56 protein-coding genes and 1 riboswitch are annotated in these 56138 nt (G+C 71.4%); of the genes, 22 read left to right on the top strand and 34 right to left on the bottom strand.

Going from position 1 to position 56138, the window contains the following annotated elements; genetic code table 11:
• Window positions 1-278 precede the first annotated feature (278 nt).
• On the top strand, window positions 279-1142 hold the full coding sequence (locus tag ACFC79_RS33795) for an aminoglycoside N(3)-acetyltransferase (RefSeq protein ID WP_376248372.1): 864 nt from the start codon (window positions 279-281) through the stop codon (window positions 1140-1142).
• A gap of 154 nt (window positions 1143-1296) precedes the next feature.
• Here ACFC79_RS33795 and ACFC79_RS33790 read toward each other — a convergent pair whose 3' ends face one another.
• Window positions 1297-2052, bottom strand: a complete 756-nt coding sequence (locus ACFC79_RS33790) for an acyltransferase (RefSeq protein WP_376248381.1) — start codon at window positions 2050-2052, stop codon at window positions 1297-1299.
• 154 nt (window positions 2053-2206) lie between these two features.
• On the opposite strand from ACFC79_RS33790, the gene ACFC79_RS33785 reads away from it, so the two are divergent.
• The gene (locus tag ACFC79_RS33785) at window positions 2207-2737 is read left to right on the top strand and encodes a gamma carbonic anhydrase family protein (protein ID WP_376248369.1); all 531 of its coding nucleotides are present in this window, start codon (window positions 2207-2209) and stop codon (window positions 2735-2737) included.
• 146 nt (window positions 2738-2883) lie between these two features.
• On the opposite strand, the gene ACFC79_RS33780 is transcribed toward ACFC79_RS33785, so the two are convergent.
• Both ACFC79_RS33780 and ACFC79_RS33775 read right to left on the bottom strand, forming a co-directional pair.
• Window positions 2884-3546, bottom strand: a complete 663-nt coding sequence (locus tag ACFC79_RS33780; protein WP_376248366.1) for a DedA family protein — start codon at window positions 3544-3546, stop codon at window positions 2884-2886.
• A gap of 161 nt (window positions 3547-3707) precedes the next feature.
• A complete protein-coding gene (locus ACFC79_RS33775) occupies window positions 3708-4145 on the bottom strand; it encodes a DUF4442 domain-containing protein (protein ID WP_376248378.1) in 438 nt (145 codons plus the stop codon).
• A 176-nt stretch (window positions 4146-4321) separates the two neighbouring features.
• Here ACFC79_RS33775 and ACFC79_RS33770 point away from each other — a divergent pair, with 176 nt between their 5' ends.
• Window positions 4322-5386, top strand: a complete 1065-nt coding sequence (locus tag ACFC79_RS33770) for a hypothetical protein (RefSeq protein WP_376248363.1) — start codon at window positions 4322-4324, stop codon at window positions 5384-5386.
• A 99-nt stretch (window positions 5387-5485) separates the two neighbouring features.
• Window positions 5486-6790, top strand: a complete 1305-nt coding sequence (locus ACFC79_RS33765; protein WP_376248360.1) for an MFS transporter — start codon at window positions 5486-5488, stop codon at window positions 6788-6790.
• Here the strand turns inward: ACFC79_RS33765 and ACFC79_RS33760 are convergent.
• From ACFC79_RS33760 to tuf, 3 genes are all read right to left on the bottom strand, one after another.
• Complete coding sequence (locus tag ACFC79_RS33760; protein ID WP_376248357.1) at window positions 6752-7597, bottom strand: spermidine synthase; 846 nt, start codon at window positions 7595-7597, stop codon at window positions 6752-6754. The genes ACFC79_RS33765 and ACFC79_RS33760 overlap by 39 nt on opposite strands.
• A 22-nt stretch (window positions 7598-7619) precedes the next feature.
• The gene (locus tag ACFC79_RS33755; RefSeq protein WP_376248354.1) at window positions 7620-8465 is read right to left on the bottom strand and encodes a patatin-like phospholipase family protein; all 846 of its coding nucleotides are present in this window, start codon (window positions 8463-8465) and stop codon (window positions 7620-7622) included.
• Between the two features lie 73 nt (window positions 8466-8538).
• Window positions 8539-9708 carry an elongation factor Tu gene (gene tuf, locus ACFC79_RS33750; RefSeq protein ID WP_376248351.1) on the bottom strand — a complete coding sequence of 390 codons (1170 nt, stop codon included), beginning with the start codon at window positions 9706-9708 and terminating at the stop codon, window positions 8539-8541.
• A gap of 404 nt (window positions 9709-10112) precedes the next feature.
• On the opposite strand from tuf, the gene ACFC79_RS33745 reads away from it, so the two are divergent.
• Both ACFC79_RS33745 and ACFC79_RS33740 read left to right on the top strand, forming a co-directional pair.
• Window positions 10113-10823, top strand: coding sequence for a TVP38/TMEM64 family protein (locus tag ACFC79_RS33745; protein WP_376248348.1), 711 nt, complete (start codon window positions 10113-10115; stop codon window positions 10821-10823).
• Window positions 10824-11033: 210 nt separating this feature from the next.
• Window positions 11034-11906 carry an undecaprenyl-diphosphate phosphatase gene (locus ACFC79_RS33740; RefSeq protein ID WP_376248346.1) on the top strand — a complete coding sequence of 291 codons (873 nt, stop codon included), beginning with the start codon at window positions 11034-11036 and terminating at the stop codon, window positions 11904-11906.
• Between the two features lie 279 nt (window positions 11907-12185).
• Here the strand turns inward: ACFC79_RS33740 and ACFC79_RS33735 are convergent, their stop codons facing one another.
• On the bottom strand, window positions 12186-12440 hold the full coding sequence (locus ACFC79_RS33735) for a LapA family protein (RefSeq protein ID WP_376248343.1): 255 nt from the start codon (window positions 12438-12440) through the stop codon (window positions 12186-12188).
• A 266-nt stretch (window positions 12441-12706) separates the two neighbouring features.
• Here ACFC79_RS33735 and ACFC79_RS33730 point away from each other — a divergent pair, with 266 nt between their 5' ends.
• Window positions 12707-13558 (top strand): universal stress protein, encoded by an 852-nt coding sequence (locus ACFC79_RS33730; RefSeq protein WP_376248340.1) that lies wholly within the window; start codon window positions 12707-12709, stop codon window positions 13556-13558.
• A gap of 128 nt (window positions 13559-13686) precedes the next feature.
• Window positions 13687-15300, top strand: coding sequence for an apolipoprotein N-acyltransferase (gene lnt / locus ACFC79_RS33725; protein WP_376248337.1), 1614 nt, complete (start codon window positions 13687-13689; stop codon window positions 15298-15300).
• Between the two features lie 133 nt (window positions 15301-15433).
• On the opposite strand, the gene ACFC79_RS33720 is transcribed toward lnt, so the two are convergent.
• Window positions 15434-16339: a Gfo/Idh/MocA family protein gene (locus tag ACFC79_RS33720; RefSeq protein ID WP_376248335.1), complete on the bottom strand. Its 906-nt coding sequence runs from the start codon at window positions 16337-16339 to the stop codon at window positions 15434-15436.
• A gap of 393 nt (window positions 16340-16732) precedes the next feature.
• Here ACFC79_RS33720 and ACFC79_RS33715 point away from each other — a divergent pair, with 393 nt between their 5' ends.
• Complete coding sequence (locus ACFC79_RS33715; RefSeq protein WP_376248333.1) at window positions 16733-17167, top strand: hypothetical protein; 435 nt, start codon at window positions 16733-16735, stop codon at window positions 17165-17167.
• 55 nt (window positions 17168-17222) lie between these two features.
• On the opposite strand, the gene ACFC79_RS33710 is transcribed toward ACFC79_RS33715, so the two are convergent.
• The 7 genes from ACFC79_RS33710 to ACFC79_RS33680 form a co-directional block, all read right to left on the bottom strand.
• Window positions 17223-17708, bottom strand: a complete 486-nt coding sequence (locus ACFC79_RS33710; protein WP_376248330.1) for a hypothetical protein — start codon at window positions 17706-17708, stop codon at window positions 17223-17225.
• A gap of 158 nt (window positions 17709-17866) precedes the next feature.
• A complete protein-coding gene (ung, locus tag ACFC79_RS33705) occupies window positions 17867-18550 on the bottom strand; it encodes a uracil-DNA glycosylase (RefSeq protein ID WP_376248327.1) in 684 nt (227 codons plus the stop codon).
• 86 nt (window positions 18551-18636) lie between these two features.
• A complete protein-coding gene (locus ACFC79_RS33700) occupies window positions 18637-20217 on the bottom strand; it encodes an ABC transporter substrate-binding protein (RefSeq protein ID WP_376248324.1) in 1581 nt (526 codons plus the stop codon).
• 118 nt (window positions 20218-20335) lie between these two features.
• Window positions 20336-21091, bottom strand: a complete 756-nt coding sequence (locus tag ACFC79_RS33695) for an SDR family oxidoreductase (RefSeq protein ID WP_376248322.1) — start codon at window positions 21089-21091, stop codon at window positions 20336-20338.
• A gap of 20 nt (window positions 21092-21111) precedes the next feature.
• Window positions 21112-21873, bottom strand: a complete 762-nt coding sequence (fabG, locus tag ACFC79_RS33690) for a 3-oxoacyl-ACP reductase FabG (protein WP_376248319.1) — start codon at window positions 21871-21873, stop codon at window positions 21112-21114.
• A gap of 287 nt (window positions 21874-22160) precedes the next feature.
• Window positions 22161-22544 (bottom strand): DUF3037 domain-containing protein, encoded by a 384-nt coding sequence (locus ACFC79_RS33685; protein ID WP_376248317.1) that lies wholly within the window; start codon window positions 22542-22544, stop codon window positions 22161-22163.
• Window positions 22541-23398, bottom strand: coding sequence for a HipA family kinase (locus ACFC79_RS33680; RefSeq protein WP_376248314.1), 858 nt, complete (start codon window positions 23396-23398; stop codon window positions 22541-22543). Before ACFC79_RS33680 ends, ACFC79_RS33685 begins: the two co-directional genes overlap by 4 nt.
• 565 nt (window positions 23399-23963) lie before the next feature.
• On the opposite strand from ACFC79_RS33680, the gene ACFC79_RS33675 reads away from it, so the two are divergent.
• Window positions 23964-24428: a Rieske (2Fe-2S) protein gene (locus ACFC79_RS33675; RefSeq protein WP_376248311.1), complete on the top strand. Its 465-nt coding sequence runs from the start codon at window positions 23964-23966 to the stop codon at window positions 24426-24428.
• On the opposite strand, the gene ACFC79_RS33670 is transcribed toward ACFC79_RS33675, so the two are convergent.
• A complete protein-coding gene (locus ACFC79_RS33670; protein WP_376248308.1) occupies window positions 24412-25113 on the bottom strand; it encodes a cysteine hydrolase in 702 nt (233 codons plus the stop codon). The genes ACFC79_RS33675 and ACFC79_RS33670 overlap by 17 nt on opposite strands.
• Window positions 25114-25282: 169 nt before the next feature.
• Here ACFC79_RS33670 and ACFC79_RS33665 point away from each other — a divergent pair, with 169 nt between their 5' ends.
• The gene (locus ACFC79_RS33665) at window positions 25283-25759 is read left to right on the top strand and encodes a pyridoxamine 5'-phosphate oxidase family protein (protein WP_376248305.1); all 477 of its coding nucleotides are present in this window, start codon (window positions 25283-25285) and stop codon (window positions 25757-25759) included.
• A gap of 18 nt (window positions 25760-25777) precedes the next feature.
• Here the strand turns inward: ACFC79_RS33665 and ACFC79_RS33660 are convergent, their stop codons facing one another.
• Window positions 25778-26695, bottom strand: coding sequence for a LysR family transcriptional regulator (locus ACFC79_RS33660; protein WP_376248302.1), 918 nt, complete (start codon window positions 26693-26695; stop codon window positions 25778-25780).
• A gap of 73 nt (window positions 26696-26768) precedes the next feature.
• On the opposite strand from ACFC79_RS33660, the gene ACFC79_RS33655 reads away from it, so the two are divergent.
• On the top strand, window positions 26769-27806 hold the full coding sequence (locus ACFC79_RS33655; RefSeq protein ID WP_376248299.1) for a DMT family transporter: 1038 nt from the start codon (window positions 26769-26771) through the stop codon (window positions 27804-27806).
• Window positions 27807-27831: 25 nt separating this feature from the next.
• Here the strand turns inward: ACFC79_RS33655 and ACFC79_RS33650 are convergent, their stop codons facing one another.
• On the bottom strand, window positions 27832-29163 hold the full coding sequence (locus ACFC79_RS33650) for an aminotransferase class I/II-fold pyridoxal phosphate-dependent enzyme (protein ID WP_376248296.1): 1332 nt from the start codon (window positions 29161-29163) through the stop codon (window positions 27832-27834).
• Window positions 29164-29198: 35 nt separating this feature from the next.
• Between ACFC79_RS33650 and ACFC79_RS33645 the strand changes: the two genes are divergently transcribed.
• Window positions 29199-29894 carry a pyridoxamine 5'-phosphate oxidase family protein gene (locus ACFC79_RS33645; protein ID WP_376248293.1) on the top strand — a complete coding sequence of 232 codons (696 nt, stop codon included), beginning with the start codon at window positions 29199-29201 and terminating at the stop codon, window positions 29892-29894.
• Between the two features lie 72 nt (window positions 29895-29966).
• Here the strand turns inward: ACFC79_RS33645 and ACFC79_RS33640 are convergent, their stop codons facing one another.
• From ACFC79_RS33640 to ACFC79_RS33630, 3 genes are all read right to left on the bottom strand, one after another.
• On the bottom strand, window positions 29967-30923 hold the full coding sequence (locus ACFC79_RS33640) for a DMT family transporter (protein ID WP_376248291.1): 957 nt from the start codon (window positions 30921-30923) through the stop codon (window positions 29967-29969).
• A gap of 159 nt (window positions 30924-31082) precedes the next feature.
• Entirely contained in the window at window positions 31083-32114 is a 1032-nt protein-coding gene (locus ACFC79_RS33635) for a DMT family transporter (RefSeq protein ID WP_376248289.1), read from the bottom strand.
• Window positions 32115-32379: 265 nt separating this feature from the next.
• On the bottom strand, window positions 32380-32931 hold the full coding sequence (locus tag ACFC79_RS33630) for a Clp protease N-terminal domain-containing protein (protein ID WP_376248376.1): 552 nt from the start codon (window positions 32929-32931) through the stop codon (window positions 32380-32382).
• Window positions 32932-33177: 246 nt separating this feature from the next.
• On the opposite strand from ACFC79_RS33630, the gene ACFC79_RS33625 reads away from it, so the two are divergent.
• The 6 genes from ACFC79_RS33625 to ACFC79_RS33600 all read left to right on the top strand — a co-directional run bounded on the left by ACFC79_RS33625 (window position 33178) and on the right by ACFC79_RS33600 (window position 37879).
• Window positions 33178-33381 carry a hypothetical protein gene (locus tag ACFC79_RS33625; protein ID WP_376248374.1) on the top strand — a complete coding sequence of 68 codons (204 nt, stop codon included), beginning with the start codon at window positions 33178-33180 and terminating at the stop codon, window positions 33379-33381.
• A gap of 78 nt (window positions 33382-33459) precedes the next feature.
• Window positions 33460-33891 carry an SRPBCC family protein gene (locus ACFC79_RS33620; RefSeq protein WP_376248286.1) on the top strand — a complete coding sequence of 144 codons (432 nt, stop codon included), beginning with the start codon at window positions 33460-33462 and terminating at the stop codon, window positions 33889-33891.
• Window positions 33892-34502: 611 nt separating this feature from the next.
• Entirely contained in the window at window positions 34503-35024 is a 522-nt protein-coding gene (locus tag ACFC79_RS33615) for a hypothetical protein (RefSeq protein WP_376248284.1), read from the top strand.
• Window positions 35025-35199: 175 nt separating this feature from the next.
• Window positions 35200-36045, top strand: coding sequence for a DUF4097 domain-containing protein (locus tag ACFC79_RS33610; RefSeq protein WP_376248282.1), 846 nt, complete (start codon window positions 35200-35202; stop codon window positions 36043-36045).
• A gap of 59 nt (window positions 36046-36104) precedes the next feature.
• The gene (locus ACFC79_RS33605) at window positions 36105-37094 is read left to right on the top strand and encodes an ATP-binding cassette domain-containing protein (protein WP_376248279.1); all 990 of its coding nucleotides are present in this window, start codon (window positions 36105-36107) and stop codon (window positions 37092-37094) included.
• Window positions 37091-37879: an ABC transporter permease gene (locus ACFC79_RS33600; protein WP_376248276.1), complete on the top strand. Its 789-nt coding sequence runs from the start codon at window positions 37091-37093 to the stop codon at window positions 37877-37879. Before ACFC79_RS33605 ends, ACFC79_RS33600 begins: the two co-directional genes overlap by 4 nt.
• A gap of 136 nt (window positions 37880-38015) precedes the next feature.
• Here ACFC79_RS33600 and ACFC79_RS33595 read toward each other — a convergent pair whose 3' ends face one another.
• Together ACFC79_RS33595 and ACFC79_RS33590 are read right to left on the bottom strand one after the other, a co-directional pair.
• On the bottom strand, window positions 38016-38774 hold the full coding sequence (locus tag ACFC79_RS33595; protein ID WP_376248274.1) for a CPBP family intramembrane glutamic endopeptidase: 759 nt from the start codon (window positions 38772-38774) through the stop codon (window positions 38016-38018).
• Between the two features lie 471 nt (window positions 38775-39245).
• Entirely contained in the window at window positions 39246-40751 is a 1506-nt protein-coding gene (locus ACFC79_RS33590; RefSeq protein WP_376248271.1) for a glutamate-cysteine ligase family protein, read from the bottom strand.
• A gap of 479 nt (window positions 40752-41230) precedes the next feature.
• Here ACFC79_RS33590 and ACFC79_RS33585 point away from each other — a divergent pair, with 479 nt between their 5' ends.
• A complete protein-coding gene (locus ACFC79_RS33585; RefSeq protein WP_376248269.1) occupies window positions 41231-41824 on the top strand; it encodes a hypothetical protein in 594 nt (197 codons plus the stop codon).
• 330 nt (window positions 41825-42154) lie between these two features.
• Complete coding sequence (locus tag ACFC79_RS33580) at window positions 42155-42361, top strand: DUF5999 family protein (RefSeq protein WP_376248266.1); 207 nt, start codon at window positions 42155-42157, stop codon at window positions 42359-42361.
• A gap of 86 nt (window positions 42362-42447) precedes the next feature.
• On the opposite strand, the gene gcvP is transcribed toward ACFC79_RS33580, so the two are convergent.
• Window positions 42448-45333 (bottom strand): aminomethyl-transferring glycine dehydrogenase, encoded by a 2886-nt coding sequence (gene gcvP, locus ACFC79_RS33575; protein WP_376248263.1) that lies wholly within the window; start codon window positions 45331-45333, stop codon window positions 42448-42450.
• A gap of 194 nt (window positions 45334-45527) precedes the next feature.
• Window positions 45528-45623, bottom strand: a riboswitch (glycine riboswitch).
• A 113-nt stretch (window positions 45624-45736) separates the two neighbouring features.
• On the opposite strand from gcvP, the gene ACFC79_RS33570 reads away from it, so the two are divergent.
• Window positions 45737-46105 carry a PRC-barrel domain-containing protein gene (locus ACFC79_RS33570; protein WP_376248260.1) on the top strand — a complete coding sequence of 123 codons (369 nt, stop codon included), beginning with the start codon at window positions 45737-45739 and terminating at the stop codon, window positions 46103-46105.
• Here the strand turns inward: ACFC79_RS33570 and ACFC79_RS33565 are convergent.
• The 10 genes from ACFC79_RS33565 to ACFC79_RS33520 form a co-directional block, all read right to left on the bottom strand.
• Window positions 46030-47484 (bottom strand): DNA polymerase IV, encoded by a 1455-nt coding sequence (locus ACFC79_RS33565; RefSeq protein ID WP_376248258.1) that lies wholly within the window; start codon window positions 47482-47484, stop codon window positions 46030-46032. The genes ACFC79_RS33570 and ACFC79_RS33565 overlap by 76 nt on opposite strands.
• Window positions 47485-47536: 52 nt before the next feature.
• Entirely contained in the window at window positions 47537-48154 is a 618-nt protein-coding gene (locus tag ACFC79_RS33560) for a MerR family transcriptional regulator (protein ID WP_376248255.1), read from the bottom strand.
• A 168-nt stretch (window positions 48155-48322) separates the two neighbouring features.
• The gene (locus tag ACFC79_RS33555; RefSeq protein ID WP_376248252.1) at window positions 48323-48796 is read right to left on the bottom strand and encodes a bifunctional nuclease family protein; all 474 of its coding nucleotides are present in this window, start codon (window positions 48794-48796) and stop codon (window positions 48323-48325) included.
• A 53-nt stretch (window positions 48797-48849) separates the two neighbouring features.
• Window positions 48850-49593 carry a MerR family transcriptional regulator gene (locus ACFC79_RS33550; protein ID WP_376248250.1) on the bottom strand — a complete coding sequence of 248 codons (744 nt, stop codon included), beginning with the start codon at window positions 49591-49593 and terminating at the stop codon, window positions 48850-48852.
• Between the two features lie 17 nt (window positions 49594-49610).
• Window positions 49611-50390 (bottom strand): FHA domain-containing protein, encoded by a 780-nt coding sequence (locus ACFC79_RS33545; protein WP_376248247.1) that lies wholly within the window; start codon window positions 50388-50390, stop codon window positions 49611-49613.
• Window positions 50391-50580: 190 nt separating this feature from the next.
• The gene (locus ACFC79_RS33540; RefSeq protein WP_376248245.1) at window positions 50581-51369 is read right to left on the bottom strand and encodes a DUF881 domain-containing protein; all 789 of its coding nucleotides are present in this window, start codon (window positions 51367-51369) and stop codon (window positions 50581-50583) included.
• A 5-nt stretch (window positions 51370-51374) separates the two neighbouring features.
• Window positions 51375-51707, bottom strand: coding sequence for a small basic family protein (locus ACFC79_RS33535; RefSeq protein WP_003970459.1), 333 nt, complete (start codon window positions 51705-51707; stop codon window positions 51375-51377).
• A complete protein-coding gene (locus tag ACFC79_RS33530; RefSeq protein ID WP_376248242.1) occupies window positions 51704-52627 on the bottom strand; it encodes a DUF881 domain-containing protein in 924 nt (307 codons plus the stop codon). Before ACFC79_RS33530 ends, ACFC79_RS33535 begins: the two co-directional genes overlap by 4 nt.
• A 98-nt stretch (window positions 52628-52725) precedes the next feature.
• Window positions 52726-55221: a sugar phosphate nucleotidyltransferase gene (locus tag ACFC79_RS33525; RefSeq protein ID WP_376248239.1), complete on the bottom strand. Its 2496-nt coding sequence runs from the start codon at window positions 55219-55221 to the stop codon at window positions 52726-52728.
• 113 nt (window positions 55222-55334) lie between these two features.
• Entirely contained in the window at window positions 55335-55943 is a 609-nt protein-coding gene (locus ACFC79_RS33520; protein WP_376248236.1) for a CDP-alcohol phosphatidyltransferase family protein, read from the bottom strand.
• Window positions 55944-56138 lie beyond the last annotated feature (195 nt).

The raw sequence follows: 56138 nt of genomic DNA, 5'->3' as shown, positions 1-56138 counted from the left end.
CGTCTTCTCTCTGCTGCATTGCCACCCCTACGGAGTAGTTCCTCCTCGATCACACTGTACCTAGGGAGGCGCACCTCCGGTGCCCCGCGATCGAGATCCCCGCGCTGAGCCGCTGAGAGCTGTCCCGTAATCCCTGCCGGGCGCGCGACGGATTGCGGGACAGCCCCCAGGGGGCTTCCGCGGCCGGGGCCCCGGTACGGGTCCCGCACCGGAGCCTCACCCTCCGTCCAGGTGTGCGTGGTGTCGTACGCGACACGCGGCTGGGAGAATGACCGGCCGTGACGACTACGACTGCGCCGACGGTCCGCCACAGCCGAGCGGGGCTCGCGGGTCAGCTGTCCTCGCTCGGCCTGGAGCGGGGCGGTGTCCTCCTGGTGCACGCCTCGATGCGCGCGGTGGGCCCGGTGAGCGGTGGGGTGCGGGCGGTGGTGGGGGCCCTGCGGGACGCGCTCGGCCCGCGCGGCACGCTCGTGGTCCCGTCGTTCACCCCGGAGAACTCCGACACCTCCCCGCACTATCGCAGCCGCGTGCGTGGTCTGAGCGACCGGGAGCGGGAGGCCGTGCGGGCGAGCATGCCGCCCTTCGACCCGGCGACGTCGGCCGCGACGTCGATGGGCCGGCTCTCGGAGACCGTGCGGCTCAGCGACGGCGCGCTGCGCAGCGACCACCCGCAGACATCCTTCGCGGCGCTCGGACGGCTGTCCCGCAGGGTGGTGGCCGGTCACCGGGCGGACTGCCATCTCGGCGAGGACTCGCCGCTGGCCCGTCTCCACGAGCTGCGGGCCCAGGTGCTGATGCTGGGCACCGGGTTCGACACCTGTACCGCGTTCCACCTGGGCGAGTACCGGGTGCCGTCCCCGCCGCGGCGCAACTACCGCTGCGTGGTGCGGACCGGGGGGCGGCGACAGTGGTGGGAGTACGAGGACGTCGCCCTGGACGACAGCGACTTCGCCGTGCTGGGTGAGGACTTCGCCCGTTCGGACGGCGGCACGGCCGTACGGACCGGTCCGGTCGGTTCGTCGACGAGTCGGCTCTTCGCACTGGCCGAGGCCGTCGACTTCGCCTCCCGCTGGTTGCCGTCGCACCGGGCCGGTACGGACGGCCCGGCCCGGCCGCACGGGCACGTCCCCGTGCACGGCTGACGGACGGCGTGCTCCCGTCGGTTGCCGTTGCCCCCGGCCCCGGCCCCGGCGACGGGCGGGGCGACGGGCGGGGCGACGGATCGAGCCGATCGCGGCAGGGAGATGCGGCCCGTGCGGTGCCGCTCGCGGCCGGTCGGGGCGGACCCGTTCGTGCTCAGCCGCCGGACGGCCCCGGTGTCTCGCCCGGATCCGCCAGCGCGAGCAACTGCGCGGGGGTGACCCCCGGGGGTATCGGCACCGGCGCGGGGGTGCGCAACGGGGGCTGCCACCCCTTCTCCGGGTCCCAGCTGCGCACGACCCGGGCCGGGGCGCCGGCCACCACGGCGTGGTCGGGCACCTCGCCCCTCACCACCGCGCCCGCGGCCACCACCACGTTGCGGCCGAGAACGGCCCCCGGGAGGATCACCGAACCGGTACCGATCCAGCAGCCGGGTCCGATGGCGACCGGTTCCATGCGGGGCCACTGCCGTCCGATCGGCTCGTGCGGATCGTCGTAGCTGTGGTTGGTGGACGTGATGTAGACGTAGGGCCCGCAGTAGGTGTCCGAGCCGATGGTCACCCTGGTGTCGGCGACGACATGGCTGCCCCGGCCGAGCACGACTCCGTCCCCCAGGGTCAGGATCGGCTCCGGTCCGAGGTCCAGGTCGGGCATGAGTCCGGCCGTCAGCGTGACCTGTTCGCCTATCACGCAGTGGGCGCCGAGTTCGATCCACGGTTCGCCGAAGACGGTGCCCTGTGGAAAGGCCAGCCGGGTGCCCGCACCGATCCGGCCGAACCGCAGTCCGCCGGGGTGTTCCGCGGTGACCGCGCCCGCCTCGCGCACCCAGCGCCAGCCACGGTGGACGGCTCGGGAGACGACGCGCCGCCGCCAGGCGGCGAGGGAGGAGAACGTGTTCCTGTTCTTCGGCACCCGCACACGGTAGTCGGCGGCGTGGGCCTCGATCACCGCGACCACCTGTGATGTTCACCCCACTCGCCGGTGCGCCGCCGCCCGTCGCATACCGTTCCTCCGACGCGATCGGGCATCCACGGGCGCGCACCATCCGAACACGGAGGAACGGGCGATGGCAGAGCAGGCGTTGGTCACGGGAATCAACGGCACGGAGCCGGAGATCGACGCGGATGCCTTCACCGCGCCGACGTCCGTCGTGATCGGAGAGGTCACGATGGCGGCGGGCTCCAGCGTCTGGTACCACGCCGTGCTGCGCGCCGACTGCGGTCCCATCGTGATCGGCGCCGACAGCAACATCCAGGACAACTGCAGTGTCCACGTGGACCCCGGATTCCCCGTCACGGTCGGCGATCGCGTCACGGTCGGGCACAACGCGGTGCTCCACGGCTGCACGGTCGAGGACGACGTCCTGGTCGGCATGGGGGCCACGGTGCTCAACGGCGCGCGCATCGGGGCCGGTTCGCTGATCGCGGCCCAGGCGCTGGTCCCCCAGGGCATGCAGATTCCGCCGGGATCGCTGGTCGCGGGGGTACCCGCCAAGGTCAGGCGCCGGCTGACCGAGGAGGAACTCGAAGGCATCGGGTTCAACGCGGCGGCCTACGTGGGGCTGGCCCGGACACACCGCCGGGCGCACGAGGGCTGAGGGCCCTGCGGAGGAATTCACGAGGCGCGGGAGCGCGACGGCCCCGGGACGCCCACCGGGAGTCCCGGGCGCGACGCATCGCGGTCGACCGGCGCGCCCGGGGCCCCGCGGAGCGCACCGCCCCGCGGCCCGGCCCGCACGACCGGTCAGTCCGCGGCCGGCGCCGCCCCCGCGTCCGGTGACGCCACGGCCGCCGCGACCCGGGCCGCCGCCTTCTCGGCCCGGCTCCTCAGCACCAGCATCGAGGTGACGCCGACCAGCACCGCCGCCACCAGGCCGAGATAGGAGAACCGCTTGAGCCACTCCTCGGCGACGACTCCCACGTAGTAGACGACGGCCGTGGTGCCACCGGCCCAGACGATCCCGCCGAGCACGTTGGCGATCAGGAACCGCCAGTACGGCATGTGCAGCACACCGGCCAGCGGACCCGCGAAGATCCGGAGCAGTGCGACGAAACGGCCGAAGAACACCGCCCACATGCCCCACTTCTGGAACGAACGCTCGGCCATGGCGATCTGGCTCTCGCCGAAGTGCTTGGGGAACTTCCCGCCGAGCCGGACGAGCAGGGGGCGCCCGCCCTTGCGGCCGATGGCGTAGCCGATCGAGTCGCCGACGACCGCGCCCACCGACGCGCAGGCCGCCAGGATCCAGGGATTGACTCCGTCGTGCCCGGCAGCCAGGAGCGCCGCACTGACCAGGACGATCTCGCCCGGAAGCGGAATGCCGAGGCTCTCCAGTCCGATGACGACGCCCACCAGGACGTACACGCTGATCGCGGGGACGGTCTCCAGCCATTCCTGGATGTGCAACGCCGCTTCCTCCTGTGCCGATTTCCGGTTGCCCGCCGGTCAACTCCTCGGCGCACGGCGGGAATGCTACCCGTCGGGCCGCCCCCGCCATCCGGACGGACGCGGGGCCGCCGCCCGCCTCCTTCCGGAGGGAGCGGCGGCCCCGCGCGGGCGACCGGATGTCAGTTCTGCGGACGCAGCGTCCAGACCACCGTCATCTCACCGGTCACCGCACCGTCCGCGCGCCGGATCTCGATGGCCACGGGGAACTCGGGCCGCTCCCCGCGGTCCAGTTCCGCGACGACGTCGGCGGCCGGACGGCCCAGGGTCGCCGTCGCCGTGACCTCGCCCTTGGCGAGCTTCTTGTAACCGATCTCCGCCCTCACCGCCAACGGCACGGCACGGGACAACTGGTCGCCGAAGGCGGCGAGGACGATCGCGCCGCTCGCCGACTCCGCGAGCGTGAACATCGCGCCGGCGTGCGGACCGCCGATGTGGTTGTGGTACTCGGCCTGGTCCGGCAGCCGGACGACCGCACGATCGGCGGTCGTCTCCAGGAACTCCAGACGCAGGGTGCGGGCCATGGGAACCGTCGCGGCGAGCATCTCGCCGACGGTCATCTGATCAGCGCTCATGCCTTGATGTTACTCATCGGTAAATCTCTTGGGCCATCCCGGCGTCGCCGTACGGGGTCGCCGGACCCCCCGCCGCGCACGTCGTTGCCGGGTCCCCTGCACCGTCCGCTCACGGGGGCGGGCGTAGCAGACCGGCCACCACCCCTCTATCGTTACTGGCCATGTGGCCAGGACAGCAGCCGCCCGGGGGCGAGCAGAACCCGCAGGACCAGAGTCAGAACCCGTATCAGCAGCCGGGGTACCAGCAGCCGAATCCCTACCACCAACCGGGATATCAGCAGCAGGGACAGCCCGGGCAGCCTCAGGGGTACCCGCCGCAGGGCCAGCAGCCCGGCTACCCGCAGCCGAACCCGTACCAGCAGCCGACCGTTCCGCAGTACGCGGTTCCCGGTCCGCCGGGGGCTCCGGAGCCCGGCGGCAATAGGAAGAAGACCACCGTCGTCGCGATCGTCGCGGCGACCGCGGTCGTCGTGGCGGCCGCCGTCACCGGTGTCGTGGTACTGAACAAGGACGACGACAAGGAGAAGGACGTGGCCGGCGACAAGAACGCGTCGGCGTCGGCCGACCCCTCCGAGTCCACCGCCTCGCCCGAGGCGAACCCGCGTGACGCCGAGGACACCAAGCCCCTCATCGCGGGCTGGAAGGTGGTGACCAACCCCAAGTGGGGCACGCAGTTCGACGTGCCCGGGGACTGGGAGGTCGGCACCCCCGGCACGTTCTCGTTCTTCGAGGACGAGAAGAAGGGGGACGGTTCGCCGCTGATCGGCTTCTCCGCGCCGTCCTACCTCCAGAAGAAGTGGTGCGTGGACGACTTCGACAAGGACGGCACCCAGGAGACCTACAGCCTGGCCAGCGCGGGCACCCGGGGCGCCCAGGGCGCCACCGACGCCGCCAAGAACGCCCACAGCGAGGCCGGCACCTGGGCGTGGGCCGCGTACGCGCAGCACATGCCGCAGAGCACCATCACGTTCACGCCGGCCAAGCAGTACACCACCAAGTCGGGACTCACCGGCCAGGTCGTCACCGCGGCCGCTCCGAACGTCACGAAGCGGAAGAAGTGCGAGACCGACGGCAAGACGATCGCGTTCACCTTCAAGAACAAGAAGGGCGAGTTCGCCTCCTGGGTCCTGTACGGGGCCGCCGGTGTCAAGGACGAACTCCCGGACGCCACGATCGAGAAGATCCTGAGCACCGTACGGCTGGTGGACGTCGCCCCGTCCTCCTGACCCCTCCCTCGGCCGGGAGGCGGCCGGTCGCCGACGCGCTGCCCGCAGCCTCCGGATAATTCGGTGGCGCGACCGGGCCGCGGCGGCGATAGTCCCGTGGTGACTGCCGCCTCCGCTCCCGGACTTCCCGCGCGCCCCTCGGGCCGCAACTACCGACTGCTGACCGCCGCCGCGGTCATCACGGGCCTCGGTACCCACGGCGCCCTGATCGCGGCGGCGTTCGCCGTTCTGCAGACGGGCGGCGACGGCGGCGACGTCGGTCTGGTGGCCGCCGCCCGGGCCGTGCCGCTCGTGCTCTTCCTGCTGATCGGCGGCGCGGTCGCCGACCGGTGGCCGCGCCACCGGGTGATGGTCGCCGCGAACGCCCTGAACTGCGTGTCACAGGCCGCCTTCGCCTGGCTGGTGCTGGCCGGTGAACCGCAGCTGTGGCAGATGATGCTGCTCACCGCCCTCTGCGGGACCGGTCAGGCGTTCTTCAATCCGGCGGCCGAGGGCATGCTGATGTCGAGCGTCGACCGGGAACGGGCGAGCCGGGCCTTCGCGCTCTTCCGGATGGCCGTGCAGGGGGCGACGATCGGTGGCGCCGCGCTCGGCGGTGCCATGATCGCGGCGATGGACCCCGGCTGGGTGCTCGCCGTCGACGCCGCCGCCTTCGCGGTGGCCGGGGCGCTGCGCGCCTTCCTGGACGTCGGTCACATACCCGCGCGGGAACCGGGCGGTGGTCTGTTCTCCGATCTGCGCGACGGCTGGCGCGAGTTCATCGGCCGCCCGTGGCTGTGGAGCATCGTCGCCCAGTTCTCCGTGGTGGTCGCCGCCGTGGGGGCCACCGAATCGGTGTACGGGCCGCTCGTCGCCCGGGACGACCTCGGCGGCGCGCGGCCCTGGGGCTTCGCGCTCGCCGCCTTCGGCGCCGGCACGCTCAGCGGGGCGCTGTTGATGACCCGCTGGAAGCCCCGGCGGATGCTGCTGGCCGGAACCCTCTGCGTCTTCCCGCTGGCCCTGCCGGCGGCCGGGCTCGCGGTGCCGCTGTCGGTGACCGGACTCTGCGTGGTGATGTTCGTCAGCGGTGTCGCCATCGAGGTCTTCGGGGTCGCCTGGATGACGACCATGCATCAGGAGATCCCGGAGGAGAAGCTGTCGCGGGTCTCGGCCTACGACTGGTTCGGTTCGGTGGCCATGATGCCGGTCGCCACCGCGCTCGCCGGCCCGGTGGAGTCCCTGATCGGTCGGGACCGGGCGCTGTGGGGCTGCGCCGTGCTGATCGTGGTGGTCACCGGCGCCGTGCTGTTCGTTCCCGATGTGCGCCGGCTGACGCGTGCCGACGCCCCCGCGGTCGTGACGGGCCGCGGGGCGGACCGGCCGCTCTCAACCGATCCGGAAGGCTCCCTCGGGCGGCTCGGGTGAGGCGACCGCCTCGCCGTCCCCGACCGGTCGGGCGGCCCCGGTGAACCTGTCGAGCGACGGACCGTGCTCGACCCGGGCGGGGAAGGCGTCGGCCGCGCAGCGACGGGCCAGGGCCGCGATGTCGACGGGGTGCCGGGAGGCCACGAGCACGGCGTTGCCGAAGCGGCGGCCGCGCAGCACCGACGGCTCGGCGATCAGCGCGAGTTCCTCGAAGACGGCCCCGAAGGTGGCCAGTTGCGAGCGGAGGAAGGCGAAGGGCGCACCGTCCGCGAGGTTGGCGGCGTAGGTTCCGCCGTCGCGCAGTGCCCGGCGTGCGGCCCGCGCGTACTCGACGCTGGTGAGGTGGGCGGGCACCCGGGAGCCGCCGAAGACGTCCGCGATCAGGACGTCTACGGAGCCGGGCGGGGTCCGTTCCAACCGGTCGCGGGCGTCCGTGCCGTGCACGGCGATGTGGGCGTCGTCGGCGACCGGGAGGCGTTCGGCGACCAGCGCGAGCAGCCCGAGGTCGGCCTCGGCGACGTCCTGCCGGGAGCCCGGCCTGGTCGCGGCGACGTAGCGGGGCAGGGTGAGTGCGCCGCCGCCGAGATGGAGCACGTCGAGCGGCGCGCCCGGTGCCGCGACGCAGTCCACGACGTGGGCGAGCCGTCGCACGTACTCGAATTCGAGGTGCTCCGGTGCGTCGAGGTCGACGTACGACTGGGGCGCGCCGTCGACGGTGAGCAGCCAGGCCCTGTCCCGGTCCACATCGGGCAGGAGTCTCGCGGTGCCCTGGTCCACGTCCCGGATGACGGGTATCGGCTCGTTCACTCCCCCATTGTGGGGTGCCGGATCAGGTGCTCACGACCGCGGCGACGGCGGCGGCGTGCGCCGCCGCCTGGGCCAGCCCGGCACGGGCCGCGGCGGCCATGCGGCTCGGGTCGAGCGGGTTGCGGCCGAACGCCCGCTTCGCCGCCGCGTCCGGGGTGATGACCTCGACACGGGCGCCCCGCGCGGCGAGCCGGTCCGCCTGCGCGCGCGGTGAGGCGATGACCTTGTTGCCGCTCGCCGTCGGGGCGATGACGACGACGCGTCCGTAGCCCTCGGCGAGCTGTGCGTTGGCCGGGGAGTGCACGCCACCGTCGATCCAGGCCCGACCGGCGGCGGTGGCGACGGGCCAGACGGCCGGCACCGCACAGCTCGCGGTGACGGCGTCCACGAGCGACGCCCCGCCGTCCTTGTCGAAGGCGTGGAGTTCGCCGGTGGCCGCGTCGACGGCGGTGATGAGCAGCGGGCGCTCGGGCCAGTCGGACGACGGGAGCCGGTCGGCGATCGCGGCCCGCCGTTGCTCCGCCGTGATGCCGGGCCGGGCCCGCCGGGCAATCGCGGCGAGCTTCCGGCCGTACGCCTCGGGGGTCCGTGCCGACAGCACCGCCCCCGCGTAGCGCAGCAGGGTCGGCACACCGAGGCGTCCGCCGGTCATGCCCTGCGGATCGGTGACCTGGAGTGCGTACAGTTCCGGGAGGCCGAGTGCCCCGGAGGCCAGCTGCGCGCCGACCACCGCGCCGGCCGAACTCCCGATGATCAGGTCGGCGGTGGTGAGGTCCGTGCCCGCCTCCGCGAGCCCGTGCAGAATGCCGGTCTCCCAGGCGCTGCCGGTGACTCCGCCGGCACCGAGTACCAGTGCTGTATCCGTCATGCCGTCAGTCTTGCCCACGGCCCACGGCCCACCTCCCCCGGGGTGGGGAAGGCGGGCCCGACGCAGCCGGTGGTCAGAGCAGTTCGGTGACGGTGCCCGCGCCGATGGTGCGGCCGCCCTCGCGGATCGCGAAGCCGAGTCCGGTCTCCAGCGGTACGTCACGGCCCAGTTCGACGGTCACGTCGACCGTGTCCCCGGGGCGTGCCACCGCCACCGCGCCGAGGTCGATGTCGCCCACGACGTCCGCGGTGCGGAGGTAGAACTGCGGCCGGTAGCCGGTGGTGACCGGGGTGGTCCGGCCGCCCTCGCGCGCCGACAGGACGTACACCTGCGCCGCGAAGCGCCGGCTCGGCGTCACGCTGCCGGGCGCGGCGACCACGTGGCCGCGGCGGACCCGGTCGCGTTCGACCCCGCGCAGCAGCAGGGCCACGTTGTCACCGGCCTGCGCGGCCTCCATCGGCTTGCCGAAGGTCTCCAGCCCGGTGACGACGGTCTCGATGTCCGGGCCCGGCACCGAGACCGGGTCGCCGACCCGAACGGTGCCGCGTTCGACGGCCCCGGTGACGACGGTGCCCCGGCCGGTGATGGTCAGGACGTTCTCCACCGACAGCAGGAACGGCGCGTCGGTGTAGCGGACCGGCATCGGCACGTACGTGTCGACGGCGTCCAGCAGGGCGTCGACGGCCGCCGTCCAACGGGGCTCGCCCTCCAGGGCCTTGAGCCCCGACACCCGTACGACGGGCACGGAGTCGCCTCCGTAGCCGTGCGCGGTGAGGAGTTCGCGGATCTCCAGCTCGACGAGGTCGGTCAGCTCGGGGTCGCCCGCGTCGGCCTTGTTGAGGGCGACGACGATGTGGTCGACGCCGACCTGCCGGGCGAGCAGCACGTGTTCGGTGGTCTGCGGCATGATGCCGTCCAGCGCGGAGACGACGAGGATGGCACCGTCGAGCTGGGCGGCTCCGGTGACCATGTTCTTGACGTAGTCGGCGTGTCCGGGCATGTCGACGTGCGCGTAGTGGCGGGTGTCGGTCTCGTACTCGACGTGCGCGATGTTGATGGTGATGCCGCGCCGGCTCTCCTCCGGCGCCCGGTCGATCCGGTCGAACGGGACGAAGGTGCCGGTTCCGCGCTCGCTGAGGACCTTGGTGATGGCGGCGGTCAGGGTGGTCTTGCCGTGGTCGACGTGGCCCATGGTGCCGATGTTGAGGTGCGGCTTGGTCCGTACGTATGCCGTCTTGGGCATGACTGGTTCCTTGGATTCGAAGCTGAGAGAAGACCCCAGGGCCCTGCCGACCCTCCCCCTGCGGGGTCCGCCGGACTGTCGGAGGAGGGTCAGCTTCGGGCGCCGCCGAAGGAGGCCGCGGGTGCGACGCACACGGCTGCGGCGGACGCCGATGCGGTGACGGGGTTCGCGGCAGCCTTCGGCGCGTCCGCGACTGCGGACCGCGCTGCGAGGAAGGTGTACCGGAACATGGCTCCGATGATGGCCGGGGCGCACGGCGGCGTCGAATGATTTTCCCGCGAGGACGGCGGCCGGGGCAGGGGCGCGGGCGCGGGCGCCGCCCGTTCACCGGGACGATGCCAGGCGTTCCCGCGGCACCGTCCGCGCCGAGGCGATCACGTACGGGCGTCGGTTAGTCTCCCCGCATGCTCGACCCCGTCCCCGCCGCCCGGCCCGCCGACGGCCTCGCCGCGCGCTGCACGAGGGCGCTGCTCTCGCCCTGGTCCCGGTTGTCGCTGCTCGTCGTGGTGCTGCTGGCCGCCGCGGTGGCGATGCTGCTGTTCGAGCCGCAGCGGCTGCTGACCGGTGGCCGGCCGGGCCGGCTGAGCGGCGGCACGATCGCGGTGCTGCTGTTCGGCGCGGCGTACGGCGTGTGCACCGTGGCCTTCGTGCCGCGGCCGCTGCTCAACGTCGCGGCCGGGGCGCTCTTCGGTTCGCAGGCGGGGCTGGCCGCCGCCCTCGCGGGGACGGTGCTCGGCGCGGGCGTCTCGTTCGCCCTGGGCAGGGTGCTCGGGCAGGACGCGCTCCGCACGCTGCTGCGGGGCCGCTGGCTGAAGGCCGCGGACGGTCAGCTGAGCCGACACGGCTTCCGCTCGATGCTGGCGCTGCGGCTGTTCCCGGGTGTGCCGTTCGCGGCGGCCAACTACTGCGCGGCGGTGTCGCGCATGGGGTACCCGGCGTTCCTGGCGGCGACGGGGCTGGGCTCGGTCCCGAACACCGCCGCCTACGTGATCGCGGGCAGCACTGCCGCGTCGCCGTCGTCGCCCGTCTTCCTCGCCGCGATGGCGTTCATCGTGCTGACGGGCCTCGGCGCGGCAGTCGTCGCCTGGCGCAGGCGGCACCGCCTCGCCGAGTGATTCCGGTACGCGGCATCGGTCCGCGGGACCGCTCCCTGCACGGGGTGCACACCCCCCTGTTCATCCAGGGGCGATACCCTGCCCGCGACCGACCGAGGGTCTCCGGGCCTGATACGACCCTGCCCTCTTTTGACCGCATATCCGCATGCTTCCGACGGCCCCGACGGCTGTCGGCCGATGCACGAACACCTCCGGGATGGCCACAGCCCCATGAACTGGTTCGAATCGTTCGTCCTGGGCCTTGTTCAGGGACTCACCGAGTTCCTGCCGATCTCCTCCAGCGCGCATCTGCGGCTCACCGCGGCGTTCGCCGGGTGGCACGACCCCGGCGCGGCGTTCACCGCCATCACCCAGATCGGCACGGAGGCGGCCGTCCTCATCTACTTCCGCAAGGACATCGTGCGGATCGTCTCGGCCTGGTTCCGCTCGCTGGTCGACCGGTCGATGCGCGGCGACCACGACGCCCAGATGGGCTGGCTGGTCATCGTGGGGTCCATCCCCATCGGCGTGCTCGGCGTGACGCTCAAGGACCAGATCGAGGGGCCGTTCCGCGACCTGCGGCTGATCGCCACCACGCTGATCGTGATGGGCCTCGTCCTCGGCTTCGCCGACCGCCTCGCCGCCCGCGACGAGGGGGGCGGGAAGCACCGGGCCGGCAAGGAGCGCAAGACACTCAGGGAGCTGGGCGTCAAGGACGGCCTGATCTTCGGTTTCTGCCAGGCGATGGCGCTCATCCCGGGTGTCTCCCGTTCCGGCGCCACGATCAGCGGCGGTCTGCTGATGGGCTATACGCGCGAGGCCGCCGCGCGCTACTCGTTCCTGCTGGCGATCCCGGCGGTGCTGGCATCGGGCGTCTTCGAGCTGAAGGACGCGGGCGAGGGCCATGTGGCGTGGGGGCCGACGATCTTCGCGACGGTCATCGCGTTCGGCGTGGGCTATGCCGTCATCGCCTGGTTCATGAAGTTCATCACGACCAAGAGCTTCATGCCGTTCGTGATCTACCGCGTGCTCCTCGGACTGGTTCTGTTCGCGCTGGTGGCGGCCGGGGTGCTGAGCCCGCATGCCGGTGAGTCGGCGGGCTAGGCCGTGTCTGACAATTCCGCGTGGATCAGCGGGCGTCGTCCTGTGCGGTGCATCGCAAGGCGCCGGGAAGTCCTTGTAGCGGAGCTACCAGGGCTTTTCGGCAACGCGGCGAGGGCCCGTGCGGGGCGGCGCCCGCCCGCGTGGAATTGTCAGACACGGCCTAGCGCCGTCGGACCGACGCCCGTCGCGCACGACTTGGCCGGACGACGGCGCCCCGACGGCGGGGCCGATGCCCTCAGCCGGTGACGGCGCCGGACCGGGCCGCCCGTCGTGAGGGGCTCAGCGCCTGGCCCGACGGCGGACGATCAGCCCTCCGATGGCCATTCCCGCCAGCAGCGTCGCGGCCAGCACCGCCCAGAGCGGCAGGGTGAGGACCGGAATCCACAGACGGATGTCCACCGACGCGGTGTTCGCCGCGATGAACCAGATCGCGGCGGCCGCCAGTACCACGATTCCGATGGTGCGCATCCGGATGTCCCGGCCCTTGACGGAGAGTGTCGACGGAGCATGCGGTCGGGTCGTTTTCTGTGCCATGGTCCCAGTATCGGGCGATTCGGGTGATGTCGGCTTGTCCGGTGGGCCGGGGCCGCCGACGGTCCGGCTCGGCACCGGCCTTTGCCCCGGAGTGCCGATGGCCTCGCACGAGCCGCCGGACCTGCCGTGCGGACACGGCCCGGGCCGTGGCGCGGGCCGACCCGGGCAGGGGCCGGATCCTCCGGCAGATGGGGCCGAAAGTCCCTGCCGCACGCCGTGCGCGCGTACCAGCCTGGAACGCGTACCGCAGGAAGTTGGAGGAAACCATGACCACCGAGCCTCCCGTGATCGCAGCTGTCGACGGCTCGTCGCACAGTCTCGAAGCCTTGGACTGGGCCGCCCACGAAGCGGTGCGCCGCGGGCTCGCGCTCGTCGTCGTGCACGCCCGCACACCGATGCCGCACGCGGTCCGGGAGACGCAGCGACGCGAGGCGGAGGAGTTGCTCACCCTGTGCGTGCGAAGGGTGTCCCGGGTCGCCCCGGACCTGCACCCGACCACGCTCACCCCGATGGACTATCCCTCGGCGGCGGTCACCTCGCTCAGCCGTGACGCGTCCCTGGTCGTCGTCGGTTCACGGGGTCTGGGCGGCTTCCGCTCGCTGCTGCTCGGCTCCGACAGCATGGCGATCGCCTCGATGGCCAAGTGCCCCGTCGTCGTCGTCCACGGCGAACCGCCCGAGGAGAGCCGGCAGGAGACGTCCTCGGACATCGTCGTCGGCGTGGCCGCCGACGAGAGCAGCGAGGACGTGCTCGCCTTCGCCTTCGCCACTGCCGCGTCCCGGCCCGGCGCACGGCTGCGGATCGTGCACGGCTGGACGATGGTCTCCTCGATGCTGTCCGGCGGCCCCGTCTTCGACCGGGACGCCGCGGCGGGTGCGGCCGAACGGACCCTCGCCGAGCTCACCGCGGGTTGGCGGGAGAAGTACCCGCAGGTCGAGGTCGTCAGGGAATCGGTCGGCGGATCCGCCTCGCGCGCTCTGGTGACGGCCTCGGCCACCGCGGCCCTGACCGTGGTCGGGCGGCGGCGCGGCGGCGAGTCCCTCGGGCTCGGCCTCTCCCCCGTCGCCCAGACGACACTCGGCCACGCGCTCGGCCCGGTGGCCGTGGTGCCCTGCTGACCGTCGGCCGCCCGGACCTCGCGGACCGGCCGCGCCCGCCGCGCTTCTGTCGCGCCGGTCCGGGGAAGAACTGCGGAACGGGGGTCCTGGGGCGACACTGCTGATCAGGCGGGACGAGGAGGCGCGGTATGCGGGTTCCGGCCGGTCGGCGCGAGGGGCGCGCCCGGATTCCGCGTTCCGGCCCGTGGCGCGGGTTCCTCGCGATGCTCGTCGGTGCGCTGCCCGCGCCGGCGTTCCCGGCGCCGTCGCTGTGGTGGTTCGCCTACGTGTGCCTGGTGCCGTGGCTGCTGCTGATCCGGTCCGCCGCCACGGAACGGCGGGCGGCGCTCGACGGCTGGCTCGGCGGGGCGGGCTTCCTGCTCGCCGTGCACCACTGGCTGCTGCCGAGCCTGCATGTGTTCCTCCTGGTCCTGGCGGCGCTGCTGGGTCTGCTGTGGGCCCCGTGGGGACTCCTGGTCCACCGGCTGCTGCGCGGACCGGTGTCCGCGACGGCGGCCGCGACGGCCGCCGTCGTGGTGCCGTGCGGCTGGCTGCTGATCGAGGCGGTCCGCTCCTGGCAGGGGCTCGGCGGTCCGTGGGGGCTGCTCGGTGCGAGCCAGTGGCAGGTGGCTCCGGCGCTCAGGGTGGCGTCCGTCGGTGGTGTGTGGCTGGTGAGCCTGCTGGTGGTCGCGGTGAACACCTGTGTCGCCCTGCTGTTCGTGGCTGCTTCCGCCCGTGCGGTCGGAGTCGTCGGCGTCGCGGTGTGCGCCCTGTCGGTGGGTGCGACGGCGCGATGGGCTCCGCAGCCCCAGCTGTCCGGCAGGGCCAGGATCGCCGTGGTGCAACCCGGAGTGATCACGGGCCCGGACAGTGTCGAACGGCGGCTCGCGGTCGGTGAGCGGCCGACCGGATCACTGGTGGGACGCGATCTCGATCTGGTGGTGTGGGGCGAGAGCAGTGTCGGCGTGGATCCGGCACGGCACCCGGACGTCACCCGCCGGATCGCGAAGCTGTCGCGCCGGGTGGGCGCGGACGTGCTGATCAACGCGGATGCCCGGCAGACCGACGGATCGCACCGGTCGGGGATCTTCAAGTCCTCCCTGCTGGTGGGGCCGAACGGGCTGACCGGGGATCGTTACGACAAGATGCGGCTGGTGCCGTTCGGCGAGTACGTCCCGGCCCGCTCGGTGCTCGGCTGGGTCACGTCAGTGGGCCGGGCGGCCGGGGAGGACCGGTTGCGGGGCACCCGGCCCGTCACGATGGAGCTGCCGACGGCCGTCGGCGGGCGGGGCCTGCGCATCGGACCACTGATCTGTTTCGAGTCCGCGTTCCCCGACATGAGCCGATGGCTGACCAGGAACGGTGCGCAGGTGCTGGTCGACCAGTCGTCCACCTCGACGTTCCAGCACAGCTGGGCACCCGAGCAGCACGCCTCGCTGGGGGCATTGCGGGCCGCCGAGAACGGCCGCCCGGTGGTGCATGCCACGCTCACCGGGGTCAGCGCGGTGTACGGTCCGCGGGGCGAGCGCGTCGGTGCCCCGCTCGGTACGGACACGAGCGGGGCCGCGGTGTTCGACGTACCGCTGGCATCCGGCACCACCCTGTTCGTCCGGTGGGGTTCCTGGCCGCTCGTCGGTGCTGCGGCGGTGCTCGCCCTGTACTGCGCCTGCGCGGGTGCGCGGACGCTGCGGAGGCGCGGCGACACGGGGCGGGGAGCTGGTTCGGCGACGGCCTCGGCCCGCGCGCCGGGCGCCGGCCGCTGAGCCCCGGCCGCTCCCGCCCGGCCCACCGGTGGGAAACGGCGCCGGAAACCGTAGGCGCCCGCGCGGGGACCGGGCCGAAGCCGCCCGACCGGGACCGGTTCGCCGCGGGCGACCGGTCACCGCGCCGTCGGGGTCAGAGCGGGGCCTGGTCCAGTTCGAGCAGGATGCGCTCGCACAGCTCGTGCGTCTCCAGGGCGTCCCGGGCGCTGAGCACCGTGCCGGCCCGCACGGCGTCGAGGAAGGCCAGCACACCTTGCTCGACGCCACGTTGGCGGGCCACCGGAACCCAGTCCCCGCGCCGCCTCACGCTCGGCTGCCCCTTGTGGTCGATCACCTCCGCGAGATCGACGACCTCGCGCTTGGTGTCCTGGCCCGAGACCTCCAGCCGCTCCTCGACCGAACCGCTGAGCCGGTTCATCGCGCCGATGGCGGTGAATCCCTGTCCGGACAGCTGCAGCACGACATGGTGCAGCAGGCCGTCGACGATCCTGCCGTGCACGACGGTGTGCTCGACCGTCCCCGGGACGAGGAAGCGAAGGGTGTCCACGACATGGATGAAGTCGTCGAGCACCATGGTGCGCGGGTCCTCGGGCAGCCCGACCCGGTTCTTCTGCATGAGGATCAGTTCGCGCGGGTGCTCGGCGCACTGCGCGTAGCCGGGCGCGGTGCGCCGGTTGAAGCCGACGGCCAGGCTCGTCCCGCGTTCCTCGGCGAGGCGCACCAGCCGTTCGGAATCGGCGATCTCGTAGGCGATCGGTTTGTCGACGTAGGTGGCGACGCCCGCCTCCAGCAGCCTGCCGACGATCTGCGGGTGCGCGGCCGTGGGCGCGTGCACGAACGCCGCGTCCAGCCCCTGGGCGAGCAGGGACTCCAGGTCCGCGTGGCGTTGCCGGGAGGGGATCCGGTAGGTCTCGGCGACGGCGGTCAGTGTGGCGGGGGTACGGGTCTGCAGATGCAGTTCGACCCCCGGCACCGTGGTCAGAACCGGCAGATACGCCTTCCGCGCGATGTCGCCGAGCCCGATGCAACCGACCTTCACTGGGTCTCCCTCCCGGAGTTCCGGCGCCGTCCGGCGCACGGTGCGCCGGACGGGTGCGCCCCGTCGGGCCACTCGGTCCGGCGGCTGCGGTGGCCTGTGCGCCCGCTGCGTCCCGGCAGCATACGTCCGCCGCGTCGGGCACCGGCGCGTGGTGCCGTCGAGCACCGCGGCAGGCCCGAACCGCGGCGCGGACGGGAGCCGGTGCCACCCGGCAGGGGGTTCCCGTCGAGGACGCGGCGTGCGGGCCGGCCGAACCGCCGTCGGGGCGGCCGGGCCGGGCGGCGTGCGGCAGCGGCCCGCGGAGCGGCGTTGCGCCGACCGGAGTCACTCGTGCGGGCCAATCCCCGCCGTCCGGCTCACACGGAGCCGGACCGGCACAGCAGAGTTGAGCAGGTGCAACGAACCAGAACCACCGTGAAGCTCCTCGTCTGCGTGGCGGTCACGGCGCTGTCCGGCTGTGTGTCCGTGACGCCGCAGCAGGGCGTTCCGCCGCGGCCCGGGAACAGCAGGCCCGCCCAGGACCTGACGCCGCAGACCGCCCGGCCCCCGGTCCACGACAGCCTGGGCGCCGAAGTGTCCGCCGAGGCATCGGAACCGGCGCCCGCACCGTCGGCGGAGGCTCGCCGCGCCGCGCCCCGCCCGCCCCGGCAGCGGAAGCAGCCCGCCCCGGCACGCCCCCGGCAGGCACCGCCCGTCGTGTCCGTGCCCGTACCGCGTCGGCCGGCCCCCGTCACCGGGAAGGGCGTCTGCGCGCTGGGCCGGGGCTACGGGCACTGGCCCGCCGGCAGCCCGCAGTCACGCATCTGCGACGACACCTACGGCCACTGACCCCGGGGAGAACGACGAGCGGGTGGCCCGTCCGGATTCCCGGCGGGCCACCCGCTCACATCTCCCGCAGGCGCAGCTCCATCCGCGCGATCTCCGCGCGGATTCCTCCCCCGTACCCGTCGTCCGCGCCGTCCTGCGCGAGCGCCCCGGAGGCGGCGCGTGCCCGGTCCAGATGGGTTCGGGCCGCGTCGGGACGCTGGAGCTTCACATAGTCCGCCGCGAGGTTGAGGTGGAGCGACGGGTAGAAGACCCGTACCGCGAGCGCGTCGGCGTGTTGTGCCGCGCGTTCGCCGGACACACTGTCGGCAGCCGTCAACGCCCGCAGGTCCCAGGCGAGTTCGTCGCCCGGATCATCCTGGGCGTCGGCCATGTAATGGGCGAGGGTGCACCGGTGCAGGGCGTCGCCGTCCTCGCCGATCTCCGACCAGAGGCCGACGAGGCGGTTGCGGGCCTCCTCCCGGTCGCCGCCGTGCAGCAGCATGACCGCCTGGCCGATCCTGGTCATGACGGCGTTCTTCGACGCCTCCCGCTGCTCGGTCATCGCGGCCTCCCTGTCCGGTGCACCCGTTTCCGCACGACGCTAGCGCCGACGGCGGCCGATCCCGCTGAGGCTCGTGCGGACGCCGTCCCCGGTCCATCGCACGGCGTCCTCCGGCGGACCGGAGGACGCGTTCCCCGGCCCCGTCCGGGGCGCGGTCGTCAGCCCAGGTCGGGGATGCGCCAGTCGATGGCCTCGTGCCCCTGCGCCGCCACCGCGTCGTTGATCTGCGTGAACGGACGGGAACCGAAGAACTTCTTGGCGGAGAGGGGCGACGGGTGCGCCCCCTTCACGACCACGTGGCGCGTCTCGTCGATCAGCGGCAGCTTCTTCTGCGCGTAGTTCCCCCAGAGCACGAAGACCGCCGGGTCGGGCCGGGAGGCGACCGCGCGGATCACCGCGTCGGTGAACTTCTCCCATCCCTTGCCCTTGTGCGAGTTCGCCTCGCCCGCGCGCACCGTCAGCACCGCGTTGAGCAGGAGCACTCCCTGCTGGGCCCAGGGCATCAGATAGCCGTTGTCGGGGACGGGCAGGCCGAGCTCCTCCTTCATCTCCTTGTAGATGTTGCGCAGGGAGGGCGGCGTCTTCACGCCCGGCCGCACGGAGAAGCACAGGCCGTGCCCCTGTCCCTCGCCGTGGTACGGGTCCTGGCCGAGGACGAGAACCTTCACGTCGTCGTACGGCGTGGCATCCAGCGCGGCGAACACCTGGTCGCGCGGCGGGTAGACCGGCCCCTTGGCCCGCTCCTCCTCGACGAACTCGGTGAGCTCCTTGAAGTAGGGCTTCTGCAGCTCTTCGCCGAGGACGCCGCGCCAGGACTCGGGCAGCAGGTCGGTGTCGGTCACGTCAACAACCTCCGGTAGCTAATACGTTCTTCACCCGAGAACCTACCGGGGGCCACTGACAACGGCCCCTGCCATCCCCCGCCGGGCTACCAGCTCGCCTTGCGGTAGAACTCCCACATCTGCATGACGGTCTGCGGGTCGAGAGCGCGCTCGCCGCCTCCGATGTCCTCGCCCGAGGCCACGTACAGCTTGCCCTGCCAGAGCGGCAGCATCCGCACGTCGTCGACGAGGATCTTCTGAGCCCGTTCGAACTGCTTGCTGACCGCTCCCCGGTCGCTCTCCTTGCGGGTCTGCGGCAGCAGCCGGTCGGTGATCTCGTTCTTCAGGTACGGCATTCCGGTGATGCTGTTCTTGCCCACGAACGGGGCGATGAAGTTGTCCGGGTCCGGGAAGTCCGGGAACCAGCCACGGCCGAAGACCGGGTACTGGCCCTTGTTGAAGCCGTCCTGGAACTCCGTCCAGGGCTTGCTCCTCAGCGTGATCCGGAAAAGTCCGGACGCCTCCAGCTGACGCTTGATCTCGTCGAACTCGGGGGCGGTGGAGGAGCCGTAGCGGTCGGTGGTGAACCAGAAGGTCATGGCGACCGGCTTGGTGATGCCCGCCCGCTGGAGGATCTGCGCGGCCTTCTTCGCGTCCGGCTCGCCGTAGGCGTCGAAGAAGCTCGTGGTGTGTCCGCCGATGCCCTTGGGGACCATCGAGTACAGCGGTTCGGCGGTGCCCCGGTAGACCTTGGTCACCAGCGCGTCCCGGTCGATGAGCTGGGCCATGGCCCGCCGCACGGCCACGTTGCCGGCGGCCGGATCCTCGGGGTTGAAGACCAGGAACCGGATGTCGGCACCGACCGTCTCGACGATCTGCACGTGGCCGTTCTCGTTCTGGTCCTCCTCCAGGTCGACGACCTCCTCCGCGGTCAGACCGCGGTAGATCGCGTCGACCTCGTTCTTCTTCAGCGCCGCGACGACGGGTGCGGATTCCTTGTAGTACCGAATGGTCACCGCGTCGTTCTTGCGGTCGGCGAATCCCTTGTAGTCCGGGTTCCGCACCAGTTCCGCCCGGTTCCCCGGCTTGTACGAATCCAGCAGGTAGGGCCCCGATCCGGTGACCTTGCCGTCGTCGCGGATCTTGTGTTCGGAATAGTCGCCCGGCGCCACCAGCGACATCGCGGGCGTGGCGAGTATGAACGGGAATGTCGCATCCGGCTTGGCGAGATGAAAGACGACGATGTCGTCCCCTATGGTCTCGATCCGGTCGAGCGAACCGAGCATGCCGACCGGGCCGCCCTTGACCTTGAGAGCCGATATCCGGTCGATCGAGTACTTCACCGCCTCGGCATCGAGTGCCTCACCGTTGGAGAACTTCAGCCCCTTGCGCAGCTTGCACCGGTAGGCCGTGCTGGTGGTGTCGGTGAACCGGCACGACTCGGCGGCATCCGGCTCGGGGCGGGTGCTGCCGGTGGGGAAGCTCACCAGGGTCTGGAACACATTCCTCATCAGTTCCCACGAGTTGTCCCACGCCGCCGCGGGATCGAGGGTGGAGGGCGAGCTGGTCGTGCCGACGACAAGCTTCTGCTCCCCTTCCGAGCCGCTGTCGGAAAGAAGTCCGCAGCCTGCCAGCAGAGAAAGGGAAACAAGGACCGCAGCGGCCTGCAGTCTGGCCCGGTAGAACACGTGGACACTCCTCGATCAACCATGGGTCGGCAGACCATACCGCAGCGCCCTGTCGGGTCAATCCGCAGGCCCGACAGGGCACTTGAGTCATTCTCGGCGAAATCCGCTCAGGCCGATCTCAGCCCACCCCCGCGTTCAGGAACATTCCGCCGTCGACCATCAGCGTCTGTCCGGTGATCCACTCCGATTGGCTCGATGTGAGGAATGCGGCGGCACCGCCGATGTCCTCCGGGACCCCGAGCCGGCCGAGCGGATAGGCCGCGGCGGCCTCCGCCTCACGGCCCTCGTACAACGCCCGGGCGAATTTCGTCTTCACGACCGCCGGGGCGATCGCGTTCACCCGGACGACGGGCGCGAACTCGTGCGCCAGCTGGAGGGTCAGATTGACCATGGCGGCCTTGCTCATGCCGTACGCGGCGATGAGCGGGGAGGCGGTGACGCCGGAGATCGAGGCGATGTTGACGATCGCGCCGCCGTTGTCCTTCTGCCACGCCTTCCAGGTCAGCTGCGCGAAACCGAGCGCCGAGACCACGTTGGTCTCGAAGACCTTGCGGACGACGTCGAGATCGAGGTCCGCGATGGGGCCGAACACCGGGTTCGTCCCGGCGTTGTTGATCAGGAAGTCGACCCGGCCGAACGCCTCCATGGTGCGTTCGACGACCACCGCCCGGTGGGCCGCGTCGTGCGCCTTGCCCGCCACGGCGATCGCCCGGTCGGGGCCGAGCCGTTCGACGGCCTCCCGGAGCGCGTCCTCGCCGCGTCCCGTGATGCACACCCGGTCGCCGCGGGCCACGAGCGCCTCGGCGATGCCGTAGCCGATTCCCCGGCTCGCCCCCGTGATGAGGGCGACCTTCCCACTGTCCTGCGCAGTCATGATGTCCGTAGCCCTCCGGGTCAGTTGAGCGGTCCGCCGGCGACGTACATGACCTGGCCGGAGATGAAGCCGGCCTCGTCGCCCGCGAAGAAGGCGATGGCGCCCGCGACGTCCTCGGGACGGCCGACGCGCTGGACCGGGATCTGGCCGGCGGCGGCGGCCTGGAACTCCTCGAAGCCCATGCCGATCCGGGCCGCGGTCTGCGCGGTCATCTCGGTGACGATGAAGCCGGGCGCGACGGCGTTGGCGGTGATGCCGAACTTGCCGAGTTCCTTGGCGAGCGTCTTGGTGAAGCCCTGCAGACCGGCCTTGACGGCGGCGTAGTTGGCCTGGCCGCGGTTGCCGAGGGCCGAGGAGGAGGAGAGCGAGACGATCCGGCCGAACTTGGCGTCCACCATGTGCTTCTGCACGGCCTTCGCCATCAGGAACGCGCCCTTGAGGTGCACGTTCATCACGGTGTCCCAGTCGGACTCGCTCATCTTGAAGAGCAGGTTGTCGCGGAGCACGCCCGCGTTGTTGACGAGGATCGTCGGAGCACCGAGCTCGGCGGCGACCCGTGCGACCGCGGCCTCCACCTGGGCGCCGTCGGACACATCGCAGCCGACGGCGAGCGCACGGCCCCCGGCGGCGGTGATCTTCTCGACGGTGTCCTTGCAGGCCGCCTCGTCCAGGTCGAGTACGGCGACCGCCCGGCCCTCGGCCGCCAGGCGTACCGCGGTGGCGGCGCCAATGCCCCGCGCCGCTCCGGTCACGATGGCGACACGCTGCTCGGTGGTGGACATGCTGGGTTCTCCTCGCCCTTGGTTGGCCGCTCGGCCGACGCCGGGGCGGTCCGGCGCGCCAACCTCGCGCGGGTCGGACCCCCGGGTCTGAGCGACCGCTTAGTACCTTCGTCGGTCGAGACGCTAGAAGCCCCGGCACCCGGTGTCAACGGCGCGCGGCCGCAAGGGCGCATGTCACACCCCGGCACCACCGTGCAACAGGGCGGGGAGCCCGAGCCGCCCCGGGGACGACGGGACGAAAAGGCCGGCCGCCCCGCCATCGGCAGGACGACCGGCGGAACGACCGGTCAGCGCACCAGCAGGTCGAGCAGACGCTCGACCTCGGCCTCCGGGTCGCTGGTGAGGCCGCTGTGCACGGGGCTCGGCTGGATCACGGTGGAACGCGGCGCGATCAGCCAGCGGAAGCGGCGCCCGGCGTCGTCGCGGGCCGCCTGTCCCGCGTCCTCGCCTCCCCGGCAGACCCCCTCGACGGCGTGCAGGGCGGCCCGCACCCCGACCACGTCCGCCGCCGGGTCCAGGACCTTCAGCTTGGCCTCGTCGAGGTGCGTACGGGCGGCGACGAAGCTGCGCGCGCGGCAGTAGACGACGACGCCCGCGTTGAAGAACTCCCCGCGCTGCACCCGCGGCACCACACGCAGCAGCGCGTACTCGAAGACATCGCGCTCGTTCATCGGCTGCCGCCCTCGTCCTTCTGCTTCCTGGTGGGGTGCGGCCACTCGGTGAGGTGCTCGGTGAGCCAGCCGGGCGCGCGGGACGGCTCGGTCCTTGTGGGGCCGTCCGTCGTGATCCGCTCGTGGATGGTCGCGGCACGCGACAGCAGCGCCTCCACATAGGCACGGCGCAACTCGTCGGTGGAGTCGAACCCCGGCTCGTCGACCAGCCACTCGTCGGGCACGTCCGCGGTGACCTCGGTGAGCAGTTCCTCGGTGACCAGCGGCGTGAGTTCGGCGGCCGCGGCCGCGATGTCGGGGGCGAACGGGGCGAGCGCGTGGTCCGACGCGTTGTACGGCTTGGCGGCCGACGCCTGCGCGCCGGGCCAGTTGTGGTGCCAGATCATCGTGGCGCCGTGGTCGATGAGCCACAGGTCGCCGTGCCAGACCAGCATGTTCGGATTGCGCCACGACCGGTCGACGTTGTTGATCAGCGCGTCGAACCAGACCACCCGTCCGGCCTCCCGGGGATCCACCTGGTAGGCCAGCGGGTCGAATCCGATGGAACCGGGCAGGAAGTCCATCCCGAGATTGAGACCGCCGCTGGCCTTCAGGAGCTCCTGGACCTCCTGGTCGGGCTCGGCGAGCCCGATGACGGGGTCGAGCTGGATCTGCACGAGCTCGGGCACACGGAGACCGAGCCGACGGCCGAGCCGTCCGCAGACGACCTCCGCGACCAGCGTCTTGCGTCCCTGCCCGGCTCCGGTGAATTTCATGACATACGTGCCGAGGTCGTCGGCCTCGACGATCCCGGGCAGCGATCCGCCTTCACGCAAAGGCGTCACGTAGCGGGTCGCTGTGACTTCGGTGAGCATTTCCCCAGGCTATCCGGCGCGAGCACCTGCCGATCCACGGAACGTCGCACCGCCCCTGCGGTGCCGGACGTCCCCGCGGCCGGCCCCGGGGCCACGGGGCGCGGGACAGCCCCTGCGATGACACCGACGGGGCGCGGGTGCCGGTGATCACGGCGGATGGGCCCGGACCGCCGCCGCGGGTCTCCCGGCCGCGCAGACGGGTCCGGCACTCGTCCCCTGTCGCGGCCCGTCCAGGCCCCCCGGACGGCACACCGGTGCGCTGCGCGGGGGCGGCGGCAGCAGTCCGCGCCGCCCGGCCCCGACACCCGTTGAGCGCAGCGGCTCCTCCGCCACCCGGATGCTTTTCGCCGACGTGCGCCGTGCGCGGGCGCTCCCGGGGGCGGCCGGGCGTGCCCGCGCGCTCATGACGGCGTCGCACCGTGCCGATGACGATGAGGGTCCCGGACCGCGACCGCGGAACGCACGCGGTTCCGGCCGCGCATACGCCCCGCGCCGTGCGCACGGACCGTCAAGACCGAAGTCGCGCACATCGGGCAGCCGCGGCTGCCCGGAAGGGAGAGCCCACGTGAGCACATCGCAGGACGACGAGATCCGTCCCGGGCGTCGGACCGTCGTCGCGGCGGTCGGGGCCGCCTCGGTGGCCGCCGCACTCACCGCCTGCGGCAGCCGGCAGGAGGCGAGCCGTTCGCACACGGCCGGACCGGCGGACGACGGCACGGACGGCGGCACGGACGGCGGCCGGGACGTCCTGGCGAGGACGGCCGACATCCCGAAGGGCGGCGGGAAGGTCTTCGCCGACCGGGACGTGGTGGTGACGCAGCCCGCGTCCGGTGACTTCAAGGCGTTCTCGTCGACGTGCACCCACCAGGGATGCACGGTGTCGAGCGTGTCGGACGGCACCATCAACTGTCCGTGCCACGGCAGCAGGTTCGACGCGGCGAGCGGCGAGGTCGCGTCGGGGCCCGCCACCCGCCCCCTGCCCACCCGGGCGATCAGGGTCGAGAACGGATCGATCACGCTGGAGGCGTAGGCCCCGGTCCCGGCCGGTCGTCCGGCGCGGCGTCGGCCCCACGACGGCCGCGCCAGCATGCGAGCACCGCCTCGGTGGTCGTGACGGTGGCGACGAGGGCGAGTGTGTGACGGATCACCGCGGGGGTGTACTCGGCGGGCACCCCCGCGACGGCGTCGGACGGCACGACCACCGTGTAGCCGAGGTTCACCGCGTCGAACACGGCGTTGGGAACGGCGACGTTGGCCGAGACCCCGGTGACGACGAGTGTCCGGCAGCCCAGGTTGCGCAGCAGCGCGTCCACGTCCGTCCCGGCGATGGGCGAGAGGCCGTGCAGCCGACGCACGACGAGGTCATCGTCCGACACCTCGACGGGCTCGGCGATGCGGACCGCCGCGGTGCCCGGGTGCTGCTGCACGGGAAGCCGGCGAGCGGCCCGGAAGAGCCGCGCGTTGTCGTTGGAACCACGCCCGTCGGGGCGGCGCTCGGCCACCGCGTGCAATACCTGGACCCGGGCCCCGTGGGCGGCGGCGACGAGTCGGGCCACGCGGTGCAGCGTTCCGGAGGACCGCGCCTCCTCGGCCAGTTCGGGCAGTGCGCTCCCGGGCCCCACGACGCCCTGCTGGCACTCGACCGTCATGAGCACGCAGCTCGCCGGATCGAGTTGGCGGGCAAGTCGTTCGGGGAGCAGTTCGTTCGACGGCACGGCAGACCCCTTCGGTGCAGGTTCGACTCCGCGGACGACCGGCGACCGCGCACGGGCGGGTACGGACGGGCACGCGGTCGGCCGGGCGCGCGAGGCTAGCCGCCATTGCGTGACGGGGGAAGAGACCGCATGCTTTCTGACGCCCAGTCAGTCAACGTGAGGAGCACCCGTGACCACCACACAGCGCCGGGGCCGTCGGATCATGATGACCGAGGCGGAACGCGACTCCTATCTCGCCGAGCAGCGGACCTGCCGGGTCGCCACCGTGTCCGCGGACGGCCGCCCGCACGTCGGTGCGCTGTGGTTCGCGTGGGACGGCAGCTCACTCTGGCTCTACTCGATCACCCACAGTCTGCGCTGGTCGCAGCTGCGCACCGATCCGAGGATCGCGGTGGTCGTGGACGACGGGGTGGAGTACGGAGAACTGCGCGGCGTCGAACTCTCCGGCAGCGCCGCCCTTGTCGGCGAGGCCCCCCGAACCGGCGCCGAATGCCCCGGACTCGCCGTGCCGGAAAGCTTGTTCGCCAGGAAGTACTTCGGGCTGGACACCATGCCGCACGACGGTCGGCACGCGTGGCTGCGGCTCACGCCGGAGGCCATCACCTCATGGGACTTCAGAAAGCTCGCGACGCCGCCCGCCGCCTGAGCCCACCCGCGGGACGCCCTACGACGGCATCTCGCCCGTCGCCCGGTCGGCGGCCGCCCCGAGCGCGGCCAGCGCCGCCCGGATCGACGGGCGGCGATCCGCGTCCGCCCGCCACACGGCATGCACATGCCGCCGCATCCGCTGCCGCACGGGCACCAGCCGCACCCCGTCGGGCACCGGCCCGCGCCCCAGCCGCGGTGTCACGCAGACACCCATCCCCGCAGCGATCAGGGCCAGTTGGGTGTGATGCTCGCCCACCAGGTGCGCGATGCGCGGTTCGAATCCCTTCGAGCGCAGCGTGAACATCAGCCAGTCGTGACAGAACTCGCCCTCGGGCCAGGAGACCCATTCGTCGTCGGCGAACTCCTCCAGATCCACCTCCGCGCGTTCCGCGAGCGGGTGGCCCGCGGGCATGGCGATGTCCGGCACGTCGTCCAGGAGGTGGGCCCGCGCCAGGCCGCCGGGCACCGGCAGCCGCTTGTTGCTCCAGTCCAGCACGACCGCCAGATCCATGTCGCCCCTGATGACACCGCGGATTCCGGCCTCGGGCTCCCATTCCCTGGTGCGGACGCGCAGGTCGGGGTGGTCGGCGCGCAGCGTGCGCAGCGCCTCGGGGAGGAGCCCCCGTGCCGCCGTGGGAAAGGCGGAGAGCAGGATCTCGCCCACCACTTCTCCGCGCTGCGCCTCGATGTCGGACTGGGCCAGCGCGACCTGGGAAAGAATCCGCGCCGCGTGGTCGGCGAGCAGGCGCCCGGCGTCGGTGAGCCGCACCCCGCGCCCGTTCTTGGCAAGGAGTCGCTGGCCCACCTCGCGTTCCAGCTTCGCCATCTGCTGGGAGACCGCCGACGTGGTGACGTGCAGGCCCTCGGCAGCGCCGCTCACCGAGCCGTGCCGGGCGAGGGCGTCCAGGGTGCGCAGGCGCTCCAGGTTCAACATGTAAGTGATGCTAAGGGAGTCGACACAGAAAGTTTCACTTGTTCTACGTGATCGGCTTCGCCATCGTGGGTCCATGAGCTCATCCGCCGCCCCGGGCACCGTTCCGCCCGCCGGACCCACCGCCCCCGCCCGAGTCAGCACGGAGCCGGGCCCGGAACCGACTGCGCAGGCGCGCCCCGCACCGCCGTCCGGCGCGTTCCGGCCGAGGACGGACTGGCGAATACGCTTCGGGGCGCTCGCGCTCGTCTGGGGCTTCAGTTTCCTTCTCATCAAGGTGGGCACCGACGGATACGCCCCGTTCCAGGTCACCCTCGGCCGCCTCGTGGCGGGTACGGCCGTTCTGGCCGTCGCGATGGCGGTCCGGCGGGAGCCGCTGCCCCGCGGCCCGCGCACCTGGGGCCACCTGGCCGTGGCCGCGTTCTTCCTCAACGCCCTGCCGTTCTCGCTCTTCGCCCACGCGGAGCTGACCATCCCGTCGACCCTGGCCGGTATCTGCAACGCGACATCACCGCTCTGGGGCATGGCCCTGTCCCTGGTGGCCCTCTCGGAGGACCGGCCGACCCGCCGCAGGGTCGCCGGACTCGGCCTCGGCTTCCTCGGCGTGCTGACCGTGCTGGGTGCCTGGCAGGGTTTCTCCGGACTGGACTTCGGCGGCACGGCGATGGCCCTGCTGGCCTCGCTCAGCTACCCGGTCGGATGGATCTACGTCCGCAGGACACTGTCGGGCAGCGGATCGTCGACCCTGGCCCTGACCGGCAGTCAGCTTCTCCTCGGAACGGCGCAGATCGCCTTGGTGACCCCGCTGTTCACCACCTTCCCCGCGACGTTCCCGCTGCTCCCGACCCTCGCGGTGGTGGCCCTGGGCGCGCTCGGCACCGGCCTCGCGGTACTGGTGCAGTACGGCCTGGTGGAGGAGGTCGGTCCGACGACCGCGCAGATGGTCACCTACTTCATCCCGGTCGTCGCCACCGCGGCCGGAGTCGTCGTGCTCGGCGAACGACTGAGCTGGAACACACCGGTCGGCGCCCTCGTGATCCTGGCGGGCGCCGCCCTCACCACGAGCCGGACACGCGGCGGCGGATCCGGCCGGGGACCCGCGGACCGGACGTGATCCGGAATCGTCCGGCGGGCCCGGCTCAGCCGTAGCCCAGCGGCGTCGCCGGTCCCGCGGCGGCGGCCACCGCGTCGGCCAGGGGCGCCAGGTCGGCCGCGGTGAGCGGCGAGACGGTGAGCCGGATCCCCTGCGGCGCCACCATCCGGAACCGTGCACCGGGTGCCACCGCCCAGCCCGCGTGCAGCAGCCGCGCCACGGCCCCGGTCTCGTCGCTCACCGGCACCCAGACGTTCATGCCGCTGCGCCCGTGGGCCTCCACGCCCCGGTCCGCCAGCGCCCGCACCAGGGCGTCCCGCCGCTCCGCGTACGCCCGCGCCACCTCGGCCTGGTCGACGGCCCCCGAGTGCCACAGGTGCACCACGGCCCGCTGCAGCAGTGTGCTGACCCAGCCGGGCCCGAGCCCCTGTCGGCCCGACACCCGATCGACGGTCACCGGGTCGCCGGTGAGCACGGCGACCCGCAGATCCGGGCCGTACGCCTTGGCCACGGACCGGACGAACGCCCACCGGTCGGTGGCGCCCGCCAGCGGGTGCAGCGGCAGGTCGACGATGCCGTGGCCGTGGTCGTCCTCGACGAGCAGGACGTCGCGGTGTCCGGCGAGGACGGCACGCAGTTCGGCGGCGCGGGCGGCGCCGATCACCGCGCCGGTCGGGTTCTGCGCGCGGTCGGTGACCACGAGGGCCCGGGCTCCCGCGGCCAGCGCCCGCTCGACGGCGTCGGGCAGCGGCCCGTCGTCGTCGAGCGCGACGGGCACCGGCCGGAGTCCCAACGCCGGTACGAGATCCAGCATGGCGCCCCACCCGGGGTCCTCGACGGCCACCGTGTCACCGGGACGGAGCTGCGCGCCGAGGACGCGCTCGATCGCGTCCAATGAGCCGGAGGTGGCGACGACCGCTCCCTCGGGCACGCCGTCGGCGTCCAGGGCGGCCCGGGCGGCCGCCGCGAACCCCGGCTCCACCGCGGGCTGCCCGTACATCCCCGGCCTGCGCGCGTACGCGTCCGTCGCCGCCGCGAACGCCTCCCCCAGCGCGGGGAGCAGCGCCGGATCGGGGTTCCCGGTGCCGAGGTCGCGCACGCCGGGCGGGGCCTCCACCCGGAGCGAGCCCCGTGCCGTGCTCGCCGGGCGGGACCGCACCCGACTGCCCCGGCGGCCTGCCGTCTCGATGACCCCGCGCTCGCGAAGCGTGCGGTAGGCCGCCGCCACCGTATGGGGATTGACCCCCAGCAGCTGCGCCAACTCCCGCATGGGCGGCAACACCTGACCGGGCGCCAGCTCGCCCGACCCGACGCCCCGTTCCACACTGGCGGCGATTTCCGCTGCGCGCCGACCGACGATCCGATACTCTCCTAGCACAAATGGAATTATGCACTAGCGCAATGGAGTACGCAATGTCGGACACCGCAGAACCGCAGTCCACGGGCCTGGACCCCGCGAACGGATACCGGCCGACCGCGCGCACCGTCCCGACCCGGGCCCGTGAACTCGCGGCCTACGACCGGGAGCTGGTCCACTCGATACTCGACGGGGCGTACGTCTGCCATCTCGGCTTCGTCCGCGACGGCGCGCCGGTCGTCCTGCCGACGCTCTACGGCCGGATCGGCGAACGGCTCTACGTACACGGCTCGACCGGTTCCCGGCCGCTGCGGGAAGCCGGTCGGACCGACCCCGGCCTGCCCGTCTGCCTCACCGTGACGCACGTCGACGGGCTGGTGCTCGCACGTTCCGCCTTCCATCATTCGATCAACTACCGCTCCGTGGTGGTCCACGGCGTCGCGCGCACGGTGACCGACCCGCAGGAACGGCGTGTCGCGCTGGACGCGATCGTCGACCAGGCGGTGCCGGGCCGGTCCGCGGACTCACGGCCCGCCGACGCGAAGGAGCTGGCCGCGACGGCGGTGATCCGCCTGGACCTCCAGGAGGTCTCCGCCAAGATCCGCACCGGCGGACCCAACGACGAACCCGGCGATCTCGCGCTGCCGCACTGGGCGGGCGTGGTGCCGCTCGCCCGCGGATGCGCCGCGCCGGTCCCCTCCGACGACCTGGACCCCGCCATCCCGGTTCCGGACTACATCACCGCGCTCTGAACCGGCGCCAAAACACCGCGTCGGCAGTCCTCCGGGCGGGCCCGCCGCGCTCGGGCGGGCCCGCGCAGGCGGTCAGCCGGTGACAAGTGCGCGACGGCGGGCGCGGGCCGCGCCGCGCGCCTCGGCGTACGCCAGCCCGGCCACGGCCGTGAGGAGCAGCAGGGTGCCGGCGGCGGTGGCCGCGGTGAGCCGTTCGCGCAGTACGGTGACGGCGATGACGGCGGCGCTGACCGGTTCGAGCAGCATGATCACGGACACGGTCGCGGCCCGCACCACCGCGGCGCCCGCGAAGTAGAGCGCGTAGGCGAGCGCGGTCGGCACCGCGGCCACGTACACCAGCAGCGTCACCACCTGAACCGCCTGGCCGGTGTGCGGGACGAATCCCTCGACGGCGGCCATCGGCAGCAGTCCGAGGGCACCGACCCCGAAGGCCCAGGCGCTGGTGGCGAGCGGGTCGGCGGCGCCGCCGTCGCGGCCGAGCCACCGGGTCAGCAGGGTGATGGCCGCGTAGCCGGCCGCGGAGAGCAGCGCCAGCGCGACCCCGGCCGGACGCACCGTCGCCCCGTCGCCGCCCAGCACCAGGACGACGAGCCCGGCGAGGGCACCCGCCACCGCGACGAAGCCGCCGCGCCCCAGCCGCTCCCCCATGGTCAGTCGCGCGCCCGCCGCGATGAACACGGGACCCGCGCCGAGTGTGACGACGGTGCCGACCGCGAGCCCCGTCACCTCGACGGCCGCGAAGTACGCGCTCTGGAAGACGGTGAGCCCCAGCCCGGTGCCGAGGATCCGCAGCAGTCGGCGACCGCGCGGCTGCGGCGCCCCGGCCGCGCGCCGGGGCCTGAGCGGCAGCACGGCGAGCAGCAGCACGAGGCCGCCGGCACAGCGCCAGAACGACAGGGCCAGCGGGCCCATGTCACTGGCCGCGAAGATCAGCGAGGCGGCGGCCCCGGCGGTGCCCCAGGCCACGCCTGCGACGATCAGATAGATGAGGCTCCGCCCGACGGGCAGGCCGAGAGCAGGGTTCGACACGTGACTCCTCAGGATGAGGGACGGGAAGGTGGTCGCTCGACTCCGCACGCGGGCAGCGACCGGCCGCTCGGGAACTGCCCGAGCCCGGTCCTCGTCGGAAGTGGCCGCCCGCGCTAGGCGGCAGGGGGCGAGAGCACGGTCGAATGCATGATCGTCACATTACGTCGCGGTGTGACCGGTGGACAACTCCCCCTCGGCGGGGGCGGTTCGGCCCGCATCCGAGCCCCCGGCACGCCCCTCGCCCCCTCCGTTCGCGACCGGCCCGGAGGGCTTCGCCGGGGTCGCGGACTGCGCGACGAAGGCACCGATCAGCACCATCGAGCCCCCGACGAGTTGCGGTGCCGACAAGTGCTCGCCGAGCAGCACCCAGGCCAGGACGGTGGCGACGACCGCCTCCAGGCAGGCGACGACGCCCGCCACCGCGGGAGAGAGCAACCGCACCGAGATCACCCCGGTGACGTAGGCGAGCACCGTCGCGATCAGTACGACCCAGCCGAGGAGCAGCCAGGCCGGGACCTCCGTGCCGTCCATGCCCGCGCTGTCGCCGAGGGCCCGCCAGTCCATGGTCCACGGCCGTGCGACCGCGGTGAGGACGAGCGCACCGATCAGCAGACCGTACGCGATGACGCCGACCGGGTCCGGCGGTTCCACGCCCCCCGCCCGGTCCCCGCTCCCCCGGTCGGACAGGACGAAGTAGCCGACCTGGCAGCACGCGGCACCGAGGGCGAGCAGCAAGCCGATCGCGTCGAACGTCAGCCCGGACCAGACCTCGACCACGCAGGTGAGTCCGCCCACGGCGAGCACCACTCCGACCGCCGCCCTCCGGCTCACCGGCCGACGCTGCACGAACCTGACCCACCCCAGGACGAGCGCGGGCGCCAGGTACTCGATCAGCAGCGCGACCCCGACGGGGATGCGGGAGATCGCGGCGAAGTAGAACGCCTGCACGCCCGCCACGGCCAGCAGTCCGAACCCGAGCAGGAGGACCGGTCGTCGGCGCACCAGCTCCCGATGGCGCCAGGCGACGGGCAGCATGACGAGAGCGGCGCCCGCCACCCTCAGCCACACCACGTGGAGCGGATCGACGCCCTCCTCGATGAGCGGCTTGGCCGCCACCCCCGAACCGCCGAATGCGAACGCCGATACCAGGGCGAGCCCCAGGCCGGCGCTTCTCCCCTGAGACGCGTGCATCGGCACATCATGGCAGCTGTCGTCAGGAGCGTCATCCCGGTGACCCCTGTCGGACCGCCTCCGCACCGCCGTTCGGCCGCACGGCTCCTCGCGGCCCCCGAACCGCCTCGTCCGGGCCGGTGGCGCCCCCTCCCGCCACCGGCGCACGCGGACGGCCGCACCGAGGGGTGCCACGGCACATCGGCGACGAACCGGCGACACATCGACATGCCGCCGGAGCACCGGCGCATCCGCCCTTCGGGGGCCGTTCCCGGCTACGGGCGGCTCAGTCCCGGCCCGACGCCCGCGCGACACGGGCCGCGAGGGATTCCGCGTCGACCCCGGCCCGCTCCAGCACCTCGACCGCCCGGCAGTCGTGGTCCGTGGCCAGAGCGGCGAGCAGGTCCAGGCCTCCGGCTCGTCCGTCGCCGCGCCGGGTCGCCCGCGCGCGGGCCTCCGCCATCGCCGATGCGGCCGCGGGCGACCAGCGTTCCGCACCGGATTCGCGTACGGCCGCCCCAGGGTCCGTGACGACCGGGACGGCGCCGGAGTCCTCCACCGACCCCTGCCAGCGGAGCCCGTATCCGATACTTCGCTGGACGAGGTAGCCGAGTACCTTGGCCAATTGCGCACCCCCGTCGAAGACCGCCCGCGCCCCGGGGTCCGATTCAATGAGGGAATGCAGCAGATGTGCCGTGTCGATGTGCCGATCGCCGTCGCGCAGCGCGCGCCTGCGGGCGCCCGCCACCACAGCGGTCAGCTCCGCGGTGAGTCCGGCATCGGGCTCGGCGCGGTTCGATACGGGCTGTCGTGGGATCCGAGGCGTCCGGTTTTGCACACCTCTCACCCCATCAGTCCTGGGGCGGCAAAGCATCCCCGGAGCGGCCCATTGCGGCATCCCACGCAAGTTGGGTACGCCGGTGCGGCTCCTCATCCTTGCGGATGAGATCTCGCCATGGTGGAACCGAATCGGTGCGGGGTGGCGCGCACCACCCCGCACCTCGCCCCCGGAGCAACCGGAGGCCGCTCCAGCACGTCCCACAGGAACAACACTTTGTACGGCAGCCGGAAGGGGATCACGGACGTGTCCTGGTTGGTCGCCCTGCCGGCGCTCGACGGGCGGGAGTACGTGTACCGGATCCACGCGCCCGTGGACGCACTGCGCGCCGACCTGTTCTGGGCCGCGTTCCACTGTCATGACGACGGCCCGCACCCGCGCGCTTCCGATCGGTTCGACTCCGCCTCGATCTGGCGGACGGGAGCCGACGGAACGGCCACGCATATCTGACTGTTCGTCAGCATTGAATGTTCACGCCCCTGCGGCTACGTTCCGCGACACCGTAACCCATAAAGAAGGGGTGGTCGCATGGCCGAAGTCAGTGCGGAAGCACGCATCGAGGCACCCGCCGAGAAGGTGTGGGCCCAGCTCACGGACTTCACCGCGTACGGCCGGTGGAACGCCACCCACACGAGCTTCCCCAAGGGCGGCCCGACGGCGCTCGAAGTCGCCGCCACCTATGAGGAGAACATGAAGCTCATGGGCTTTCCGGCCGAGGTGACCTGGACGGTGGCGGAACTGGAGACGGCACGCCTGCTGACCACCCGGGGCAAGGGACCGATGGGCGTCAGCCTGGCCATGCGGTACTCCTTGACACCGGACGGGAACACGACCACGGTCCGCATCGACGGGGAGTTCACCGGCGCCGCGGTCTCCCTGATGGCGAGCAAGCTCAAGGATTCGGCCACCGCGGCGCTCGTCGAGTCGCTGCGCAGGCTGGACGAGCTCGTCGCCGCCTGACGGGGCCGCCGCCGGGGAGCGCGAACGAGAGGACCTCACCGAGGACCCGCGCGGCGCGGGTCCTCGCCTCACGGTCGTCGAGCACATCCCACAAGCCCGCGCCCGCACGCCCACCCCGTGCCGACCTCCTCGCGACGCACGGCGCGGCCGGGCACCCCCGCCCGTCGCGGCGCAGGGCGCGGTGCCCGTACCGGGCACGGACGCTCTCGCCGCCCCGGCACCACCATGCCGTCGCGTTCACCCGGCGCGACCTCGGCCGCGCGCCGGACCTCACGGCAACACCGCCACCACCGCGGCCGGCCGGCCGAGATCCAATCGGGCACCCCGGGCATGCGACGGGCCGCCGTCACGCGGATCCACCGGCCTCCTGGCCAGCCGCCTCGACCGCGCCCGCGAGTCCGTCGGCAAGGTCCGGGCGATACGCGCGGGACGCCATGGCGCCACGTGACACCATCCGGCGCCATTCCGTCACCTCCCCGGCACCGCGTCCATGCCGAAGCACAGCCAAGCGATGCGCAACCCCGCAGCTCAGGGCACCTTTCCCCGACGACGGACCACGAGTGACACCTCCACGCTTGCATATGGCGCCACCATGGTGCCATGATGGCGTCATGGACCTCACCCCGTATGTCGACACCCTCCGCCGCGAACTCGCGGTGGCCGCCGAAGCCGGTGGCGACGAAGCCCGCGAGCTGGCCGAGAGGCTCACCGCCCCCCTGGAGTCGGCGACCCGGCTCACCCTGCTCAACGTGCTCTCCGCCGCCATGGACGAGATCACCCGCGAACTCGCCCCCGGCTCGGTCGACGTACGGCTGCGCGGGCTCGACCCCGACTTCGTGGTGACACCACCGCCCGCCGACAGCGGCACCCCCGCGGAGCCCTCCGCGCCCGCCGTACCCGTCGAGCCGCTCGGGCCCCCCACAGCCGACGGTGACGAGGGTGGCACCGCCCGCGTCAACCTGCGCCTGCCGGCCCACCTCAAGGCCCGCGCCGAGGAGGCCGCGAGCCGGGAGGGACTGTCGGTCAACGCCTGGCTGGTGCGTGCCGTGTCGGCCGCGGTCGACGGCACCCGGCCGCGCACGACGGAGCGGACCCGGACCATCGGACAGAGCTACACGGGCTGGGTCCGCTAGGCCGTGTCCGGCCCCGGCCGTGATCCGCCGGACACGACCTGGCGCCGCGACGGACGGACGTCGCCCGTCGCGGCACAAGGTGCCGGACACAACACCGGCCGCCCCTCGAACCGCTTCACCCACACCACGTCCCACCAGCGGGGACGCACGGAAGACCCAAGAGGACGGGACAGCCATGCCTGCTTTCGACACCCCCGAACCGATTTCGGCCACGACGCTCGTGGAGGCCGGCTCCATCCGCTTCACCGCGGGCGACCGCGTCGACACCCTCGTCGAGGTCCACCCCAGGGACCCGAAGAAGGACCAGGACGTACGAGCGGCCGACCAGACCGAGGTCACGTACACGAGCGGCGTCCTGACCATCAGGACCCCCAAGCAGCGCTACCTCCTCGGGCGCACCGGCACCGTCGATGTGGCGGTCGAACTGCCCACGGGCTCACGCGTGGACGTGACCGGCGCGTGGGCCCAGGTGCTCGGCGAGGGCCGGCTCGGCGAGGTCCGGGTGAAGACCTCGTCCGGTGACGTCCGCCTCGACACGACCGGACCGCTGAAGCTGTCCGCGTCCCACGGCTCGATCACCGTCGAGCGGATCGAGGGCACGGCCGAGATCACCACAAGTTCCGGCAGCCTGCGCGTCGGCACCATCGACGGTCCCGCCGTCCTGAAGAACTCTCACGGCTCCACGACGGTCGGCGCCGCGACGGGCGATCTGCGGGTCAGCGGCGCCAACGGCGACATCGACATCGTGCGCGCCGAGGGCCCGGTCGTGGCGACCACCGCCCACGGCAGCCTGCGTGTCGCCGAAGTCGCCCGCGGAACCGTCAAATTGGAGACCTCTCACGGCGCCATCGAGGTCGGCATCCGCGAGGGCACCGCCGCCTGGCTCGACGTCAGCTCCGACCGCGGACAGGTCCGCAACACGCTCACCGCCTCCGAGACCCCGGAGAAGGCCGAGGACACCGTCGAGGTCCGTGCCCGGACCCGCTACGGCAACATCGACGTCCGTCGCGCCCGGGCCTGACCACCGCCCCACCCGCTCACTCACCCACCAGTCACTCCAGCCTTCGAACGGGAGGGCCCATGCTGTCTTCTGTCATGCCCACACCAATACAACCGGATCCGCGTCCGCCCGCCGTCTCCGCCGTGGGTCTGCGCAAGTCGTACGGGGACAGGACCGTGCTCGACGGGATCGATCTGCGTATCCCGGCCGGGTCCGTGTTCGCCCTGCTCGGCCCCAACGGCGCCGGCAAGACCACCGTCGTGAAGATCCTTTCCACGCTCATCCGCGCCGACGGCGGCGACCTGCACGTCAACGGCCACGATCTGGCCGCCGACCCGCAGGCGGTGCGCGCCTCGATCGGCGTCACCGGGCAGTTCTCCGCCGTCGACGGCCTGATCACCGGTGAGGAGAACATGCTCCTCATGGCGGACCTGCACCGTCTCCCCCGCCACGAGGGCCGCCGAACCACCGCCGAACTGCTGGAGCGCTTCGACCTCGTCGACGCCGCGAAGAAGCCCGCCGCCACCTACTCCGGCGGCATGAAGCGCCGCCTCGACATCGCCATGACGCTGGTCGGCGACCCGCGCGTCATCTTCCTCGACGAGCCGACGACCGGCCTCGACCCCCGGTCCCGGCACTCCATGTGGCAGATCATCCGCGACCTCGTCTCCGACGGCGTCACCGTCTTCCTCACCACGCAGTACCTGGAGGAGGCCGACCAGCTCGCCGACCGCATCGCCGTGCTCGACGGCGGCAGGATCGCCGCCCAGGGCACCGCTAAGGAGCTGAAACGGCTGGTCCCCGGCGGCCACGTCCGGCTCCGGTTCTCCGACCCCACCGCCTACCGGTCGGCGGGCCTGTCGCTGCACGAGGTCACCCGGGACGACGACTCCCTCACGCTGCAGATCCCCAGCGACGGCACCCAGCGCGAGCTCCGCTCCATCCTCGACCTGCTGGACACGGTCGGCATCGAGGCGGACGAGCTGACCGTGCACACCCCCGACCTCGACGACGTGTTCTTCGCCCTGACCGGCGGCACCGACCGGCCCTCCGAGGAGGCTGTCCGATGAGTTCCTTCCCCCTCGCCGTGCGCGACTCGTCCACGATGCTGCGCCGCAACCTCCTGCACGCACGGCGCTACCCGTCCCTCACCCTGAACCTCCTGCTCACGCCGGTCGTCCTGCTGCTCCTCTTCGTCTACGTCTTCGGCGACGTGATGAGCGCGGGCATCGGCGGCGGCGCGGACCGCTCCGCGTACATCGCCTACCTCGTGCCGGGCATCATGCTGATGACCATCGGCAGCACCGTGGTCGGGACCGCGGTGTCCGTCTCCAACGACATGACCGAGGGCATCATCGCCCGCTTCCGGACCATGGCAATCCACCGCGGGTCCGTGCTCATCGGGCACGTCGTCGGCAGCGTGCTCCAATCGGTCATGAGCGTGGTCCTCGTCGGTGCCGTCGCGGTGGCCATGGGCTTCCGGTCCGTGGACGCCACGGCCCTGGAGTGGCTGGCGGCGTTCGGGCTGCTCGCCCTGGTCGCCACGGCGCTCACCTGGATCGCCGTCGGAATGGGCATGGTCAGTCCGAACGCCGAGGCCGCCGGCAACAACGCGCTGCCGCTGGTCGTCCTGCCGCTGATCTCCAGCGCCTTCGTCCCGGTCGACGCGATGCCCGGCTGGTTCCGGCCGATCGCCGAGTACCAGCCGTTCACACCGGCCATCGAGACCCTGCGCGGGCTGCTGCTCGGCAGCGAGATCGGCAACAACGGGTGGCTCGCGGTCGTCTGGTCCCTGGGCCTGATCCTGCTCGGCTACTTCTGGTCGAAGGCGGTGTTCGACCGCGATCCGACGTAGTCGGGACCATCGCACGGGCCACCTCCCACGCCCCGCCCCGCCCGAGGGCGGCGTACTCCGACACCGCGTCGGCGTACGCCGCCCGTCCGCGTTCCCCGCCGGCGCGCCGCGGCCCGCGCAGGAGCCGACGAACCGTTCACGGCGGTGTGGGCAGCCATCCCACCTTCCCCACCAACAGCGCGTACCCGACGAACGCCCCGACGTCGAGCAGGATGTGCGCCGCCACCAGCGGACCGACGCGGCCCCAGCGCCGGTACAGCAGCACGAAGACCACGCCCATCACCAGGTTGCCGACGAAGCCGCCGATGCCCTGATACAGGTGGTACGAACCTCGCAGCACCGAACTGGCCACCAGGGACGCCGTCGGCGACCACCCCAACTGCCCGAGCCTGCGCAGCAGATACCCGACGACGATCACCTCCTCCAGTACGGAGTTCTGGAGTGCGGACAGGATCAGGACCGGGAACTTCCACCACACGTCGGGCAGAGACTCCGGAACCACCGTGAGATTGAATCCGGCGGCGCGCGCCACCAGATAGAAGGCGAGCCCGGCACTTCCGATACCCGCCGCGACCACCGTGCCGCGCCCGAGATCCCGCCACGGCCCGGTCCGGTCGAAACCGATGGCGCGCAGCCCGGCGCCCTCTCTCATCAGCAGATGGGCGACGAGCGCGACGGGCACCAGGGCCGTGGTGATCCCGAAGAGCTGCCAGGCGAGATCCAGCCATGGGCGTCCCGGCGCGTACGAACTGTTGAGTGTCGCCGCCTGCTCCTTCAGACCTCCCGGTTTCGTCAGCGAACCGACAAAGCTGATCAGGGCAGACACACCACTGGCACCCAGCGAGAGCGCCAGCACCAACACCGTTTCCGACCGCAGTACCCGCTGTGAGGGCATCTCCCGAGGAAATGAATCGGCCACGTACCTCGTCTCCACCTGTACACCTGCCTTGAGTTGCGCATTCACGCCCCGTTCCCCCACCGCCCCGCCAGGTTCTCGAATGCAAGTACGGAGATCATGCGCGACCGGTCGCGGGGAAGGCCATCATCGGCGATGGCGTGGTTCCTCGTTTTCCTTGTACGTCCCCAAGGAGAGGCACCACCGACATGGGACGTCACAGCTTGCCCGACGATCTCGCGACCGGTGAACGCGGGGAGGCCCGCCCCGTCCGCCGTCGGCGCACCGTCGCCGTCACCACCGCGACCGCCCGCGCCGGAGCGGCCGGAACCGCGGTCGCGGCAGACGTCCGACCGCGCACCGGCGTCCGCAGTCGGACGTTCATGGCCCACCCGTCCGCACGAGGACGCGGTAGGCGGTGCGGCCGCCCAGGTCGAACCCTCACGCCCGCCGCATCCGCACGAGGGCGGCTCACACCGGGGGAAGTCCGGTGGGCCAGTCGTGCACCGGTTCGCCGCCGTGCATCAGCTCGGTGTACCTGCGCGTGGTCGCCGCCAGCGCCGCATGCCGCCCCAGCCCTGCCTCCCGCGCACGGTGGTACGTGCCGGTCTGCCAGGACGCCCCGTTCATCCGCCGTTCGCAGCGTCCCTCGATGACCCCGAGGTAGCGGTCGCGGTCCGCGGGGGCGATGTTCCAGGCGTCGAGCCCCGCCGCCGCCAACGGCAGCAGCTCGTCCCGGACCAGATCGACAGCCGGCACCGGGGCCAGCCCCCCCGACCTCCCGGGGCGGGGCCAGACGAGCTCCGCCTCGATGCCGTGACGGCAGGCGGTGTCGAAGTTCTCCCGGGCCGCCGCGAACGGAAGTCTGGTCCACACCGGACGCGGTTCCTCGGCGAGGGCGCGTACGAGCCCGTAGTAGAACGCCGCGTTGGCGACGACATCGGCGACCGTGGGACCGGCGGGCAGCACCCGGTTCTCCACCCGCAGATGAGGAATGCCGTCGACGAGACCGTACACCGGCCGGTTCCACCGGTAGATCGTGCCGTTGTGCAGCACCAGCTCCTGCAGCCGCGGCACACCGCCCGCGTCGAGCACGGCCAGTGGGTCCTCGTCGTCGCAGATCGGCAGCAGCGGCGGGTAGTAACGCAGGTTCTCCTGGAAGAGTTCGAACGCGGATCCCACCCACCGTTCACCGAACCAGGTCCGGGGGCGCACCCCCTGGTTGCGGAGTTCGGGTGGCCTGGTGTCCGTGGCCTGCTGGAACAGCGGCGGTCGCGATTCGCGCCACAGCTCCCTGCCGAACAGGAAAGGAGAGTTGGCACCCAGCGCGATCTGCACCCCGGCGACGGCCTGGGCGGCGTTCCACACGTCGGCGAAACGTTCCGGCGTCACCTGGAGGTGCAATTGAACCGAGGTACAGGCCGCCTCCGGGGTGATGGAGGAGGACGTGGAGACCACATGCTCGACGCCGTGGATGTCGAGGGCGAAGTCCTCGCCCCGTGCGGCCACCATCTGGTCGTTGAGCAGTGTGTAGCGGTCCGCTTCCGAGAGGTTCGCCGCCACGAGATCCGCATGCCCCAGGGTGGGCAGAATTCCGATCATCACGATACCGGCGTCGACCTCTCCCGCCTTCCGATGGGCATATCCGAGACCGGTTCTGAGCTCCTCGGCCAGCTGATCGAAAACCCGGCCGTCCAAATGATGCGGGACTATGTTCACTTCCAAATTGAACATCCCGAGTTCGGTCTGGAAATCTCCGCTCGCGATCCGCTGGAGCACCTCCCCATTCATCATCTTCGGCATACCGTCGGAGCCGGCCAGGTTCAGCTCGATCTCCATGCCCATGAGGTTGCGGGGACGGTCGAACCTCCGTTCCGCCAGGAGCCTCTCCAGCCCCTCCAGGCACTGGTGGAGTTTCCTCCGGTACCTCTGCCGATCGGACAGGTCAAAGGCGCCCGCCACGACCTTATCCCCCATGGAAGAATCCCTTCCTCAAGTGGGCAGCCCGCGGCCAGGCCGCTCGCGTCACGGTCGATGATGCCCAGGGCGGTGATCCATAACGCCCCTTCGAACACCGCGCACCCGGTAACCTTGAGGCGGCCGATCGGGGCACATTCCCTCGGCATGGGGCAGTGTGCAGTTTCCGCTGTCGGAGCGTGGGAATACGGCGCCGCGTTTCAGCCGTCCCCGCCCGGAGTAAAGTCCCCGGCAAGAGCTGCGCCGTTGACGACGAATCAACAGAAACACCGCATAATAAAGTCTTGATACCGCCTTGTCGGCAATAGCAGCGACGGCTAGTGGAAACACTGCGTGAACACGTGTCGTATAAACTTCGCTGACGAGGCAGAGAGTTGACGCACCGGCCCGGTCCCGGCCCCCTCTGGCCCCGTATGCCGACAGCGCCGTCTGCACCCGCCCACGCATCACCGTGTCTCCCAAGTGAGAGGCGACCCACCATGCCGCTGCACGTACCCCCGGCTCCCGCGCCCGCTCTGCGCAGCGTTCTCGCGGCACTCGGTTCACCCACCGCAGTCCGCGAGGCCCGTACTCCCGCCCTCCGGTCCGCCCAGGGATCGCTGAGCCCCGAACTGCCGCTCCCGGTCCACGCGCTGGACCGGATCGGACCGGACGGCCTCGCACCCGCCACCCGGCTCGCCGCCTGGCGGTTCCTGATCCGCGACTCGGAGCGGTCCGTCGCGGCGGCGGACACCATGCTCACCCCGGACGGCTGGGCCTTCTCGCACTTCTTCGAGGGGCCGTACATTGCCTCGACCGAACTCGCCCTGCGCCAGGCCGAGGCGGTGACACCCTCCTACCAGCCGCGCCTGCTGTCCATTCCGGCGCTCTACATGCTGGCGCTGTGGCTGCACGCCGACACCGAGGCCGACGCCTGCGGCGGTTCGCTCGCCGCCGCCGATCTGCTGGTGCCGCTGGCACCCGCGCCGCCGGGCATCGCGGCACACCGCGCCCACCGGGTCGCCGATCTGCTCCGTCTGATGACCCTCCGCATCGCCCCGGGTCCCGGCCCGCTGCTCGGCTCACCGGCCTGACGCCGTTCGCGTCCGCGCACCGCACATGTCCGTGCCCCGCCCCGCGAGAGAGACGTGGCGGGGCACGGACATGTGGGGAGGCGCACGTCCCGCCCGTCCGGACTAGCCCGGTCCGGCCACCCCGAACCACCCGAAGGGGCGGTGCAGTTGCGGTGAACCATCCGGCCGGGTGACGCGTCATCGGAGTAAGGAGAAGTGCTGCTGCGAAATACCTGCGGAACGGCGGCCGTAGGGCAACACTGGGACCAGACCTACCGACACGGGGGAGCGGCCATGAACGCCTCATCAAGCCGCAGGACATTCACTTCGACGCAGCGGAAGAACCCATCCATGTGCCAGCACCAGCCACCTTGCCCGACCGCCGACTCAGCCGACCGGGAAGCCGCCCGCCTGATGGCGCACCACCCGGAACAGGGATGGAGTCTGCTGTGCAACGGCGTCCTGCTCTTCGAGGACACCGGTGAGCTGCTCCCGGACGGGCAGATCATCGCCCCGCACCGGTCTCCTGCGGGCGACCCGGTGATGAACGCCGCCTGATCGCGGCCGGTACGAACGGGGGCCGGCCCGGAGAACCCTCCGCACCGGCCCCGACGCATGACCTGTCACACCCTGCCGTTCACACGTCAGTTGTCGTACTCGTCCAACGGCGGGCAGGAGCAGACGAGATTGCGGTCGCCGAAGGCGCCGTCGATCCGGCGCACCGGCGGCCAGTACTTGTCGGCGGCCGTGACGCCGGCCGGGAAGACCGCCGTCTCACGGCTGTAGCCGTGCTCCCACTCCCCGCCCAGCGTCGCCGCCGTGTGCGGAGCGTTGCGCAGCGGGTTGTCGTCCGCACTCCACTCGCCGGACGCCACCTTCTCGATCTCCCCGCGGATGGCGATCATCGTGTCGCAGAAGCGGTCGAGTTCCGCGAGGTCCTCGCTCTCGGTCGGCTCGATCATCAGCGTCCCGGCAACCGGGAACGACATGGTCGGCGCGTGGAAGCCGTAGTCGATGAGCCGCTTGGCGACGTCGTCGACGCTGACGCCGATGGCCTTGGAGAGCGGCCGCAGGTCCACGATGCACTCGTGCGCGACCAGCCCCGCGGGGCCGGTGTAGAGGATCGGGAAGTGCGGTTCGAGCCGCTTGGCGATGTAGTTGGCGGCCAGCACGGCGACCTGCGTCGCCCGCTTCAGGCCCTCGCCGCCCATCAGGCGCACGTACGACCAGGAGATGGGCAGGATGCCGGCCGAACCCCACGGAGCTGCCGAGATCGGTCCGACTCCGGTGTCGGGGCCCGCCGAGGGCTGCAGCGGGTGGTTGGGCAGGTACGGAGCCAGGTGCGCGCGCACGCCGACCGGGCCGACGCCGGGACCGCCGCCGCCGTGCGGGATGCAGAAGGTCTTGTGCAGGTTCAGGTGCGAGACGTCGCCGCCGAACCTGCCCGGCCTCGCGAGGCCGACCAGCGCGTTGAGGTTGGCGCCGTCGACGTACACCTGACCGCCCGCGTCGTGCACCTCGGCGCAGATGTCCGCGACGTGCTCCTCGAAGACGCCGTGCGTCGACGGGTACGTGATCATGAGCACGGCGAGCTCGTCGCGGTGCTTCTCGATCTTGGCGCGCAGGTCCTCGACGTCGACCGTGCCGTCCTCGGCGGTCTTCACCACGACGACCTTCATGCCCGCCATCACGGCGCTCGCCGCGTTGGTGCCGTGCGCGGAGGACGGGATGAGGCAGATGGTCCGCTGCTCGTCCCCGTTGGCCCGGTGGTAGGCGCGGACGGCCAGGAGGCCGGCGAACTCGCCCTGCGAGCCTGCGTTCGGCTGGATGGACACCGCGTCGTACCCGGTGACCTCGGCGAGGCGCTCCTCCAGCTCACGGATGAGGGTGAGGAAGCCCTGTGCCTGCTCGGCCGGGGCGAAGGGGTGCAGCGCGCCGAACTCGGGCCAGGTGATCGACTCCATCTCGGTGGTGGCGTTCAGCTTCATGGTGCAGGAGCCGAGCGGGATCATGCCGCGGTCCAGTGCGTAGTCCCGGTCGGCGAGCCTGCGCAGGTAGCGGAGCATGGCCGTCTCGGAGCGGTGCTGGTGGAAGACCGGGTGGGTGAGGATCTCGTCGGTGCGCAGCAGGTTCCCCGGCAGCGCATCGGCGGTCGCGGCGTCCAGCGCGTCGATGTCGCCGTCGGCACCGAAGGCGGCCCAGACTGCGGCGATCTGCGTACGCGTGGTGGTCTCGTCGCAGGCGAGGGAGACCTGGTCGGCGTCGACGAGCCGCAGGTTGACACCGCGCTCGCGGGCGTCGGCCACGACGGCGGCGGCCTTCCCCGGCACCCGCACGGTGAGGGTGTCGAAGTAGCTGCCGGTCACGACGTCGGCGCCGGAGGCGCGCAGGCCCTCGGCGAGGACCGCCGCGTAGCGGTGGGTGCGGCGGGCGATCGTCCGCAACCCGTCCGGGCCGTGGTAGACGGCGTACATCCCGGCCATGACGGCGAGCAGCACCTGCGCGGTGCAGATGTTGCTGGTGGCCTTCTCACGGCGGATGTGCTGCTCGCGGGTCTGCAGGGCGAGCCGGTACGCCTTGTTGCCGTCCGCGTCGACGGAGACGCCGACGAGGCGGCCGGGCAGGCTGCGGGCGAACTTCTCGCGCACGGCCATGAAGCCGGCGTGCGGTCCGCCGAAGCCCATCGGGACGCCGAAGCGCTGTGTGGTGCCGACCGCGATGTCGGCGCCCAGGTCTCCGGGCGAGGTGAGCAGGGTGAGGGCCAGCAGGTCGGCGGCGACGGTGACGACGGCGCCCATCTCGTGGGCCTGCTTGATGACGGGGCGGATGTCGCGCACCGTCCCGGAGGCGCCCGGGTACTGCACCAGGACGCCGAAGACGCCGCGCTCGGCGATCTCGGCGGGGATGCCGTCCGTGAGATCGGCGACGACGACCTCCACGCCGGTCGGCTCGGCACGGGTCCCGATGACGGCGATCGTCTGCGGCAGGGTGTCGGAGTCGACGAGGAAGACGCCGTTCTTCACCTTGCCGACCCGCCGCGACAGCGCCATCGCCTCGGCGGCGGCGGTGCCCTCGTCGAGCAGGGAGGCGCCGGAGGTCGGCAGCCCGGTCAGCTCGGCGACCATCGTCTGGAAGTTGAGCAGCGCCTCCAGGCGGCCCTGCGAGATCTCCGGCTGGTACGGCGTGTAGGCCGTGTACCAGGCCGGGTTCTCCATGACGTTGCGGAGGATCACCGGCGGGGTGAAGGTGCCGTAGTAGCCGAGCCCGATCATCGGGGCCAGCACCTCGTTGCGGTCTGCCAGGGCGCGCAGCTCGGCGAGGACCTCGGCCTCGGTGCGGGCGCCCGGCAGCCCGAGGGCCTCGGCGCTCTTGATGACGTCGGGCACCGCGGCCGCGGTCAGCTCGTCCAGCGATCCGTATCCGACCTGGGCGAGCATCTTCGACTGCGCCTCGGCGTCCGGACCGATGTGGCGCTGCTCGAACGGAATGCCCTGCTCCAGCTGGGAGAGCGGAGTGCGACGGGGGGTCATGGTGGAGGCCTCCTGGTCTGTCACGACCTGCGAGGGGCACCCCGGCGCGGGTGCCCGAACGGCCTCCCCCTCTGTCATCTCGACCTGAGAGCTTCACCGGCGCACGCTGCGGAGCACCGGCTTTCACCGTCGGTGAGGATGGGAACCGCATCGGCGCTCGGCCGCACGGAACCCGCCCTGCTTTCCAGAGTGACCTCGTCCGTGCGGTACAGGGGCCTGAGAGATTCCGGGGAGGATTTGCTCCTTCGGCGCCTTCGGATCGGTTCCAAAGGCTCTCCCGCACGGGGTCAGCGGCCGTAACCAGCCTACCAGCGGGGGTCGTGGCGGAATTCTCGAGTGGCCGATCCCCCGGTTGTGCATTTCTGTAGTGCTTGTGGAGTAGCCGCGACCAGTGGGAGGGACCGTGCAGACCGACATCGATCCGCGCAGCCTGATCGGCCGCAAGGCGTTCGACCGCAAGGGCACCAAGATCGGAACCGTGGACGAGGTGTACCTCGACGATGCGACCGGGGTGCCCGAGTGGGCTGCCGTGCGCACCGGTCTCTTCAGCCGGGACGCTTTCGTCCCGCTGGAACCCAGCGAGCTCGTCGAGGACACCCTCCGCGTCCCGTTCGACCGTGCTCTGATCAAGGACGCGCCGGACTTCGGTGTCGGCCGTCATCTCTCGCCGGAACAGGAGCTCCAGCTGTACCGGCACTACGGTCTGGATTCCCTTCCCGAGGAGACCGCACCGGACAGGGACTTCGGCAGGCTGGCCGGCCAGGAGGAATAGTCCACGGGGTTCCGCACCAGGGGCAGCGGCTCGGACGGCCGCAGCTCCGGGTCGTCCATCCGGAACGTGCGCACCCGACCCGGCACCGACCCGGGTTCCTCGAACCGCACGGTGACCCGGCCGACGCCGCTGCCCTGGACCCAGCCGTGACCGAAGACGTCGTGGTGCACGTCGTGTCCGGCCGGCCACTGCCGGGCGGCGAGCCGCTCGGCGGTCTCGCGCTCGGCCCGGTCCGCTTCCGCGGTCGCCGTCCCGTCCGTCTCCTCGTCGGCCACCTCGGCCGCGCCCTCGGCCCCGGCCCTCGCGTCGGCGGCCTGCGCGAACAGATCCTCCTGCGTGTAGTCGGCCAGGCCCGTGACACCCACGCCCAGGAGCCGGACGCCCCCCGTGGTGTCCACGGCCTCCAGGAGCCGTGCGGCGGCCTCCCGGACCACCCCGGGGTCGTCCGTGGGCCCACGGAGCGTCTCCGACCTCGTGAGCGTGGAGAAGTCGTACCGACGCACCTTCAGCACCACCGTCCGCCCGGACCTCCCCGCCTCGCGCAGCCGCCGCACACATCGGTCGGCCAGCCGCTCCACCTCCGTCCTGACCCGCACCCGGTCGTGCAGGTCCATGTCGAAGGTGTCCTCGACGGAGACGGATTTCGCGTCCCGCTCGGCCACGACGGGCCGGTCGTCGTGGCCGAGCGCCATGCGGTGCAGCGAGCTGCCGTGCGCCTTGCCGATCAGGCGCACGAGCTCCGCCTCACCCGCGCGTACGAGATCGTCGACCGTCGTCATTCCGGCGCGGCGCAGATGGTCGGCCGTGGCGGGCCCGACGCCGGGGATGGTCCGTACGGGCATGGGCGCGAGCAGCTCCCGTTCCGTCCCGGGCTCGATGAGCCTGAGACCGTTCGGCTTCGCCTCCTCCGACGCGATCTTGGCCAGCATCTTGGAACCCGCGAGTCCGACCGAGCCCGTGAGCCCGGTCACGGCCGCGATGACCGCGCGCAGCTCCTCCCCGATCGCCAGCGCGGAGGCCCGGTCGTCGGCCGTCCCGCCGGCCTCCAGGTCGACGAACGCCTCGTCCAGGCTGAGCGGCTCCACCAGCGGGGAGAGCCGCCCCAGCAGTTCCATGACCTGGTCGCTCACCGCACGGTACAGATGGAAGCGCGGCACCAGATAGGCCGCGTTGGGCGCCAAGCGTCGTGCCTGCGCCATGGGCATCGCCGAGTGCACTCCGAAGCGACGGGCCTCGTAGGACGCGGTGGCGACCACACCGCGTGGCCCCAGTCCTCCCACCACGACCGGTTTGCCGCGCAGGCTCGGCTTCGCCGCCTGCTCCGCGGAGGCGTAGAAGGCATCCATGTCCAGGTGGAGGATGGTGGGCGCGGCTCTCACATCAATCGATGCTGCCCCATGGCACTGACAATCGCCGCGCCCGCCCTGCCGATCAGCCGGCGCGGTTCCGCCGCCGGGCGAGCTCGTCGCCGGGGTTGTTCCCGATCAGCGTCTCGCCGGTGTCCACCCGCTCGCCGTGCAGCTGGGACAGTGCGGCATCGACGTCGTGCCACACCACGCCCACGGCGATGCCGAAGACGCCCTGACCCCCCTGGAGCAGGCTGACGACCTCGTCGGGCGACGAGCACTCGTAAACCGTCGCGCCGTCGCTCATCAGCGTCATCCGTTCCAGGTCCTGGAACCCGCGGGCCCGCAGGTGCTGGACCGTGGTGCGGATGTTCTGGAGGGCGACGCCCGTGTCCAGAAAGCGCTTCACGATCTTCAGCAGGACGACGTCCCGGAAGCTGTAGAGCCGCTGCGTGCCCGATCCGTACGCCGGACGCACACTAGGCTCCACCAGCCCCGTGCGCGCCCAGTAGTCGAGTTGCCGGTAGGTGATCCCGGCGGCCGCGCAGGCCGTCGGTCCCCGATATCCGATGCCGTCGGCCGATGCCATGCCGTCCCCCGCCACCACAGCCGGTTGAACCGATTGCCCGATGGTGCGGTCGGCCGTACTCCCCTGCTGCGGGTACGGCCCACCGACTGCCGTACCGTCGCCGCTGCTTCTCACGCCGACCTCCGTCCTTGACCTGCCATCTCGAAGGTAGGCAGTCACCCGGAGTGCGTCAACGATCGCCACACTCGGCACGCCGAGTGATAATCACCCCAAGGGTGGTTTCCCGTGCCGCGCGAGCGGGAAAGGCTTGCCGGATGCGGGGCCGTCGTCCCCTCGGCACAGCTACTGGCTGTTGGTTCCGAAGTCCTCCGGTGAGATCTGGTCGAGGAACTCGCGGAACTTCTCCACCTCGTCCTCCTGCTCGTCCGGAATGGCGATGCCCGCGTCGTCGAGCACCCCGTCACTGCCGTAGATCGGCGTTCCGGTCCTCAGCGCGAGGGCTATGGCGTCGGACGGGCGCGCACTCACCTCGACCCCGCTGGCGAAGACCAGCTCCGCATAGAAGACCCCTTCCCGCAGATCCGTGATGCGGACCTCGGTGAGCTCCTGGCCGACGGCCTGGAGCACGTCCTTGAAGAGGTCATGAGTCAGCGGCCTGGCCGGAGCCATGCCTTGCTGGGCGAAGGCGATGGCGGTCGCCTCACCAGGACCGATCCAGATCGGGAGGAACCGGTCGCCTCCCACTTCACGCAGGAGCACGATCGGTTGATTGGAGGGCATTTCCACCCGGACACCCACAACGTCGAGCTCGTTCACACAGCAACCCTAGGACCTGCTCGGCAGGTTTGGATAGTCGGGCACCGGCGCGATCAGTGGAACCGGACTCCCAGCGCCGTCTGCACGAAGGCGGAATGAAGCCTCACGGACAGCTCGGCGAGCTCCTTCGCGGTGGCCTCCGCATGTGCTCTGGTCTGCGGGTTCCGATGCCGGCGCAGAGGTGCGACGACCTGCTCGATGAGTCCGGCCTCGCGGTCCGCGGCCGCCCTCATGGCGCGCAGATGACGCGGTTCGAGGCCGAACCTGCCGAGATCCGCCACGAGCCTGGCCACGGTCACCGCCTCGGCGTCGTAGCCGCCCCCGGCAGCCGGGGCGAGCAGGCCGTACGACTCCCACTCGTCGAGATCGCTCTCACTGACCTCGGCCGCCGCGAGCAGCTCGGCACGACCGATCCGTGCCGCGGTGCGCCGCCCCGGCTCCCCGGCCCTGCCGCCGTCGGTAAGGTCCCGCGGACCACCGCCGGACGGCAGCGCGGACTGTTCGCCGCGGGCCAGCGCATCGAGATGCTCACGGATGACCTTCAGCGGAAGGTAGTGGTCCCGCTGCATCCGGAGCACCTGGGAGAGCCGCTCCACATCGGCCGCACGGAACTTGCGGTAGCCGGAGGGGGTTCGCTGCGGTTCGACGAGCCCCTCGGCCTCCAGGAAGCGGATCTTGGAGATCGTGACCTCGGGGAACTCGTCCCGCAGCTGCAGGAGCACCGTACCGATGCTCATGGGGCGGTCGTCGGCGGTGGCGGTGCCGTTTCCGGCACCGCCCGTCGGTGTTCTCAGCATGGACCTTCCCTGACGGGTCAGATGCCCCGCTGGCTCGCGTAGAAGACCAGCCGGTACTTGCCGATCTGCACTTCGTCGCCGTTGGACAGCCCGACGGAATCGATGCTCTCCCGGTTGACGTAGGTCCCGTTCAGGCTCCCCACGTCAGCGACGGTGAAGCTGCCGTCGGGGCCGCGGCGGAACTCCACATGCCGACGCGACACGGTCACGTCGTCGAGGAAGATGTCGCTCTGCGGGTGGCGACCGGCCGTGGTCAGCTCGCCGTCCAGCAGGAAGCGGCTCCCGGAGTTCGGACCGCGTCGCACCACCAGGAGGGCCGAACCGGGCGGAAGGGCCTCGACCGCGGCCTGCGCCTCGGGCGAGAGGGACGGCAGGGCCGTCTGCCCGGTGGTCTCCGCGTCGTACGCCTCCAGGCCGGAGATGGAGATGGTCGAGGTCGTCTCCGAGGCACGCTCGGGGATTCCGCCCTTCAGCGGCGCACCGCATTGGGAGCAGAAACGACCGTCCTCGGCATTGCGGTGCCCGCACCTCGTGCAGACCGGCATGGACGAACCCTCCTGCCTCGGGGCGAACCCTCCACCCGTACCTGAGGTTGACGGTTCTCCGAAACCTATGCGCCCGGCACCGGCGGGGTCAACGGACGACGCGCCGGAAGCGCCCCCACCCGAACCGGACATCTCGTCGCGGAAGAGCGGGCGCTGCGTGCCCTCCTCCTCCGCCTGGCCGTGGCGCGGTGCGCGATGGCGGGCAGCTTCATCGCGAGCGCTCTTGCCGAACAACTTTCCAAACAACTTCACGGGCGATTCCCCTTGACCGAAATAGACCCGCCCGTGGGGCAGGACGAACCCTGAACGAACACACCTGCCGACCCGGACACCCTCACAACGTCCGTATCCACTCGACAGTTTCCATCACGCGTCGCCAATACGATGCGGCGACCCCCCGCAACCTCTTGCCCGTGTTCTCGGACCCCTCCGTGCCGCGGACTCACGGGGACGACGACCGAGCGTAGTCAGGCCGCTCCGCGGGTCGCAAGACGTCCACGACGATGTCGTCGACCTGTTCCACATGCACGGTGGCCTGCTCCTTCTCCAGTGTCTGAACCACACCGCCGGGGATGTTCAGCGCAGGTTCCAGGTCCTGGGGCTTCCCGATCACCTTGAACACATACGGTGCGGTGATCTTACGGCCGTCGACCTTGACGTTGCCTCCTTCACCGGCGAAGTACGTGTTGGCCACCACTCTCACGCCATTGACCTCGATGGCCTCGGCACCCGCCGCACGCAGCTCCTGGAGCGCGTCGAGCAGCATGTCCGCCTTGACCCCGTCGCCCGGGTCGTCGACGGTGAGCGTGATTCCCGGCCCGTGCGCCGCCACGGTACCCGCGAGAACACCGAGTTGCCGTTCCTTCTCCACGGTCTGCTTGCGAGCCTCCTCGGCCTGGTCGGAGCTGTTCTCCAGCTCCGTGCGCTGGGCGTCGAGGCGCTGCTTCTCGTCCTCCAGCCGCTGCGTGCGGTCGTCCAGCTCGTCGAGGATGCGCACGAGGTCCTCCTGGCGGGCGCCGCGCAGCGCGCTGTTGTCGCTGGTGGAACGGACCTGGATGGCCAGCCCGAGTCCCAGGACGAACAGCAGCAGTGCGACGACGAGTTGGGCCCGTGTCACGCGCGGCGGCCACAGTCCGGCGATCAGCCGCTGGCGCCCCGTCATCTCCTCGGCGGAACCGGCCGGCCGCTCTTCGGCCGCCTCGCCCTCGTGCGGAAGTTCTTCGTTGCTCATCGGTGTCAGGCCCTGAAGACGTGTCGGCGGATGGCCGCGGCGTTGGAGAAGATCCGGATCCCGAGCACGACCACCACACCGGTGGAGAGCTGCGCTCCGACGCCCAGCTTGTCGCCCAGGAACACGATCAGCGCGGCCACCACGACGTTCGACAGGAAGGAGACGACGAAGACCTTGTCGACGAAGATTCCGTCGAGCATGGCGCGCAGGCCGCCGAAGACCGCGTCGAGGGCAGCGACGACGGCGATCGGAAGGTAGGGCTCGACCACCGCCGGCACCTCGGGCCGGACCAACAGTCCGACCACGACTCCCACGACGAGGCCCAGTACGGCGATCACGATGTGCCCTTCTCTGTGTCTGCCGCACCACTGCCGGTGTCTGCGGCCCGGTGAGGCTGTGCTGTTCGTACGATCAGGCTCGGGGCGACGGGGAGGCTCACCTTCTCCTGGACGGACAAGCTGGTCCGGATGTCGAAGGTGTCCTTCAGCGCCTGCAGGTACCGGCCGTCCGCGCTGTCCCGGAAAGCGGCATCGAGCGGCTTCCCGTCCCCCACCGCCAGCACCGTGTACGGCGGCACGAGCGGTCTGTTGTCGACCAGTATGGCGTCACCGGCCGCGCGGATCGCCGAGAGGGCCGTCAGGCGCTGCCCGTTGATCGCGATCGCCTCCGCGCCGGACTGCCAGAGGCCGTTCACGAATCGCTGGAGATCCCTGTCGCGGACCCGTCCGGTGTCCGTGAATCCGCTGCTCTCACGCGGCCCGCCGCCACCCTGGTCGGTGTTCTTCGCGTCGTCGACCACGAGTTTTACGCCGGGCCCCTGCACGGGAGTCGCCCCGGCGAGCAGCGCGACCAGTCCTCCCTGGTCCCCTCCGTGCTTCGCCAATGCCTTGCGCTGCCGACTGCTCACGTCGTCCCGGAGGTCGTCCACCTGCGACTCCAGGTCGTCGGCAGCCTTCGTCTCGGCGTTGATGCGGTCGATCAGTTCCTCGCGCTCCTTGGCGAGGACCGGCGCGGAGACACGCGCCTGCGCCGCTCCCAGCGTGACGACGAGGGCGGCGAGCACCAGACACGCGGCGAGACCGAGTTTCGACCTCAGCCGACGCGGCATGCCCGCGCTGCCGTCGGCGGCGCGGCGCGCCGTTGCCTCGGCGTAGCCGTCGTCGAGGCTGTGGTCCATCACATTGGTCAGCAGCGACATGGACGCGTCGGGGCGCGCAGGGCGCGCGGGGGTACTCCGATCGGGGGTCTGCTGCGACATGCCGCACATCGTCGCACGTCGCCGCCCCTACCGCCGAATGGCCCCACCGGTGTGCCCGGCGACGCCGCACAGCGCCTCCGGGCACACCGGCGGAACCGTCAGTGACCTGCGCCGTCCACGATCCCCGCCCATTCGTCCAGCAGGTCCTGCGCGGACGCGTCGTCCGGCCCCTCGGCCCACAAATGGGTGACGGCCTCGGCCGGGTCGGGCAGCACCATCACCCACCGGCCGTCCGCCTCGACGACCCGCACCCCGTCCGTCGTGTCCACGCTGCGTTCCCCGGCGGCTTCGACGACCCGCCTCATGACCATGCCCTTGACCGCCCACGGCGTGGCCAGATCGCGACGCAGGACATGGGCACGGGGAATGCGGGCATCGATCTGGCTGAGCGTGAGCTGGGTCCTGGCGACGAGCCCGAGCAGTCTCACGAAAGCGGCACACCCGTCGAAGACACTGCTGAATTCGGGAACGATGAAGCCACCACCGCCGTCTCCACCGAAGATGGTGCCGTCCTCGCGGCCCACGCGGGTCAGGTCGTCCGGCGAGGTGGTCGTCCACTCGACCTGCGTGCCGTGGTAAGCCGCCACCTGCTCGGCGACACGTGTCGTGGTCACCGGGAGCGCCACGCGCCCACTGCGCCGTTCGGCGGCCACCAGGTCGAGCATCACCAGGAGCGCCCGGTCGTCCTCGACGATCCTGCCCTTCTCGTCGACCAGGGAGAGTCGTTCACCCACCGGATCGAATCGCACGCCGAACGCGGCGCCGGCCGAGGCGACGATCTCGCCCAGGCGCACCATTCCGGAGCGTCGGGTCTCGGCGGACTCGGTGGGCCGGGACTCGTCGAGGCCCGGGTTGATGGTCAGGGCGTCCACGCCCAGCCTGCCCAGCAGGCTGGGCAGAACGAGACCTGCACTCCCGTTGGACGCGTCGACGACCACCTTCAGGCCCGCGTCGGCGACCCCTGTCGTGTCCACGTTCCGCAGCAACGATCCGGTGTACGAGTCGAAGACACTGGACGGGAAGTGCAGATCCCCGATCTCACCGGGAAAGGCACGGCGGTACTCCTGGCGCGCGTAGACCCGGTCCAGCTTGCGCTGCCGCGCCTGGGAGAGATCGGCGCCCCGCTCGTCGAAGAACATGATGTCCACGGAGTCGGGCACACCCGGCGAGGTACGGATCATGATTCCGCCGGCACTGCCGCGCGCTGTCTGCTGCCGCGCGACGGGCATGGGTACGTTCTCCAGGTCGCGTACGTCGATGGCACTGGCCTGGAGCGCCGAGATCACCGCCCGCTTCAGCGCACGGGCACCACGGGAGTGGTCACGTGCGGTGGTGACCGTGGATCCCTTCTTGAGGGTGGTGGCATAGGCCCCGGCCAGCCGCACCGCCAGTTCCGGTGTGATCTCCACGTTCAGGATGCCCGACACGCCTCGCGTCCCGAAAAGGTGTGCCTGTCCGCGCGATTCCCAGATCACCGACGTATTGACGAAGGCGCCCGCTTCGATGGTCTTGAACGGGTAGACGCGGACGTTGCCCTGAATGATCGATTCCTCACCGATCAAGCACTCGTCCCCGATCACCGCCCCGTCCTCGATCCGGGCCGCCCGCATGACATCGGTGTTCTTGCCGATCACGCATCCGCGCAGATTGCTGTGCTGCCCGATGTAAACGTTGTCGTGCACCACGGCCTTGTGCAGGAACGCACCGCTCTTGACGACCACGTTCGAACCGATGACGGTGTCCTCACGAATTTCCACACCGGCTTCGATCTTCGCGTAGTCACCGATGTAGAGCGGTCCCCGCAGCACTGCGTCGGGATGCACTTCGGCGCCTTCGGCCACCCACACACCCGGCGAGATCTCGAAACCGTCGACCTCGACGTCCACCTTGCGTTCGAGGACATCGGCCTGGGCCTTCACATAGCTTTCGTGGGTTCCGACGTCTTCCCAGTAGCCCTCGGCGACATAGCCGTAGATGGGCTTGCCTTCCTTCATGAGCTGCGGGAAGACATCACCGGACCAGTCCACGGAGACGTCGGCCTCGACGTAGTCGAACACTTCGGGCTCCATCACGTAAATGCCCGTGTTGACCGTGTCCGAGAAGACCTGACCCCAGGTGGGCTTCTCCAGAAAGCGCTCGACCTGTCCCGCCTCGTCGACGATGGTGATCCCGAACTCCAAAGGATTCGGGACCCGTGTGAGGCACACCGTCACCAGCCCGCCCTTTTCCTTGTGAAAGGCGATGAGGTCGGTGAGATCGAAGTCGGTGAGCGCGTCACCGGAGATGACGAGGAAGGTGTCGTCCTTCAGCGCTTCCTCGGCGTTCTTCACACTGCCGGCGGTACCGAGCGGCTTTTCCTCGTTGGCGTAACTGAGCTCCATCCCGAGCTCTTCGCCATCCCCGAAGTAGTTCTTGACCAGCGAGGCAAGAAATTGGACCGTTACGACGGTTTCGTTGAGCCCGTGCCGCTTGAGCAGCCGTAGCACATGCTCCATGATCGGTCGATTGACGACGGGGAGGAGCGGCTTGGGCATGCTTGAGGTCATGGGGCGAAGACGAGTGCCTTCGCCACCAGCCATCACGACGGCCTTCATGTCGGAATCGTCCTCCTTGAAGAGACGACGGTCTTGCCGACTTCGCCCGTCGGGGCACTGTCCGGGTCTTCAGTGGCGGGCCGGCCACGCTGCTCGGCACCGCATCAACGAGCTCAATCGGCTGCTGCGTCCGCCTTGACCAGCCGACGGACCTGAACCACGTAGAGGATCCCTGCCCACCAGTAGAGCGTTGTACCCCAACCTGCGAACGCCCATCCGAAAACAGCGGCCAGCGAAGCAAGCCAACCACTTCCATCACTGAGCAGCAACAAGGGGAACGCGTACATCAGGTTGAACGTGGCGGCCTTCCCGAGGAAGTTCACCTGGGGCGGCGGATACCCGTGTCGGCGGAGAACCCCCACCATCACGAGGAGCATGAGTTCACGGGCCAGGAGTGCCGCGGTGAGCCAGAGCGGCAGGATCTCCCGCCAGGTCAGGCCCACGAGGGTCGACAGGATGTACAGCCGGTCCGCAGCAGGATCGAGCAGTCGGCCCAGGCTGCTGATCTGGTTCCACCGTCGGGCCAGCTTGCCGTCGAGATAGTCGCTGATGCCGCTCAGCATCAACACCAGGAGGGCCCAGCCGTCGCTCTGAGGACCGCCGAACACAGGGCGGAGAATCAGCCACAGGAAAAGCGGAACCCCGACAAGGCGAGCCATGCTGAGGATGTTGGGGATGGTGAACACCCGGTCCGTCTGTACCCGAGTCTCCTGGACCTCCACCCGGGGGCCTCCTGTGAAGAACGTACGAATGATGCCTGGACGACCCTACCCTCAGCCGCCTCGGAGACGCGCAGGGGGGTGACACAAACACTCCTGAAATGCGGAAAAGCCCCGTGCCACAAGGGCACGGGGCTTCCCACAAAAGGAGTCCGGCGGCGACCTACTCTCCCACAGGGTCCCCCCTGCAGTACCATC

Origin of the sequence: Streptomyces sp. NPDC056061, from assembly GCF_042266885.1 — a bacterium.
GTDB lineage: Bacteria > Actinomycetota > Actinomycetes > Streptomycetales > Streptomycetaceae > Streptomyces.
Note: the sequence above shows the minus strand (reverse complement) of the source record. Positions and strands in the feature narration are given on the sequence as shown.

Coding starts and splice junctions, on each gene's coding strand:
- ACFC79_RS33695 (WP_376248322.1), bottom strand. CDS start 21,091: ATGACTGCGCAGGACAGTGGGAAGGTCGCCCTCATCACGGGGGCGAGC.
- ACFC79_RS33680 (WP_376248314.1), bottom strand. CDS start 23,398: ATGCTCACCGAAGTCACAGCGACCCGCTACGTGACGCCTTTGCGTGAA.
- ACFC79_RS33550 (WP_376248250.1), bottom strand. CDS start 49,593: ATGCTGAGAACACCGACGGGCGGTGCCGGAAACGGCACCGCCACCGCC.
- ACFC79_RS33755 (WP_376248354.1), bottom strand. CDS start 8,465: ATGACGGATACAGCACTGGTACTCGGTGCCGGCGGAGTCACCGGCAGC.
- ACFC79_RS33525 (WP_376248239.1), bottom strand. CDS start 55,221: ATGAAGGCCGTCGTGATGGCTGGTGGCGAAGGCACTCGTCTTCGCCCC.
- fabG (WP_376248319.1), bottom strand. CDS start 21,873: ATGTCCACCACCGAGCAGCGTGTCGCCATCGTGACCGGAGCGGCGCGG.
- ACFC79_RS33740 (WP_376248346.1), top strand. CDS start 11,034: ATGAACTGGTTCGAATCGTTCGTCCTGGGCCTTGTTCAGGGACTCACC.
- ACFC79_RS33635 (WP_376248289.1), bottom strand. CDS start 32,114: ATGCACGCGTCTCAGGGGAGAAGCGCCGGCCTGGGGCTCGCCCTGGTA.
- ACFC79_RS33615 (WP_376248284.1), top strand. CDS start 34,503: ATGGACCTCACCCCGTATGTCGACACCCTCCGCCGCGAACTCGCGGTG.
- gcvP (WP_376248263.1), bottom strand. CDS start 45,333: ATGACCCCCCGTCGCACTCCGCTCTCCCAGCTGGAGCAGGGCATTCCG.
- ACFC79_RS33595 (WP_376248274.1), bottom strand. CDS start 38,774: ATGCCCTCACAGCGGGTACTGCGGTCGGAAACGGTGTTGGTGCTGGCG.
- ACFC79_RS33660 (WP_376248302.1), bottom strand. CDS start 26,695: ATGTTGAACCTGGAGCGCCTGCGCACCCTGGACGCCCTCGCCCGGCAC.
- ACFC79_RS33530 (WP_376248242.1), bottom strand. CDS start 52,627: ATGTCGCAGCAGACCCCCGATCGGAGTACCCCCGCGCGCCCTGCGCGC.
- ACFC79_RS33745 (WP_376248348.1), top strand. CDS start 10,113: ATGCTCGACCCCGTCCCCGCCGCCCGGCCCGCCGACGGCCTCGCCGCG.
- ACFC79_RS33645 (WP_376248293.1), top strand. CDS start 29,199: ATGTCGGACACCGCAGAACCGCAGTCCACGGGCCTGGACCCCGCGAAC.
- ACFC79_RS33655 (WP_376248299.1), top strand. CDS start 26,769: ATGAGCTCATCCGCCGCCCCGGGCACCGTTCCGCCCGCCGGACCCACC.
- ACFC79_RS33685 (WP_376248317.1), bottom strand. CDS start 22,544: ATGAACGAGCGCGATGTCTTCGAGTACGCGCTGCTGCGTGTGGTGCCG.
- tuf (WP_376248351.1), bottom strand. CDS start 9,708: ATGCCCAAGACGGCATACGTACGGACCAAGCCGCACCTCAACATCGGC.
- ACFC79_RS33735 (WP_376248343.1), bottom strand. CDS start 12,440: ATGGCACAGAAAACGACCCGACCGCATGCTCCGTCGACACTCTCCGTC.
- ACFC79_RS33600 (WP_376248276.1), top strand. CDS start 37,091: ATGAGTTCCTTCCCCCTCGCCGTGCGCGACTCGTCCACGATGCTGCGC.
- ACFC79_RS33610 (WP_376248282.1), top strand. CDS start 35,200: ATGCCTGCTTTCGACACCCCCGAACCGATTTCGGCCACGACGCTCGTG.
- ACFC79_RS33540 (WP_376248245.1), bottom strand. CDS start 51,369: ATGAGCAACGAAGAACTTCCGCACGAGGGCGAGGCGGCCGAAGAGCGG.
- lnt (WP_376248337.1), top strand. CDS start 13,687: ATGCGGGTTCCGGCCGGTCGGCGCGAGGGGCGCGCCCGGATTCCGCGT.
- ACFC79_RS33770 (WP_376248363.1), top strand. CDS start 4,322: ATGTGGCCAGGACAGCAGCCGCCCGGGGGCGAGCAGAACCCGCAGGAC.
- ACFC79_RS33710 (WP_376248330.1), bottom strand. CDS start 17,708: ATGACCGAGCAGCGGGAGGCGTCGAAGAACGCCGTCATGACCAGGATC.
- ACFC79_RS33605 (WP_376248279.1), top strand. CDS start 36,105: ATGCTGTCTTCTGTCATGCCCACACCAATACAACCGGATCCGCGTCCG.
- ACFC79_RS33585 (WP_376248269.1), top strand. CDS start 41,231: ATGCCGCTGCACGTACCCCCGGCTCCCGCGCCCGCTCTGCGCAGCGTT.
- ACFC79_RS33785 (WP_376248369.1), top strand. CDS start 2,207: ATGGCAGAGCAGGCGTTGGTCACGGGAATCAACGGCACGGAGCCGGAG.
- ACFC79_RS33590 (WP_376248271.1), bottom strand. CDS start 40,751: ATGGGGGATAAGGTCGTGGCGGGCGCCTTTGACCTGTCCGATCGGCAG.
- ACFC79_RS33730 (WP_376248340.1), top strand. CDS start 12,707: ATGACCACCGAGCCTCCCGTGATCGCAGCTGTCGACGGCTCGTCGCAC.
- ACFC79_RS33775 (WP_376248378.1), bottom strand. CDS start 4,145: ATGACCGTCGGCGAGATGCTCGCCGCGACGGTTCCCATGGCCCGCACC.
- ACFC79_RS33620 (WP_376248286.1), top strand. CDS start 33,460: ATGGCCGAAGTCAGTGCGGAAGCACGCATCGAGGCACCCGCCGAGAAG.
- ACFC79_RS33580 (WP_376248266.1), top strand. CDS start 42,155: ATGTGCCAGCACCAGCCACCTTGCCCGACCGCCGACTCAGCCGACCGG.